This is a genomic window from Pseudonocardia ammonioxydans, assembly GCF_900115005.1.
Classification (GTDB): domain Bacteria; phylum Actinomycetota; class Actinomycetes; order Mycobacteriales; family Pseudonocardiaceae; genus Pseudonocardia; species Pseudonocardia ammonioxydans.
In genome coordinates this window covers 172,296-229,022 of the sequence record NZ_FOUY01000004.1, presented here as the reverse complement: position 1 = coordinate 229,022, position 56,727 = coordinate 172,296, and the positions used below count along the sequence as shown (strand labels likewise).

Sequence of the window (56,727 nt, the reverse complement as noted above, 5' to 3'; positions counted from 1 at the left end):
GACGGCCGGCACCCGGGATCCGGGTACCGGCCGTCGGTCGTCCATCGTGTCGGCTACGCGGGCAGCACGGCCGCGATCTCATCGGTCGCGGCGTCACCGAAGGTGCCGCGCAGCCGGGTCAGGGCCGCGTCGCGGTCCCAGGTCCACTCCTGCGGGCCGTCGGTCTCCAGCACGTAGGTCGCGATGAGCGCACCGAGCTGGGCCGCACGCTCCAGCGACAGCCCGCCGTTGAGGCCGGTGAGCAGCCCGGCACGGTAGGCGTCACCGACGCCGGTCGGGTCGACCGTCTCGGTCGGGGCGACGACGTCGACCCAGGTCTCGGTGCCGTCGGCCTCGACGAGCACGGAGCCCTTCTCGCTGTAGGTGGTGATCCGGGTGCCGACCTTGGCGGCGACGTCGGCGGCGGTCCAGCCGGTCTTCTTCAGCAGCAGCTCGAACTCGTAGTCGTTGCTGATGAGGTATGTGGCGCCCTCGACCAGGCGCTTGGCGGCGTCACCGTCCATCCGCGCGAGCTGCTGGGAGGGGTCGGCGATGAACTTGTAGCCCTTCGCCCGGCACTCGTCGGTGTGGCGGAGCATGGCGTCCGGGTCGTTGGCACCGATGTGCACCAGGTCGAATCCGCCGACCCGGTCGGCGATCGGGGCGAGCTCGATCTCGCGGGCCCGCGCCATCGCACCGGTGTAGAAGGAGGCGATCTGGCGCATGTCGTCGTCGGTGGTACAGGTGAACCGGGCGGTGTGGACGTCCTCGAACGTCGAGACACCCGAGGTGTCGACGCCGACGCCGTCGAGCACCCGCTGGTACTCGGCGAAGTCCGGCCCCACCGCGCCGACCAGCACGGGCTGCTGGCCGAGCACGCCGAGCGCGAAGGCGATGTTCCCGGCGACCCCTCCCCGGCGGACCACGAGCTCGTCGACAAGGAAGCTGACCGAGATCCGGTCCAGCTGCTCGGCGAGGATCTGCTCGGAGAACTTCCCCGGGAAGTGCATCAGGTTGTCAGAGGCGATCGATCCCGTCACGGCAATAGGCACGAAGGGGACCCTACGTCACGCAAGCGGGCCCCGTCATGATCAAAACGATCACAACGGGGCCCGCATGAGTCACTGACCAGGAGAAATACCCGGTGACGGAGAACTCAGTTGAAGCTGTCCCCGCAGGCGCAGGATCCGCCCGCGTTCGGGTTGTCGATCGTGAAGCCCTGCTTCTCGATGGTGTCGACGAAGTCGATGGTCGCGCCCAGCAGGTAGGGCGCGCTCATCCGGTCCACACCGACCTGCAGACCGTGGAAGTCACGGAACAGGTCACCGTCCAGCGAACGGTCGTCGAAGAACAACTGGTAGCGCAGGCCCGCGCAGCCGCCGGGCTGCACGGCGATGCGCAGGTGCATGTCGTCGCGGCCCTCCTGCTCGAGCAGGGTTCGTGCCTTGACGGCCGCGGCGTCGGTGAGCTCCACGCCGTGGGTCTGGGTGGACGTGGCGTTCACGGAGTCTTCAACGGTCATGACTCTCCCAACAACGTGCGTGGTCCGCCTGATTCCCGGCGGGGGTCGTACTGCACTCCATACTACGTCTCCCCGGTGCCCGGCGACCCCCGGTGGCGACGGCGTGGCCCGTGTCACCGACTCCAGCGAGGCGCGACCCGGGCCGCCAGCTCGGCGAGGGTCCCGGCGGGGTCGGCCATCGAGGCCGCCAGCCCGAACTCGTCGGCGACCCCGTGCGCGGAGTCGACGCCCGCCGCGGCGGCCTCCCGGCGTCCCACGTCGACCTGCCCGGCCAGCACGACACACGGGATCCCGCGGTCGGCCGCGCCCCGCGCCACAGCGGTGATCAGCTTCCCGCGCAGCGACTGCCAGTCGAAGCTGCCCTCCCCGGTGACGGCGAGCCCGCCGGACGCGGCCGCGGCGTCCAGCTCGGCGTCCAGCCCGACCAGCTCGCGGACCAGCCCGGCACCGGACTCGACCCGCGCGCCGAGCGCCAGCAGCGCGGCCCCGAGACCGCCGGCGGCACCGGCCGCGGCGTCCTCGCGCACGTCCCGGCCGGCGAGCCGCTCCAGGACGCCGGCGAACACCGCGAGCGCCGCGTCGAGCTCGGCGACGGTCCGGTCGTCGGCCCCCTTCTGCGGCCCGAAGACCACGGCGGCCCCGTGCCGGCCGAGCAACGGGTTGTCGACGTCGGAGGCAGCCACGAGTTCGACCCCGGCCAGGGCCGGGGCGCCCTCGAGCCGGTCGCACAGCGCCAGGGCCGCGCCACCGTGCGGCAGCGGGAGCCCGTCCTCGTCCACCGGTGTCGCGCCCAGTGCGGCGAGCATCCCGGCCCCGCCGTCGGTGGTCGCCGAGCCGCCCAGACCGACGACCAGCCGGCGCACACCGGTGGCCCGCGCGTGCGCCATCAGCTCGCCGACGCCGTGCGTGGTCGCGCTGCGCGCCGCACCGGGGACCCGGTCCTCGCGCGGCACGTGGTGCAGCCCGCAGGCCGACGCGCACTCCAGGTAACCGGTGTCGCCGACCTGCAGCCACGATCCGGTCACCGGGTCGCCGAGCGGGCCGGTCACCTCGAGGGTGTGCACCGTCCCGCCGAGCGCGGTGTGCAGCACCTCGGCGAACCCGGTGCCGCCGTCGGCGAGCGGGACGATCCGGACGTCGGCACCGGGCGCGGCCCGCCGCCAGCCGTCGGCGATCGCCGTCGCGGCCTCCCCCGCGCTGAGCGTTCCGCCGAAGGAGTCCGGAGCGACCACGATCCGCATGCGAACCAGGCTAGTCGGGGCCCGTATTGTGGGACGGGTGAGGTTCCTGCGCCGTTCCGAGAGTTCCGACCAGGCTGGACAGTCAGCGGCCGGCTCCTCGGCGGTCGCGGATGCGGAGGGCACGGAGGACGCGGGCACGGACGGTCGTCCGCGGGCCCACACCACCGCCGGCAAGGGCCGGGCGACGCCGAAGCGCCGTGACGCCGAGGGCAAGCGCCGCGGACCCGCGCCGCCCCCGCCGCGGACCCAGCGGGAGGCCGCGAAGCTGGCCAAGGCCAACCGGCCGTCGAAGGAGGAGCGCCGGGCGAAGTCCCTGGAGCGCCGCCGCCGGATGGACGCCGGTGACGACCGGGTGCTGCTGCCCCGCGACCGGGGCAAGGTGCGGGCCCACGTCCGCGACATCGTGGACTCGCGCCCGCACGTCATCGGGCTGTTCCTGCCGCTGGCCGCGCTGGTACTGGTCGCGGCACTGATCCAGAACCCGGTGCTGCAGCAGTACGTCACGCTGTTCACGTTCCTGATGCTGGCCGTGATGGTCATCGAGGGCACGATGCTCGGCGTGCAGGTGCTGAGGAAGGCCCGGGCGAAGTTCCCCGACGAGGAGATCAAGGGCCTGCCGACCGGCTGGTACGCGTTCTCCCGGGCCACGCAGCCGCGCCGGATGCGGGTGCCCAAGCCGCGGGTGAAGCGCGGCGACAACGTCTGAGGGTCCCGCGACCCGCAATCCGGACGGGCCGCCGACTGTGCTGTCCGGGCCGGCCGCCGGTCGAGCTGTCCGCGCCGGCCTCCGGCCGTGATCGAGCACCTTCCGGCGGCCCGCCCGAGCGCGTACGCCACGATGTGCCCCGTGAACGCAATGCTCGTCATCGGTGGCACCCGGTCCGGCAAGTCCCGGTACGCCGAGGGGCGCTTCGGCGAGGAGACGGCGGTCCGCTACCTGGCGACCGCCCGGCGGGTCCCCGGTGACACCGAGTGGGACGCCCGGATCGCCGCGCACGCCCGCCGTCGGCCGTCGTCGTGGACGACCGAGGAGATCACCTCCGGTCCCGCCCTGGCCGCGGCACTCGCGACCGCAGGCCCGGTGCTGGTCGACGACCTCGCGACCTGGCTGACCGGGGTGCTGGACGACGCCGGGGCCTGGGAACGGAGCGGGGAGCTGCCCGAGGTCGACGACGCGGTCGCCGGCCTGGTCCGGGCCGTCGCCGCCGCACCCGGCCCGCTCGTGCTGGTCTCGGCGGAGACCGGGCTCGGCGTGGTGCCGGACTCGCGCGCCGGCCGGCTGTTCCGCGACCGTCTCGGTGAGCTCAACGCCGCGATCGCCGCGGTGTGCGCCGAGACGGTCCTCGTGGTGGCGGGACGCCCGTTGCGGCTGCCCCCGGCCGGCGCGGAGCCGACGCCGGGCGCCGTGGGTTCGTCGGCCACCGGGCACGACGCGGCCGCCGCCGCGGAGGCCCCGGCTGCGTCCTCCGGGCATCGGCCGGGCCCGGACACGGCGGCCACCCCGGCCCCGCAGCCCTCGCCCGCGGGCGGCCCGGGAACCGCCGTCGCGGGCGTGCCGACGCCGGCCGTCGACACGCCGCCGGCTCCGCCGGTCGGGGCCTCGTCGCCGGCTCCGCCTGTTGGGGCTTCATCGCCGGCTCCGCCGGCCCCGGCCTCGTCACCGGCTCCGGCTGCCGCGAGCGATGTCGCGAGCCCCACCGGTGACGTCGCCGGGACTCCGGCGGGTGTCCCGGGCACCGTCTCCCCCGCCGCCTCCGCCGCCTCCGCCGCGGGGTCACCCGGCACGGGGGCCGCGGACGCCGATGACCCGATCGTCCCCGCCGCCGTCGGCCGTCCCGACCTGCGCAGCCGGCGGGAGGCCGTCGCGCTCGTCGACGGGCTCGCGATACCTCCCGGCGGCCTCGGTCGTCTCGGCGAGCTCGGGGTGTGGCTGGCGTCCTGCCAGGCCGGCTGCCCGCCGCGGCCGCCACTGGACGCCCGCGTCGTGCTCCTCGCCGCCGACCACGGCATCGCCGCGGCCGGGGTGTCCGCCTACCCGCCGGAGGTCTCCGCGGCCCGGGCGAGCGCCGCCGCGGCCGGACGGCTGCCGGTCACCGTCGCCGCCCGCGCCGCCGGTGCGGCCGTGCGCACCGTCGACGTCGGGCTCGCCGCCGGGGCCGACGGCGTCGAGTCCGGCCACCTCGTGACCCGTGGGACGGGCCGGATCGACCGGGAGGACGCGCTGTCCCCCGAGCAGGCCGAGGCAGCCTGGCGGACCGGGCGCCGGCTCGCCGACGAGGAGATCGACGCCGGTGCCGACGTGCTGGTCCCGGCCTCGCTCGCGGTCGGGGCGACGACACCGGCCGCGACCCTGGTCGCCGCCCTGACCGGGACCGAGCCGGTCGCCGTCGTCGGACGCGCGTCCGGCATCGACGACCAGGCGTGGATGCGCAAGGCCGTCGCGATCCGGGACGCGCTGCGCCGTGCCCGGCCGCACCTGCGGGACCCGCTCGCGCTGCTGCGCACGGTCGGCGGCACCGACCTGATCGTCCTCGCCGGGTTCCTCGCCCGGGCCGCGGGACGCCGGGTGCCGGCCGTGCTGGACGGCCTCGCCGTCGGGGCCGCCGCGCTGCTCGCCGAGGAGCTCGCGCCGGGTGCCAAGGCGTGGTGGCTGGCCGCGCAGCCGTCCACCGAGCCGGGCGGCGCGCTCGTGCTCGAGCACCTGTCGCTCACCCCGGTGCTCGACCTCGCGGTCCGCACCGAGGACGGGACGGCCGGTGTCGCGGTGCTGCCCCTGCTCGAGTCCGCCGCCCGGCTGCTCGCCGAGACCGGGACCGCCGACGGCACCGGGATCGTCCCCGGCGACGCGACGGCCACGGCCGGCGCCGGACGGTGACCCGGCCCGGACCGTTCGCCGGGCTGGCCCTGGCCACCAGCTGGCTGACCGTGCTGCCGGCCCGGGTCCGCACCGGACCGGACGGGGCGCTGCCGGACGGCGTCGCGGCGGCCGCGCTGCGGTGGGCACCGCTCGTCGGGGCCGGGCTCGGGGTCGCGGGCGGCGGCCTGCTCGTCGGGCTCACCCTGCTCGGCGTCTCGCCACTCGTGGCGGGCCTGCTGGTGGTGGGCGCGGGCGCGCTGGCGACCCGCGGCATGCACGTCGACGGGCTCGCCGACACCGCCGACGGGCTCGGCAGCTACGGCCCGCCCGAGCGCGCCCTGCGGATCATGGCCGACGGCGGCGCCGGACCGTTCGCCGTCGTCACACTGCTGGTGGTGCTGGGCGGGCGCGCCGCAGCGCTGGCCCAGCTCACCGCGGCACCGGCGCCCGCGGTCCTCACGGCCTGCGCGCTGGCGACGGCCACGGGACGGGCCGGATTCTGCTGGGTCGCCCGCCGTGGGACGCCTGCCGCGCGCCCCGGCGGTCTGGGGGCGACGGTCGCGGGGTCGCAGCCGATGTGGGTGGCCCCGCTGTGGTGGGCGGCGCTGATCGCTGTCGGCGCCACGGCGCTGGTGGCGGCATCGTCCGGGCCCGGGGCGGCGGGCCTCGGCATCGTGCTCGCGGTCGCCGGGTCCGTGCTGCTCGCGGCGGTGCTGGTCGCGGGCCTGGCCGCGCACACCCGGCGGCGCTTCGGCGGGATGAGCGGCGACGTCCTCGGCGCGGCCACCGAGCTGGCGAGCACGGCCGTGCTCGTGGTCCTGGCGGCCGCACTCACGGGTTGATCCCGCGGCTCCGCGCCGCCCGGTCCGCCACCGGATGCTCGTCGAGCGTCACGTGAGCGCTCCGGTCCGAGCACCTGTGTGTCTTTCGGTATCGCATGCGGCCCCGGGCGGGCACGCCTCTCAGCTCGCCGAGGGCGGCATCGTGCGCGTCGGGCCCGACGCGTCGCGCGATCGCCACACTTCCGCCGTGCCGGGGGCGACATCGTGCACGTCGAGCCGCGTCGGATGCCGGGATGCGCGTTCGCGCCCCGCCAGGGACGGGAGCGTGCACATCGGGACCGGCACGGCCCTCGACCCGCACGCTTCCGCCATGCCGAGGGCGACACCGTGCGTGTCAGGCCCGGCTCGGGTCCTTGGGGGCGCGTTCTCCCCCACCACAGGGCGGCAACGCGCATCTCAGACGCGACACCGGTATCGATCCGCACACTTCCGCCGCACCGAACCGTGCACGTCGAGCCGGATCGGGGTGTCGAGCTGCGCGTTCCCGACCACCACAGGGCGGCAGCGCGCACCTCGGACCCGACACCGGTGTCGATCCGCACACTTCCGCCGCACCGAGGGCGACATCGTGCACGTCGAGCCGCCTCAGGCCGAGCTGCACGTTCCCGCCCACCGCAGGGCGGCAGCGCGCGTCTCAGCGCGGCTCAGGTGTCGATCTGCACGCTTCCGCCACGCGGTGGGCCGATGGCACCCGTGGTGGTCGAGCGCATCGACCGGACCGGCCGCGTAGGCAGGTGCGGGTGCACGCGCGTGCGCGGTCGGCCGGCCGATACCTGGCGCCGCTCCTTGCGCCGGGGCTCGGGGCCCCGGCGCAAGGAGGGCGCGGGTGGCTCAGACCCCGGCGGGGGCGGGCACCAGGGTGCGCATCCAGCCGTGCGGGTCCGGTGCGGCGCCGCGCTGGATCGCGGTGAGGGCCTCGCGCAGCTGCATCGTGACCGGGCCCGGCTCGCCGTCGCCGACGGTCACCTCGCCGCCGGTGTGGCGCACCGTCCCGATCGGGGTGATCACCGCGGCGGTGCCGCAGCCGAACACCTCGGTCAGCAGCCCGTTGGCGACGCCGCCGAGCCACTCCTGCCCGGAGATCCGGCGCTCGACCACGTTGATGCCCAGGTCCCGGGCGACGGTGATCAGCGAGTCCCGGGTGATCCCCGGCAGCACCGACCCGCGCAGGTCCGGCGTGGCGAGCTCGACGGACCCGGAGCCGTCGGTGAAGACGAAGAACAGGTTGTTCGAGCCCATCTCGTCGATCCAGGTGCGCTCCTCGGCGTCGAGGTAGGCGACCTGGGCACAGCCCTGCTCGGCGCCGACGGCCTGCGGCAGCAGCGAGGCGGCGTAGTTGCCGCCGCACTTGGCGGTCCCGGTGCCGCCGAGCGCGGCCCGGGTGTACTCGGTCTCCAGCCAGACGTTCATCGGCTTCACCCCGCCCGCGAAGTACGGGCCGGCCGGCGAGGCGATCACGGCGTAGGTGTACTCCGACGACGGCCGCACCCCCAGCCCGACCTCGGTGGCGATCATGAAGGGGCGCAGGTAGAGCGAGTCCTCACCGCCGGCGGCGGGGACCCACTCGGAGTCCACGGAGAGCAGCTCGGAGAGCGAGGCGAGGAACAGCTCCTCCGGGAGCTCGGCCATCGCCATCCGGCGGGCGGAGCCGGCGAAGCGGGCCGCGTTGGCCTCCGGCCGGAACGAGGCGATGGAGCCGTCGGGCTGCCGGTAGGCCTTGAGGCCCTCGAAGATCTCCTGGCCGTAGTGCAGCACCATCGCCGACGGGTCCAGGGTGAACGGGCCGTACGGGACGACCTGCGGGTCGTGCCACCCGGTGCCCTCGGTCCAGCGGATGGTGACCATGTGGTCGGTCATGTACCGGCCGAAGCCGGGGTCGGCCAGTACCTCGGCGCGCCGCTGGGGGGACGCCGGGGAGGGGTTGGGGCTCACGGTGAACTGCGGCGCGCTCATGGAGCAGACGGTAGCTCTGCCACGCCGGACACACACAGCCGGATTCCACGTGACCCGTGAGTGGTTATCGCGGCGTCAGCCGCGATAACCACTCACGGGCGCGTCAGCGCACGTGAGAGGGCACCATCGGCGGCTTGACCACCTCGACCGGGAGCGACCGGCCGCGGACGTCGATCACCAGCGTGTCGCCGATCGCCACCTTCGGCTCGGTGTCGATCAGCGCGAGGGCCACGCCGGTCTTCAGGGTGGGCGAGAACGTCCCGGACGTGACGGTCCCGACCGGGCTGCCGCCCTCGCCGTCGAGCACCGTCATGCCGGCCCGCGGCACGCCCCGGCCGGTCGCCCGCAACGCGCGCACCCGCCGTCGCGGCCCGGCCTCGCGCTCGGCGGTCAGCGCCTCCCGGCCCCAGAACGACGGCTTGTCCCAGCCGACCGCGAACGAGCTCCCGCCCTGCACCGGGGTGATCTCCTCGGACAGCTCCTGGCCGTGCAGCGGGTAGCCCATCTCGGTGCGCAGGGTGTCCCGGGCGGCCAGCCCGCACGGACCACCGCCGACGGCGCGCACGGCCTCCAGCAGGGCGTCCCACAGGGCGGGCGCGGCCGCGGCGTCGAGCACGACCTCGTAGCCGTGCTCGCCGGTGTAGCCGGTGCGGCAGACACACATGCTGCCGCCCTCGAGGTCGGTGAAGGCCATGTAGTCGAGCCCGGTGACCTGGTCGGCGGCCTCCCCCAGCGCGGCGGTGAGCGCCTCCGCCGAGCGGGGCCCCTGCACGGCGAGCACGGCCAGCTCACGGTGCCGGTCGGTCACGGTGACGCCCTGCGGGGCGCCGTCCTGCAGCATCCCGACGATCCGCGTGGAGTTGGCGGCGTTCGGCACGAGCAGCAGGTCCTCGTCCGAGATCCGGTAGATGATCATGTCGTCGATCACGCCACCGGCCGGGTTGCACGCCATCGTGTACTGCGCCCGGCCCGGCCCGATCCGCTCCAGGTCGTTGGTCAAGCAGGTGTTGACGTGGGCGGCGGCACCGGGGCCGCTGATCACGACCGTGCCGAGGTGGCTGACGTCGAACAACCCGGCCGCCTCGCGCACGGAGGTGTGCTCGGCGACGGTTCCGGCCGGGTAGGAGATCGGCATCGACCAGCCGCCGAACTCCCCGAGGGTGGCCTCGAGGGCGACGTGGCGATCATGGAGCGGGCTGAGCAGGAGATCGTCGGTCACGCCCGCACCCTAGTGCCTCAGGCCGCCCGCTCCTCGGGGTCCGAGGGGTCGGCCTCGGCGTCGTCGTCGCTGCGGGACGACGAGCGTCCGTGCACGGTGGCGATCACCCAGCCCGCGGCCAGCACGGCGGCCGTCGCGACCAGCGGCCACACCGGCAGGGCGGCCGCGAGCACCAGGCAGCCGGTCCCGCCGGCCCCGGCGACGAAGGCCACCGCGGCGGGCCGGCCGGGCGAGCGCAGGACCGCGGCGTGCAGCAGCGCGTGGTGCACCAGCGCCGCGCCGACCGCGATCGCGATGGCGGTGATCGGCCCGACGAACACGGTGACCGCGATCGCGAGCCCGCCGACGACGAGGTCGGCGACCCACGGCGTACCGCGGGCCCCACCGCGGCCCAGGAACGCGGGCAGCTCGCCGTCGCGGGCCAGTCGGGCCGTTCCGCCGGCGCTGCGGGACAGCGCGCCGAGCAGGGCGGCGGCGGTCGCCGCGGCCGCCGCGATCCGGACGAGCACGCCCACCGCGGGGCTCCCGCCGGCGTCCATCAGCGAGGCCAGCGGGGTCGCCGAGGTCGCCAGCCGCTCGACCCCCAGGCCGTGCAGCAGCGCACCCGCCAGTCCCAGCAGCAGCGCCGTCGTGATCAGGACGGCGATCGCCGGGGCCCGGCGCATCGCGCGCATCGGGTCGCGCAGGCTCCCCCCGAGCTCGGCGACCCGGGACAGCCCGGTGAAGGCGAAGAAGACGAACGCGCCCGCGGTGAGCACACCCAGCGGGCCGGGGTCGACCGCGGCCTGCAGGGTGCCGTTCACCGGGTCGTCGGGTGCCCCGGTCCCGTCGGCGACGGCCGCACCGGCGGTCGCGGCCGACGGCATCGCGGTCGACGACCCGGCCCCCGCCGAGCCGTCCGTGAACAGCCCGACCCCGGCGACGACGGCGAGCACCAGCAGCGTCCCCACCACCAGCCCGGTCGAGGCGCCCGGCGAGACGCGGACACCGGCCGCGTTCACCGCGATCACGGCCAGCACCGCGATCACCGCCACCGGCAGCGGCTGGACCGGCAGGACGTAGGCGCCGAACACCCCGGCCGCCGCGGCCGCCGCGGCCGTGCGCGAGACCAGCCGGGCGATCGCGCCCAGCCGCAGCGCCGGAGCGGGCAGGTCCCCGCGGACGAGCTCCGGGCCGGCCGGGCGGGCGGTCGCCAGGTGTGCGGTCGAGGCGACCACCGTCAACGCGAGCAGCCCGGCGAGGACGACACCGATCGGGAACCACACCCCGGCGGACGCGGCCGCGGGGGCGAGCGCCGCGTACAGACCGGTACCGAACATCGCCGCCAGGGCGATGACGACCGCGGTGGCCGTCCGGATCCGGTGGGCAGGTCGGGACACCGGATCACCATCCCATCCGGCCCTGCGCCGCGCGGCGCCGCGGGGGTGTCATTAGCATCTCGGTCCGGTATCGCCGGACCGCTCCCCGCCCGGCCGGCGCACGCGACCCGTGCGCTGGTCACGGTGCGTGCCGGAGCGGTGCCGCTGCACCACTCGATCGAGAATTCGTGCCCGTCCGGACCCCGAGTCCGCATCGTGACCGAGGAGCTTCTTCGTGCCGACCGAACCGACCATCCCGGACACCGCCGTGCTGATCGGCTCCCCCGCGACCGCCGCGGTCGACGCCGTGGTCATCGGCCTCCGCCCGGCCGAGTCCGAGGCCACCGACGGCCCCGGCGCGAGCGACCCGGGCGCCGGCACGGGCGGCAACGCCGCGCCGGTGCTCGCGCCCGGCGCCGCGGAGATCGACGCGGCCTTCGGCGGGGAACTCGCCGAGCTGCTGCGGGTCGTCGGGGCGAGCGGCAAGGCCGAGCAGGTCGTGTCGCTGCCGACCCGCGGCGCGCTGACCGCGCCTCGGCTGGTGGCCGTCGGCCTGGGCCGGGCGGCCGAGACGGCAGCAGGCGCCGACGGCGCCGAGGGGGCCGAGCCGGTCCGGCGGGCCGCGGGTGCCGCCGCCCGCGCGCTGGCCGGGACCTCCTCGGTCGCGAGCACCCTGTCCGCGGTCGACGCCGAGGCCGCCGTCGTCGGGGCCGTGCTCGGCGGCTACCGGTTCGATGTGCACCGCTCCAGCACCGACGACGCCGCCGCCCCGGTCGCCTCCTGGAGCTTCGCCGGCACGACCGCCGACGCGCTCCGGCGGGCGACGCTGGTCGCCGAGGCCGTCGCCACCGCGCGGAACCTGGTGAACACCGCGCCGAACGTGCTGGTCCCGGAGACGTTCGCGGCCCGGGCCGTCGCGCTCGGCGAGCAGGCCGGGCTGGTCACCGAGGTCCTCGACGACACCCGGCTGCGGGAGAACGGGTACGGCGGGATCAGCGGGGTCGGCCAGGGCTCGTCGAACAAGCCCCGGCTGGTCCGGCTGACCTGGAACGGCGGCGAGGGGGCGAAGCGGGTCGCGCTGGTCGGCAAGGGGATCACGTTCGACACCGGCGGCATCTCGCTGAAGCCGAACGCCGGGATGGCCGACATGACCTCGGACATGGGCGGTGCCGCGGCCGTCGTCGCGACCGTGGTGCTGGCGGCGAAGCTCGAGCTGCCGGTCACGGTGACCGCGACGGTGCCGATGGCCGAGAACATGCCATCCTCGACCGCCTACAAGCCCGGCGACGTGCTGACCATGTACGGCGGCCGGACCGTCGAGGTGCTCAACACCGACGCCGAGGGCCGGCTCATCCTGGCCGACGCCATCGTCCGGGCCGCCGAGGACTCCCCCGACTACCTGGTGGAGACCTCGACGCTGACCGGCGCCCAGCAGGTCGCGCTGGGCCTGCGCACCGCCGGGATCATGGGGTCCGACGACCTGCGGGACCGGATCGCCGGTCACGGCATCGCCACCGGGGAGGACGCCTGGGCGATGCCGCTGCCCGAGTACCTGCGCTCCGACCTGGACTCCCGCGTCGCCGACATCGCCAACGTCAGCGGGCAGCGCTTCGCCGGGATGCTGCTGGCCGGGGTGTTCCTCAAGGAGTTCGTGCCGGCCGGGCTGCCGTGGGCGCACATCGACATCGCCGGGCCCTCGTACAACACGTCCGGGGCCCGCGGGTACACGACCAAGGGCGGCACCGGTGTGCCGGTGCGGACCCTGATCGCGTTCCTGGAGGACGTCGCCGCGAACGGCTGATTTCCGGCGGTCATGCAGCGGCCGGCGCGACTGGAAGGTCAGTGCTCCTGGAAGGTCAGCGCTCCTGCAGGGCGTCCAGCGCGACGGCGACCGAGGCGGCGAGGCGGAAGTCGATCCGCGGATCGGGGACGGAGACGTCGTACCGGTCCCGGATCGACCGCTGCCGGTCGCTGCTCATCACGACCCCTCCGCCGCCGTCCTCGGCGAAGTCGAAGTGGTAGGCGAACGGCACGCTGTCGAGGACCCGGCGTAGGAGCGCGATCGGCAGGCTGCGCTCGGTGCCGGTCGCGGCCAGCCCCGGTGCGGTGAGGCTCCAGGTCGAGCGCAGCAGGCTCGCCCCGAACCTCTTGCCGAAGGTGCCGAGGACCCGGCCGTGCTCGTCGTAGACGTCGTGCTGGGCGCGCACGTCCATCACCTGCCGGGCCCGGAAGGAGAAGACCGGGCGGCTGCGGGAGTCGTCCGCCCAGAACGTGACCTGCTCGCGCATCGCGAACCGCTTCTGCTGGGCGAAGGCCAGCAGCTCGCCCTCGCTGCCGTCCGGGTTGGCGGCCCGCACGTCGTAGCGGTTGACGCCGAGGCCGATCCGCTGGCGGACGAAGAGGCGGGGCAGGTGCATCGCAGCCGTCACGCGGGGCAGTCTCGCAGGATGATCATTCGAGGCCGCCGCCGCGGCCCGGCGCGTCCGGGGTGACTTCGCAGCCCCGCCGACCGGCACCGCGGCATCGCGAAGTTACCGACGGGTACGGCATACTCCCGCCATGATCGGACAGCGTCGCCGAGCCGGCAGGCACGAGATCCCCGCGCACGCACCCCGCTCCGCCGTGGTCACCGGGGCGGCCCGGGGCATCGGTGCGGCGATCGCCACCGAGCTCGTCGGCCGCGGCTACCGGGTGCTCGTCACCGACCTCGACGCCGCCGCGGCGCAGGCCACCGCCGACCGGATCGGCGCCGCGGGCGGGTTCGCCCACGACGTCACCGACCCCGCCGCCGCGCACGCCGTCGTGCGGGCGGCGCAGGAGCTGGCCCCGCTCGGCGCCTGGGTCGCCAACGCGGGGGTCGGCTTCGACGGCACGCTCACCGAGCTGTCCGACGCGCACGCCCGCGCCCTGGTCGAGGTGAACCTGCTGGGGGTGATGTGGGGCGCGCGGGCCGCGGTCGCGGCGTTCCGCGAGCAGGCCGCGGCCGGCCTCGCGCACGGCGGCGAGATCGGCGCCACGGTGTCGCTCTCGGCGCTCGGCCCGGTGCCGGGCCTGTCGGTGTACGCGGCGTCGAAGGCGGGCGCGCTCTCGCTGGTCTCCGGGCTGGCCTCCGAGGTCCGCGCCGAGGGGATCCGGGTGCACGCGATCTGCCCGGACGGGGTGAACACCGACCTGCTGCGCGGGATGAAGCCCGGCGGGCAGGGTCAGGCGCTGGTGCGCTCCGGGACGCTGGTCACCACCGAGCAGGTCGCGGCGGGGCTGGTCGGGATGTTCGGCACCGGCCGGGTCTACCGGACGATCCCGGCCTGGCGCGGGGCGATGCTGCGCCTGACCGCGCTGCTCCCCGGTCCGGCGCTGCGGCTGGAACCGGCGATGCGGGCGGTCGGGGCCCGCAAGGCACGCGCGCTGCGCCCCGAGTAGGACGCCTACCGGTCCTTGTCCCGCAACTGGCGCAGCATCTCGTCCTGCCGCGCCCGCTTGCGCTCCACCCGCCCGCGGGCGTCGTGGTCACGCATCCGCTGCGGGTAGCCGACGAGCTGGACGTCATAGATCGGCATCCGCATCGACCGGGCGAGCTTCGTCGCCCGTTTCGGGCTCCCGACCCGGCGCCGGGTCCACTCGCCGTCGTGCGCCACGAACACCACGGTCGTCTCGGTGACCGTCGTGCGGGGTTCGACGAAGGCCTCCACCCCGGTCCGCGCTGCCGTCCATTCCCGCAGGTAGGACTCGGCGTCCGGCGCTTTCGCCCGGCCCGGGGCACGGCGGGGGCGGAACCGGTCCAGCAGGCCCATGCGCGTCATCCTCTCGTCCGCTCGCGCGGTGCCCGTACCGCCGTGGGGGCGAGACGCACACATCCGATCTCCCTTCCCAACGTGCGGGGACCGTGATCTGCTCCCGACACCCGGATGGCGCGCCCACGGGGTAGTGACAAGATGGGGCCGCCGGACGCGATGTCACGCACGGCGGGCAGCGAGCCGGACGGACCGGAGGGGAGCTGATCGGTGTCCGAAGCGGGCCCACGGGATGCGGGCACGGCCGACCTGGTGATCCTGGGCGGCGGGTCCGGCGGTTACGCCTGCGCCCTGCGCGCCGCGGAGCTCGGGCTCTCGGTCGTGCTCATCGAGAAGGACAAGCTGGGCGGGACCTGCCTGCACCGCGGGTGCATCCCGACCAAGGCGCTGCTGCACGCCGCGGAGGTCGCCGACAACGCCCGCGACGGTGCACGGTTCGGCGTCCGGTCCACGTTCGACGGTGTCGACATGGCCGGCGTGAACTCCTACAAGGACGGTGTGGTCGGACGCCTGTACCAGGGCCTGCAGGGGCTGGTCGGCTCCCGCGGCATCACCGTGGTGCAGGGTGCCGGCGTCCTGGAGGGGCCGGGTGTGGTCCGGGTCGGTGACGACCGCTGGACCGGCAGGCACGTCGTGCTGGCCACCGGGTCCTACGCCCGTTCGCTGCCCGGCCTCGAGCTCGACGACCGCATCGTCACCTCCGACGCCGCGCTGTCCCTCGACGAGGTACCGCAGCGGGTCGTCGTGCTGGGCGGCGGCGTGATCGGCGTCGAGTTCGCCAGCGTGTGGCGCTCGTTCGGCGCGGAGGTCACCGTCGTCGAGGCGCTGCCCCGGCTGGTCCCGGCCGAGGACGAGTTCTGCTCGACCCAGCTCGCCCGCGCCTTCCGCCGCCGCCGGATCACCGCCCGCACCGGCGTCCGGTTCGCGAAGGCGACCCGGCACGGCGACGCCGTCACCGTCTCGCTGGAGTCCGGTGAGGAGCTCGAGGCCGACCTGCTGCTGGTCGCGGTCGGCCGCGGCCCCAACACCACCGGCCACGGCTTCGCCGAGGCCGGCGTCGCGATGACCGACGGGTTCGTCACGATCGACGAGCGGCTGCGGACCGGCCTGGACGGGGTGTACGCCGTCGGCGACATCACCCCCGGCCTGCAGCTGGCCCACCGCGGGTTCGCGCACGGAATCTTCGTCGCCGAGGACGTCGCCGGGCTCGACCCGGCCCCGGTGACCGACGACGGCATCCCGCGCGTCACCTACTGCGATCCGGAGATCGCCTCGGTCGGGCTGACCGAGGACGCCGCCCGCGAGCGCTACGACGAGGTGCACACGTTCACCTACGACCTGGCCGGCAACGGCCGGTCCCAGATCCTGCGGACCTCGGGTGCGGTCAAGCTCGTCCAGGCGGGCCCGGCCGGACCCGACGGCCCCGTGGTGGGCGTGCACATGGTCGGCTCCCGGATCGGCGAGCTCGTCGGAGAAGCACAACTGGTCTACAACTGGGAGGCTCTCCCCCGCGACGTCGCGCCGCTGATCCACGCCCACCCCACGCAGAGCGAGGCCCTCGGAGAAGCCCACCTCGCACTGGCCGGGAAACCGCTGCACACCCACAGCTGACCCCCGGCCCCACCGAACCGAACACCCACGCGGAACAAGAGGAGCTCCTGCCGACATGGCCGTCACCGTTGAGATGCCCGCCCTGGGCGAGAGTGTCACCGAGGGCACCGTCACCCGCTGGCTCAAGTCCGAGGGCGACACCGTCGAGGTCGACGAGCCGTTGCTCGAGGTCTCCACGGACAAGGTCGACACCGAGATCCCGTCGCCCGCGGCGGGCGTGCTGAAGCGGATCATCGCGGGCGAGGACGACACCGTCGAGGTCGGCGGCGAGCTCGCCGTGATCGGCGACGCCGACGAGTCCGACTCCACCGGCGGCGGCTCCGCCGCCTCCGAGCAGTCCGCCCCGTCCGAGCCGGAGCCGGAGCCCGAGCCGGCCCAGGAGCCGGCGCCGGCTGCCGAGCAGGCAGCGCCGCAGCAGGACTCCGGCGGTTCGTCCGGCGGCGGTTCCGGCAGCCCGGTGACCATGCCCGAGCTGGGCGAGTCCGTCACCGAGGGCACCGTCACCCGCTGGCTCAAGCAGGTCGGGGACTCGGTCGCGGTCGACGAGCCGCTGCTCGAGGTCTCCACCGACAAGGTCGACACCGAGATCCCGTCGCCGGTCGCGGGCACCGTGCTCGAGCACACCGTGGGCGAGGACGAGACCGTCGAGGTCGGCGCGCAGCTCGCCGTCATCGGTGACGCCTCGGCCGCTCCGGCCCAGGAGTCGGCTCCGAAGCAGGAGCCCCCGAAGCAGGAAGCCCCGAAGCAGGAGACCCCGAAGCAGGAGGCGCCCGAGCAGGAGGCGCCGGCCCCGCAGGCCGCCGCCGAGCCGGCGCAGCCGAAGGCGGAGGCGCCGAAGCAGGAGGCGACGGAGCCGGTCGGCTCCGCCGACACCCCGCAGGGCGCCGCCCCGCAGGCCGGAGCCCAGTCCTCCGACGGCGCGGGCGGGAAGCCCTACGTGACCCCGCTGGTCCGCAAGCTGGCCCAGGAGCACGGCGTCGACCTCGGCACGGTCACCGGCTCCGGCGTCGGCGGCCGGATCCGCAAGCAGGACGTGCTGGCCGCGGCCGAGCAGAAGTCCGCGCCCGCCGCGGCACCGGCGGCCGCCCCGGCCGCCTCCGGCGGCGCGCCGAAGCAGCCGCAGGCCGTCCCGACCCGCTCCGGCGACGCGCCGGAGCCGGGCACCACGGTCAAGCTGCCGCGCCTGCGCCAGGTCATCGCCCAGCGCATGACCGAGTCGCTGTCGACCTCGGCCCAGCTGACCACGGTCCAGGAGGTCGACCTGACCCGGATCGTCAAGCTCCGCAACCGGGTCAAGGAGGACTTCAAGCGCCGCGAGGGCGCCAACCTGACGTTCCTGGCGTTCATCGTCAAGGCGACCGTCGAGGCGCTCAAGGCCTTCCCGTCGGTCAACGCCTCGATCTCGCAGGACGGCAAGCAGGTCACCTACCACGGTGCCGTGCACATGGGCATCGCGGTCGACACGCCGCGCGGCCTGCTCGTCCCGGTGATCAAGGACTCGGACGACCTGTCGCTGGCCGGGATCGCCAAGAAGATCGCCGACGTCGCGTCCCGGACCCGGGACGCGAAGATCGGCCCGGACGAGCTGTCCGGCGGCACGTTCACGATCACCAACATCGGGTCCGCCGGTGCGCTGTTCGACACGCCGATCATCAACCAGCCCCAGGTCGGGATCCTGGGCACCGGTGCGATCGTGAAGGAGCCGAAGGTCGTGACCGGCCCGGAGGGCGACGACGTCATCGCCATCCGCTCGGTGTGCTACCTGCCGCTGACCTACGACCACCGCCTGGTCGACGGCGCGGACGCCGGCCGGTTCCTCTCCGCGGTGCGGGCCCGCCTGGAGGAGGGTGCGTTCGAGGCCGAGCTCGGCCTGTAGGCGGCTCGCGCGTCCCGCGCTCGCGACCCGTCCCGCGATCACGGCCCGTCCCGGTGCACACCGGGGCGGGCCGCGTCGTGTCACGGCCGCCCCGGGTCACGACCGTGCCGCCGTCGCGCCACCGGCCCTCCGTCCCACCTGTGTGTCACCGCCGCGTCACCCGCCGTGGCACCCCGGTGCGCGTCACCCGGTCCCGTGATGTCGGTGACCCCCGTCGCATCCGTGTCCGGGTCGCGTGACACCGCCGAACCGGGAAGGATCGCCGCCGTGCGAGTCGTCGTGGCCGGTTCGTCCGGACTGATCGGAACAGCCCTGGTCGCCCATCTGCGGGGCGCGGGGCACGAGGTGCTGCGCCTGGTGCGACGGCCCCCGGCCGCCCCCGACGAACGCGGCTGGGACCCGCCCGCGGGCACCATCCAGGACGGCACGCTGGACGGCGTCGACGCCGTCGTGAACCTCAACGGCGCCGGCATCGCCGACCGGCCGTGGAGCGGGGCACGCAAGCAGCTGATCCGGGACTCGCGCAACGTCCCGACCGACGTCCTGGCCACCGCGGTGGCCCGGCACCGGGTGCCGGTGCTGGTCAGCGGCTCGGCGATCGACTACTACGGCGACACCGGCGACCAGGTGATCGACGAGTCGGCGCCGTCGGGCAGCGGGTTCCTCGCCGACGTCTGCCGGGACTGGGAGGCGGCCACCGCGCCGGCCGTCGACGCCGGGGCCCGGGTCGTGCTGGTCCGTACCGGTCTGGTCCTCTCCCCCTCCGGCGGGCTGCTGGCGATGCTGCGCCCGCTGTTCAAGGGCTTCCTCGGTGGCCGGATCGGCAAGGGCACCCAGTACATGGCGTGGGTGTCGCTGGACGACCAGGTCTCGGCCCTGCGCTTCGCCGTCGAGACCGACGGGCTCTCCGGCCCGGCCAACGTGACCGGGCCGGTCCCGATCACCAACGCCGAGTTCACCACCGAGCTGGGCCAGGCCGTCGGACGGCCGACCCCATTCACTGTGCCGGCCCCGGTGGTCGCGGGCGTGCTCGGCGAGATGGGCCGGGAGCTGCTGCTCCAGGGCCAGCGCGCGGTCCCGCGGGCCCTGCTCGACGCCGGGTTCCGGTTCCGCCACGACACGGTCGGCGACGCGCTGTCGGCGGCGGTCGGTACGTGAGCGGGCCCGCGCACCCGGCACCCGGCGCGGAGGACGCGTGAGCACCCCGGACGTGCTGGTCGTCGGGGCCGGGCTCGCCGGGCTGCGGGCGGCGACCGTCCTGCACCGGCGAGGGCTGGCGGTGCGGGTGCTCGAGGCCGCCGACCGGGTCGGTGGCCGGATGGCGACCGACGTCATCGACGGCTTCCGCTGCGACCGGGGCTTCCAGGTCCTCAACTCCTCCTACCCGGCGCTGCGGGCAGCGCTGGCCCCGCACGGACTCGACTCCCTCGGGGCGCGCGCGTTCGCGCCGGGCGCGGCGGTCCGGGCCGGCGACGGCGAGCTGCACCGCTTCGTCAACCCGCTGCGCCGGCCGGCCTCGGCGCTCGGCACCGCCGTCGACGACCTGCTCGGGCCGGTCGACAAGGCCCGGCTGGCCGCCTGGACCGCGGCGGTGCTGGCCTCCCCGCCGGGACGGACCGCCGGGCTGGCCGACCGCTCCGCGGCCGACGACCTCGATGCGGCCGGGCTGGGCGGGGCGGTGACCGACCGGTTCCTGCGGCCGTTCCTGTCCGGGGTGCTGGGCGAGGCGGCGCTGGAGACCTCGGCCGCGTTCGTCCGGCTGGTGTGGCGCAGCTTCGCGCTCGGCCGGATCGTCGTGCCCGACGACGGCATCGAGGCGCTCCCCCGGCGGCTGGCCGCGGCGTTGCCGGACGGCACGGTCTCGCTCGGGGTGCGGGTGCACGCCGTGCACGGCGGGCCCGCCCCGTCGGTGGACACCGACGACGGGACGCTGCCGGCCCGCGCCGTGGTCGTCGCGGCCGACCCGCGCACCGCCGCCGCGCTGCTGCCCGGTGTGGCCGAGCCGCGGATGAACGCGCTCACGACGTTCTTCCACGTCCCTGCGCTGCCACCCACCGCGGAGCCGTTGCTGCACCTCGACGGCACCGGCGGCCCGGTGGTCAACACCAGCGTGCTGACCGCGGCCGCCCCCGGCTACTCGGCCGACGGCCGGGCCCTGGTCGCGTCCTCGATCGTCGGGACCCCGTCGGCCACCGGCGTCGACGAGCCGGTCGTGCGCCGCGAGCCCGCCCGGATCTGGGGCGTGCCCACCTGCGACTGGGCGCACCTGCACACCGCCCAGGTCGACGAGGCGCTGCCGTTGCTGGAGCCGGGGCGCCCGCTGCGGCGCGACGTCGACCTGGGCGCGGGCCTCTTCGTCGCCGGCGACCACCGCGACACCCCGTCCACCCAGGGGGCGCTGGTCAGCGGCCGGCGTGCGGCGCAGGCCGTCCTGGCCCGGCTGGGTGCGGCGTAGGCTCCGGTGTCATGCCCGCCCCGCATGTGAGCTGCCGTGCCGCGACCGACGCCGTCCGGGTGGACCGGCTGGGCCGCGTCGAGTACCAGGCCGCGTGGGACACCCAGCGTGCCCACGCCGCCGCCCGCGCCGACGGCAGCGGCCCGGACGTCGTGATGCTGCTGGAGCACCCGCCCGTCTACACCGCCGGGCGGCGCACCCAGCCCGAGGACCGGCCGACCGACGGCACCCCGGTGATCGACGTCGACCGCGGTGGCCGGATCACCTGGCACGGGCCGGGCCAGCTGGTCGGCTACCCGATCGTCCTGCTGGACGCGCCGATGGACGTCGTCGACTACGTGCGCCGGCTGGAGGAGGCCCTGATCCGGGTCTGCCACGAGCTCGGCCTCGAGCGGGCGGGCCGGATCGAGGGACGGTCCGGGGTCTGGCTGCCCGCCGAGGGATTCACCCCGGAGCGCAAGATCGCCGCGATCGGGGTGCGGATCCAGGGCGGGATCACCCAGCACGGGTTCGCCATCAACTGCAACGCCGACATGGGCGACTTCGGCAAGATCGTGCCGTGCGGGATCGCCGACGCCGGCGTCACCACGCTGAGCACCGAGCTCGGTCACGAGGTCACGATCGACGACGTCACCGACGCGGTCACCGCGGCCGTGCTCGACGCCCTCGAGGGGCGGCTGCCGGTCGCCGAGCACCGGGTGGCCCGGATGGTCGACCTGATGTCCGGCCTGGGCTGATCGCCCGCTCTTCCGTAGTTCCGTAGTATCGCCCCCGTGACCGAGGACGCCGACCGCCGCCTGTCCGATCTGGAACGCCGGGTCGCCGCGCTGGAGGAGCACGCCGGTCATCCCGGGGCCGGGGGCCGCGGAACGGGGGGTACCGCGGCCTCCGGCGCCGGGACCGTCCACTACTCGGGCGAGGTGGACCTGCACGGCCCGATCAGCTGGACCATCTCCTACGACGCCGGTGCCGCGCTCGCGCTGGACGACGAGCCCCGCACCGGAGTGCTCGCCGCGCTCGGGCACCCGGTCCGCGTGCGGATCGTGCGCGGGCTGCTGCACGGCCCGCGGACCACCGCCGAGCTCACCGAGGTCGCCGAGCTGGCCTCGACCGGGCAGCTCTACCACCACCTGCGGGCGCTGACCCACGCCGGGATCGTCGAGCAGGACGGCCGCGGCAGCTACCGGATCGCGCCGCGCGCCGTCGTGCCAGCGCTGGTGCTGCTCACCGCCGCGGCCGACATCGCCGGCCAGCTCGGCACCACCCCCGCCCGGTAGGGCGGCGCTGCGAGCGCCGGCCCGGGGCGGCTACAGCCGGGGCGCCACCGTCGCGGCGAACTCCTCGAGGTGGTCGAGATCGGCCAGGTCGAGCACCTGCAGGTAGAACCGGGTCGCGCCGGTCCGCTCGGACCAGCGGCCGAGCTGGTCGACGACCTGCTCCGGGGTGCCGGCCAGGCAGTTCGCGCGGACGTCGTCCACGTCGCGGCCGACGGCGGCGGCACGGCGGGCGACCGCGGCGTCGTCGCGGCCCAGGCACAGCATCTGCGCCACCGAGTACGTCAGCTCCGCCGGGTCGCGCCCGGCCGCCCGGCAGGCCTCGCCGACCCGGCCGAACTGCTCGGCGACGGCGTCGGGCTGCTGGAACGGCACGTTGAACTCGGACGCGAAGCGGGCCGCCAGCGCCGGGGTGCGGCGCCGCCCCATGCCCCCGACGATCACCGGCGGGGCGTCCTGCACGGGCCGCGGCAGCGCCGGCGAGTCGACGAGCTCGTAGTGCGTGCCGCGGTGGGTGAACCGCTCGCCGGGCGCTGTGGCCCACATCCCGGTGAGGATCTCGAGCTGCTCGGTCAGGCGCGCGAAGCGCTCACCGAGCGGCGGGAACGGCACCCCGTAGGCGGTGTGCTCGGCCTCGAACCAGCCGGTCCCCAGGCCGAGCTCGATCCGGCCGCCGGACATCTCGTCGGCCTGCGCGACGGCGACGGCCAGCGGGCCGGGCAGCCGGAACGTCGCGCTGGTGACCAGCGTGCCCAGCCGGATCCGCTCGGTCTCGCGGCCCAGCGCGGCCAGGGTCACCCAGGCGTCGGTCGGCCCGGGCAGGCCCGTGCCGTCGCCCATCGCCAGCCAGTGGTCGGACCGGAAGAAGCCGTCGTACCCGGCGTCCTGTGCGGTCCGCGCGACACGGAGCAGATCGGTGTAGGAGGCGCCCTGCTGGGGCTCGGTGAAGATCCGGAAGTCCACAGCCGGGCACCGTAGCGTCGCGCGTAGGGTGGACGCCGTGACCGTCGCACCAGAAGGCCGCAAACTGCTCCGTCTCGAGGTCCGTAACAGCGAGACCCCGATCGAGCGCAAGCCGTCCTGGATCCGCACCCGCGCCCGGACCGGTCCGCAGTACACCGAGCTCAAGGGGCTCGTCCGCTCGGGCGGGCTGCACACGGTGTGCGAGGAGGCCGGTTGTCCCAACATCTACGAGTGCTGGGAGGACCGCGAGGCGACGTTCCTGATCGGTGGTGAGCAGTGCACCCGTCGCTGTGACTTCTGCCAGATCGACACGGGCCGGCCCGCCGACCTCGACGTCGACGAGCCCCGCCGGGTCGCGGAGTCGGTGCGGCAGATGGGCCTGCGCTACTCCACCGTCACCGGCGTCGCCCGCGACGACCTCGACGACGGCGGCTCCTGGCTCTACGCCGAGACCGTCCGCAAGATCCACGAGATGAACCCGGGCACCGGCGTCGAGCTGCTGATCCCGGACTTCAACTCCCGGGACGACCAGCTCGGTCCGGTCTTCGACGCCCGGCCCGAGGTGCTCGCGCACAACCTGGAGACCGTCCCGCGGATCTTCAAGCGGATCCGGCCCGCGTTCCGCTACGAGCGCTCGCTCGAGGTCCTCACCAAGGCCCGCGCGCAGGGCCTGGTCACCAAGTCGAACCTGATCCTCGGCATGGGCGAGACCCCGGACGAGGTCACCTCCGCGCTGCACGACCTGCACGAGGCCGGCTGCGAGATCATCACGATCACCCAGTACCTGCGTCCGACCAAGCGCCACCACCCGGTGGAGCGCTGGGTCAAGCCCGAGGAGTTCGTCGAGCACTCGCGCGCCGCCGAACAGATCGGGTTCGCCGGCGTGATGGCCGGGCCGCTGGTGCGCTCGTCGTACCGGGCCGGCCGGCTCTACGCCCAGACCGTCGCGCACCGCGGGGAGGAACTGCACCCCGACCTGGCGCACCTGACCGAATCCGGCCCGGCCGCCCAGGAGGCCAGCTCCCTGCTCGCCCGGAGCTGAGTCGCCGCACCGTCGATCATCGCCCAGAAGTAGGCTGGACCCATGCCCGGCAAGCCCCGCAAGCCCACGCCCGAAGAGCGCAAGGCGCTCAAGGCCCAGAAGAAGGCCGCGTCGAAGCAGCGTCGCCAGCAGATCTGGCAGGCGTTCCAGATGCAGCGCAAGGAGGACAAGAAGCTCCTCCCGATCATGATCGGCGTCTTCGTCGGTTCGATCGCGCTGCTCACGCTCATCGGCTGGTTCTTCGGGATGACGTGGTTCTTCGTCCCGTTCGGCGTGCTCATCGGCGGTCTGGCGGCGTTCAGCATCTTCGGGCGCCGCGTGCAGAAGTCGGTCTACCTCAAGGCCGAGGGCCAGCCGGGCGCCGCGGGCTGGGCGCTGGACAACATGCGCGGGCAGTGGCGGGTCACGCAGGGCGTGGCGGGGACCACGCACCTCGACGCGGTGCACCGGGTCATCGGGCGGCCCGGGATCATCTTCGTCGCCGAGGGCGCCCCGCACCGGGTGAAGAACCTGCTCGGCCAGGAGAAGAAGCGCACCGCGCGGGTCGCCGGCACCACCCCGATCTACGACGTGATCATCGGGAACGAGGAGGGCCAGGTCCCGCTGAAGAGCCTGCAGCGGCACCTGATGAAGCTGCCCCGCAACATCTCCGCCGCGGAGATGGACTCGCTGGAGAGCAAGCTGAACGCGCTGGGCAGCCGGGCGGCGGCGATGCCGAAGGGGCCGCTGCCGCAGGGCGCGAAGATGCGCAGCGTCCAGCGCACGGTCCGCCGCCGCTGACCGGTCGGGCGGCGGTCCGTCCGGTTCCGGCCCCGCGCTCCGGCAGCCGACGCTATCGCGTGTACTTTCGCGTTACGCTGCCGGGGTGACCGAACGACCGACGATGCAGCGCCCGGGCGGGCGCACCGCCCGCGTCCGGAACGCCGTGCACGAGGCCGTGATCGCCCTGCTGGCCGAGCAGAGCTGGGAGGAGCTGAGCCTCCCGGCGGTCGCCGAACGGTCCGGGGTGCACCAGGCGACGCTGTACCGGCGGTGGCGCACCGTGCCGGCCCTGCTCGACGACGTCGTCGCCGAGCACCTCACCCGCGCCGCTCCCCTGCCGGACACCGGGACGCTGCGCGGCGACCTCGACGCCTACGCCGCCGGCGTCGCCCGCGGCCTCACCGGGCCGTTCCGGGTGCTGATCCTGCGGGCGGCGATGGTCGACACCGGTGGTGCGGGCACGCCCGCCCTGTCCGGGGTGCTCGCGCAGCGGAGCCGGCAGCTGCAGGAGATGCTCGACCGGGCCCGGGACCGTGGCGAGGCCGCACCCACCCTCGACGAGCTGGTCGAGCTCGTCCTGGCGCCGCTGTACTTCTACGCCCTGTTCGGACGCCCTGCGGGGGCGGCCGACCCGCGCCGGCTGGTGGACCGGCTGCTCGAGCTCGCCGCCGCAGCATGATCCGGGCCCGCGCCGGCGCCACCGCCACCGGCACGGGCCCGGCGTTCAGGGGGCGGTGGGTCCTGCAGCACGCAGTCGGCGCACACGCTGCCGCCGGGCACCCGGTAGTACAGACAGCAGGAGCGGCGGCGGAACGTCCATCCCCGGTCCGGCAGGTCCGGCGGGTGCCGCTCCCCGGTCGCGGCCAGCCACGGGTGGTCCAGCAGACCGGCCGCAACCGTCGCGACCGGGCCTGCGGCGTCCGGGCGCTGGATGTCGAGCACCCGTTTCGCCCCCGCCACCGAGGAGGCGACGTTGCCCCACAGCACCGCCGCGGACACGGTGAACCGGGCCCGGACGGCGTCGACGAGCGGGGCCAGCACCTGCTCGACCACGGGGTCGAGCAGCCGGGCGTCCGGCGGGTCGGCGACGGTGATCCGCAGCGGGTCGAGCGCGATCACCTCACCGGCCGGTGTCGTCGACCACCAGAGCGTCTCCGGGCGGACGTCGAGCACGGCACCGCGTAGCGCGAGGGCCGCCAGCGGCCCGGACAGCACCTTCGCCGCCATCGCCTGCAGCGCGATCGACGCCGCGATCCGGCGGCCCAGCGGCGGCTCGGCACCGAGCGCGACCCGGGTGCGTTCGACCCGGCCGACCAGTGCCCGCGGGTCCAGTACCGCGGCGAACGGCCGCACCGGGTAACCGGCCGCGCGTTCGGCGGCCGGCTCACGCACCTCGAAGAACGGGCCGACGGCGGCGAGCTCGTCGAGCACGGGCAGGCCGGGTGCGGCCCGGTGCCCGGTGTTCACGGCCCGCACCGGCCCGGCCCGTCGAGCGGCAGCGGCAGCCCGGTGACGATCCGGGCCGCCGCGGCGCCGGCCCGCCGGCCGGGCGGGGTGGGGACGTCCGGCACGGCGGCGGAGGAGGTGGCCCCGGTCGATACCGCAGCTGGTGGGGCGGGTTCGTCCGGCACGGCGACGGGTGGGGCGGGCTCGGCGGACACCGCCGCGGGTGGAGCGGGCCCGGTCGACACGGCAGCGGGTGGGGCGGGCCCGGCCGGCACAGCGGCGGCCGGCGCGGGTTCGACGAACGCGGGCCCGCGCGGCGGCAGCTTCGCGTGGTGCACCGCGACGGCCCCGTCGACGTCGATGCCGACACCGGTGTCCAGCGGGGACCGGCGGGCGGCGCGGTGGGCGAGCGCGACCGCTCCGCCGTCGCCGGGCGGGCCGGCTCCGGCGGTCGGGTCCGGCCAGGCGAGGACCGGGACCCCCTCCTCCTCCGCCCCGGCCAGCACCTCGCGCAGCACCGCGACCGGTGCGTCCGGATGGTGCCGGACGACGATCGACGGCCGCTCCGGCGTACCGCCGTGGCGGGCCGGCCCGGTCATGATGCGAGCTCCCCGGCCTGCTCCCCGGCAGGCTCGGTGGCCCAGGCGTCGACGAGACCGGACGCGACGGCGTTGCGCGGGCCCTCGGTGCCGTGCACGTTGCCCGTCCCGCAGACGATCCCGTGCCCGGCCAGCGCGTCGGCGATCATCTCCGGGATCTCGAAGTCCAGCGCCGACCCGCCCAGCAGCACGACGAACTCCAGCATCCGCAACGACCCGCCCGGCGCGACCTGGCGCAGCGCCCGCAGCGCGTTCACGACGAACACCCGCCGCTTGGCCTCCCGCCGGACCCGCCGGACGTGGTCGACCGGGTGCCGGGTGGGCACCGGCACCGGCCCGTCCGGGGTCATCACCACGACCCGCGCGAACACGTGCGCGGGCAGCGGCTCGGTGAAGAACTGCACCGTGCCGTCCTCGTGCCGGACGTGGAAGAAGCTCTCCACCTTGGCCAGCGGGTACCACTTGACCTGCTCGGCGGTGTCGCGGTCGTCGAGCGCCAGCTCGGAGTCGATCAGCTTGGTGACCAGCTCCCCCGCCCCGGCCACGTGCACGGCGGTGCACGCGCCGTCGGCGGTGAGCAGGGCCGCGTCGGTGGAACCGCCGCCCATGTCGAGCACCGCGATCGGCCGGTCGGTGCCCGGCGTGGTCAGCGCGCCGCGCACGGCCATCTCCCCCTCCACCCCACCGATCCGCGCCGAGCAGTGCAGCGCGCCGGCGACGCGGTCGGCGACCACCTGCATCCGGCTGCGGCTGGTGCGCACCATCGCGGCGAGCGCGACGGCGTTCTCCAGCGCGACCTCCCCGGCCAGCCCGCCCCGCACCTCGCGCGGGACGAACGTGTCGATGGCCAGCACGTCCCGGATCCGGATCTCCGCGGCCGGCTGCCCGGTCACGTCGGTCATCGTGTCGCGGACCTGGGCCAGCATCCCGCCGACATGGGTTCCGGGCTCGCCGGTGGCGTCCTCGAGGGGCTGCACCCGGCCGAGCAGGTCCATGATCGCCTCGGCGCCGGCGTCGACGTCGACCCGCAGGGTCTTGCCGGCACCGGTGAGCACCAGCTCCCCGACCGGGACCCGGCGGTCGGAGACGTCCCCGCTCGGGGTCCGGACGACGACCGCGGACCGGTTCCCGGTCAGCGCCCGGGCCACCGGGGCGACCTGGCGGGTCTGGTCCGGGTCCAGCCCGAACACGCTCGCCAGGCCGTAGGAGTCCGACAGCGTCCGGATCGTGCGGCCCGGTGCGGCGACCTCGACCGCGGCCGCCATCCCCAGCGGCACGCGCTCGACCGCGCCGACCTCGTCCACGATCGGGATCGCGCCCCCGGCCGGCTCCCCGGTGAGCCGGTTGGCGACCAGCACCGCGTCGTCGTGCGCGAGCACGGCCGCGACCAGTTCCAGCCCGCGCCCGACGGCGTCGTTGAGCACGGCGGCGACCCGGTCGAAGTCCCACCCGCGCGGCACGACGACGATCGACGGGCCGCCCGGGACGGGCGCGTCGCCGACGAGGTCGTCGATCGGGACCGTCGTCCCGGCACCGAGCCCGCCCCCGCCCGGCGTCGACGGGTTGTGCCCGATCATCGTGGACTCGGTGATGATCGTCTCGGTGATCGTCTCCATGGCCAGCCCGCTGATCACCGGCGTGGCCTCGTTGAGCAGCACGAGGTCGAGACCGGCCGGGTCCCGCCGGGCCCCCTCCAGGGCCCGGCGGACGGCGGTGACGGCCCCGTCGGTGTTGTCGGGAGTGCCCTTCACCCCGGTGGTGCGGGTCAGGGCGCTGCCCAGGCGCTGCACCCGGCCGGCGGCGTCGACCGCGGCGACGCACGCCTCGGTCGTCGAGTTGCCGATGTCCACGCCCACGACCAGCCGGGAACCGTCGTCCACCCTGCTCCCCTCAGCCCGCGAGGCTCGGTGCGGACTCGAGCACCACCTCGACCGGCTTCACACCGGCCCGGATCCGGTCGAACTCCTTCAGGTGCAGCAGCGCCGCCTTGGCCTGCCACCGCGGCCGGGCCATCTGGTCGTTGCGGGTCGGGACCGGCTCCGGCGACTCCCCCTTCGCGTACTGGGCGGCGTTGGCGCCGATCCCCCGGAACACCGCGGCGTCGAGCAGCGGGGACTGCGGGAACAGCTCGAGGTTGGACAGCCGGGCGAGGTCCTTCTGGTGGATCATCGTGGTGCCCCGGGACAACAGCCCCACGCAGATCCCCGACCCGGACAGCTTCGCGCCGGTGTGCGCGATGGCCGCGAGGTCGGCGGTGTCCCAGACCCGGATCAGCCTCGAGGTCACGCCCTGTTCCTCGACACCGGCCATCACCTGGCGCAGCACCTCGGCGTGCGGCACGTCGACGATCGTGCGGGTGAAGAAGTCAGCGAACGCCGGGGACACGGCGATCACGACCTCGTCGGGGCGGGTGCCGCGCGCGGCCGGACCGACCTCGCGCAGGGACGCCGTGGTGGGACCGGTCATCGCTGCTCCTCCTGCGGTCGCGTGGACGGGGGTGCTCACGAGACCTCCTCCTCCGGGTTCTCCGCGCTGGTCACGTGCCGCAGCCGCTTGAGCTCGGCCCAGCGCTCGCCGGTCAGCCGGTAGCCGGTGCCGGGCCCGGCGTAGTCGTTGGCGTCGTTGATCGCCGCCTGCGGGACGAAGTCGGCGTCGAGGATCGCCGAGGTCTGCAGCAGGTCCCCGGACACCCGCTGGCGCAGGACCTGCAGGTAGTTCTCGGCGATGTCGGAGAATCCGGTCCGCTCCAGGATCTTCACCAGGTCCAGGCCGGTGACCCCGCGGTCCATCACCGACTGGGCACCCTTGAGGTCCTCCAGGACCTCGCGCAGCGGGTAGTCGGCGCTGGAGTCGGCGTAGGTGGCGGCCTCGACCTCGTCGTCGGTGATCCGCGGCAGGTCGAGCTCGGCGAACACCGCCTGCAGCGCGCGGGCCGCCCGGTTCCGCACGGCGAGGATCTCCTCGCTCCGGACGTGCCGCAGGCCGCCGTCGACCTGCAGGTCGCGCTGGACGGTGTTCCAGTCGTCGTAGTCCTCGACGTCCAGGTTGGACCCGGCGAACATGTTGTCCGAGTTCGGCACGGCCGAGAACCCGGAGCACACGAGGTCCTGGCCGGGCAGCATCTGCGGCATCAGCCGGCTGGTCCGGCGCATCGCCGAGTGCGAGAACGACTGGTCGTTGCCTGCCGCGCACTCCAGGTCGAGCATGTTGCAGACCAGGTTCTCCGCGGCGACCGCGCGGATCCCGCCGGGCACCGCCCCCGGCACGCCGATGCAGCTGATCGACCCGTTCTGCAGGCCCTGCACACCCGCGCCCTTGGCCATCAGGATGCAGCGGATCTCCAGGTACAGCATGGAGCGGCCCTCGGCGTTGCCCATCTGCACCTCGGAGCCGGTGCCGGAGGTGAAGCGCATCTTGATCCCGCGCGAGGCGTAGGCACTGGCCAGGAACGCCTTGGACCACGGGGTGTCGTCCCCGTCGACGAACACCGACTCGGTGCCGTACACCGAGATCGTCTCGGCGTAGCCGGTGATGCCGCGCATGCCGAGGTCGAGCTCGGTGGCCTCCTCGAGCGCGCACTGGGTGATCACTCCGCCGCGCCCGGCCTGGGCACCGATCTGCAGGCCGATCGCGACCAGCGGGGCGTAGCGCAGGACGCCGAGCGTGGTCTCCAGCTCCGCGAAGCCGCGCAGCGCGCCCTCGGCGGCGTCCGCGGCGACCTGGATCGGGTTGTCCCGGGCGCTGGTCGAGTGCGCCTGGTTGGCGGGCATGCGGCGGGCCCGCATCTTCTGCATCGCCATCATGATCTCGACGACATTCATCAGCTTGACGACGTCGAGCAGCTTCGCCGGGGTCAGCCCGCGGGTGAGGTCGAGGACCTCCCCCCGACCGACGGTCGGGTTCACCAGCATCCGGGCGATCTCGTCGGACGGGACGGCGTTGGCCCGCTCGGCCACGTCCACGTCGATCGCGTGGTCGGCGATGAAGGTGTCCATGAAGTCGAACTCGGCACGGGGACGGCCGTCGAGCTCGACGATCACCCCGTTCTCCACCCGGATGCTCGGGGCCGGGTCGAAGTCGCTCTCCATCGCGACGAGGCCCTTCTCCGGCCACTCCTCGACGAACCCGTCGAGGTTGACCGGCCGGGACTCGAGCATCTCGGTGCGCTTGGAGGTGCGGGGGCCGGCCGCGGCGCCCGACGACGGCAGCGTGCTGGTCATCTCCTCACTCTCCTTCGGGGGCGAGCAGGTCACGGGCCTCGTAGACCTCGGCGGACTCACGGACCAGGGCGGCGCAGAGCGGGGCGGCGTGGACCGACTCGAGCCGCTCGGCGATCTCGGTGAGGCGCTGCCTCGACGACGCCCGCGGGCGCAGCGCGTTGTAGATCGCGAGCACCTCCTCGTCGGGCACCGCGGTGAGCTCGGCGGCCCGGCGCATGTTCTCGGCCAGCTGGCGGCGCCCGACCGCGTCGGAGATCTCACCCTGCATCTGCAGGGTCTCCGGGCTGACCCGCAGATCCTCGTTCGTGATGTCCCCGGCGACGACCGCCGCCATCGTCACGTCGGACAGCGGCGTTCCGGTCGGGGTCCGCAGCAGGTCCGGGCGTCGTACCGACAGCGGGTAGTCGGCGGGGCCGAGCGTGGTGGTCATCGGTCTCCTCGGTGTGTCGGGAGGGGCCGGCGGTGCCGGAAGTGGCGGTGCCGGAAGTGGCGGTGCCGGAAGTGGCGGTGCCGGAAGTGGCGGTGCCGGCAGTGGCAGGACGGGTCGCGTGCCGGGGTGACGTGTCAGGCGAGGGCCGCGACGGCGGCCTCGGCGACGAGGACGTCCTGCTCGACCGAGCCGGCGCTGACCCCGACCGCACCGACCAGCTCGCCGTCGCGGTGGACGGGGATGCCGCCGCCGAAGGTGACGAGCCCGCCGGAGGTGTGCTCGAGGCCGTAGAGCTCGGCACCGGGCTGGACCAGCGGACCGAGCGCCGCGGTCGGTGCGTTCATCATGATCGACGTCCGCGCCTTGCGCTGGGCGATGTCGATGCTGGCCCGGATGGCGCCGTCCTGACGGGCGAACGCGAGCAGGTGACCGCCGTCGTCGACGACCGCCACGTTCATCGGCTGGCCGATCTCGGTGGCCTTGGCGAGCCCGGCGGCGAGTGCCTTCTCGGCGTCCTGCAGGGTCAGACGGTCCATCCGCGTCACTCCTCGTCGGGCTTCGACAACCGGCAGGCGTCGTGCGGCCCGGGCACCTCCCGGGGCACCACCCGACGCTAGGAGGGTGACGACGGCACCGGTATGAGGGCTGTCCCTACCCCCACGCCCTCCGGTCAGGTCCGATCGGCGCCGTCGGCGGCGCCGAAGCGGGCGAGCATGGTGCGGTTGCGGGCACCGGTCTTGCGCAGGATCGCGCCGACGTGCTTCTCCACCGTCTTGACCGAGATCTGCAGCAGGCTCGCGATCTGCTTGTCGGGGAGCCCCTGCTCGACGAGCGCGCGGACCTCGCGCTCGCGCAGGGTCAGCGCCGCGTTGCCACGGGTGGGGCGCCCGGGCCCGGCGTTGCCGGGCGGAGCGCTGCGGGACCGGGTGTCACCGGGCGGCGCGCCGCCGGGCAGAGCGCCACCGGACAGCGCGCTGCCGAGCCGGGCGGCCTCACGTTCCACGGCACCGGCGGGGTCGGCGGCAGCCGAGGCATCGGCCGGGAGCGGGGCGAACGGCTCTGTGGCGGGTGCATCGGCCGGGCCGGACGCGGCAGCCGAGTCGGGCACGCCGGCCGGGACGAACACAGCAGTCGCATCGGACACCGCGGCCGGGCCGGGCGGTGCGAGCGGCGGCTCGGGCAACCGCGCCCGGATCCGGGTGCCCCAGCCCGGGGTGCTGTCGACCTCGAACTCGCCGCCCCGCTCCCGCACGCCCGCGGCGGCACCGGCCAGCCCGGAGTGGGTGACGGCCGCCGGGTCGAAACCACAGCCGTCGTCCTCGACCAGCAGCCGCACCGCACCGGTGTCGAAGGCCAGCCCCACCCGGACGGTCTCGGCGCCGGAGTGCCGCACGACGTTGTCGAGCACCGACCGGACGATCTCGAGCACCCGGGACCCGACGTCCGGGGCGAGGACCCGCTCGGTCCCCATCGTCACGACACCTCCGCCGGCCCCCAGCGCGCGCACCGCCCGGTCGAGCTCGGCCCGCACGGCCGGGACCGGCCGGAGCGGGGTCGGCGGGGCCGGGCGGACCGGCCCCGTGGCCAGCTCCTCGGCCAGCATGCGCGCCCGCCGCAGCGCGTCGCCCGGCGAGATCCCGGACGCCACGGCCCGCTCGGCGCGGTCGAGCTCGTCGAGGAGGGCGTGGATGCCGGCAGGCGGCACCGCGGGCACGGCGTCCTGTCCATCGTGGTCCTGCGCTGCAGCGTGGCCGAGGATCACCTGGTCCTCCCCGCATCCCTCTTGCATCTCAGTCGTCCGAGCACTGAACGTAGAGCGGGAGCACCGGGGCCGACAAGGGTTCCCACTCCGGGGCCCGGGTGCGTCGGCGATGATGCGCGCGTGCTGAACGACGACGCGCAGCCCGGCACCGCGACCGAGCGGGCGTACCGGTTCACCAAGGCCGGCATCCTCGACGGTTCGCTGCCCGCCGGCGAGCTGATCAGCGAGGGTCAGGTGGCCCGGCCGCTGCGGCTGAGCCGCACCCCGGTGCGCGAGGCGTTCCTGCAGCTGCAGGCCGAGGGCCTGCTCAAGCTGTTCCCGAAGCGGGGCGCGCTGGTGGTCCCGGTGTCCACCGGCGAGGTCGAGGCCGTGATCGAGGCCCGGGACGTGATCGAGTCGCACGCGATCGACCGGGTCGCCGCGGCATCCGACGACGTCCTCGACGAGGTGGTCGCGGCGATGACGGCCGCCGTCGCCGACCAGGTCGCCGCGGTGACCGCCGCCGACGAGCTGGCCTTCGTCGAGGCCGACCGGCTGTTCCACACCGTCCTGGTGCGGGCCGGCTGCCGCAGCCTGCTGCTCGACGTCTACGGCTCGCTGCGGGACCGTCAGCTGCGGATGAACCTGGGCGCGCTGGGCGGGCGGTTCCCGGGCCGCTCCGAGGGTCTGGTCGCCGAGCACCGTGCGCTCCTGGATCGGCTGCGTGCCCGCGACGCGCCCGGCGCCCGGCAGGTGCTGCGCGAGCACCTGGCCGGGACGCGGGCCTCGGTGCTGGGCGCTCCGGCGGTGTAGCCGTCAGGCCCGCAGCACCCGCACGACGATCGTCGTGCTCGCCCGGTCCTGCCAGCCCCGCCCGTCGGCGTCGATGAAGATCACCGGGATGACGACGGCGATCATCGCCGTGCGCAGCAGCGCCCGCGGCACACCGACGTGGCGGGCCATGTCGGTCCGCGCGACCCGCATCCCGAGCGCGAGATGCCCCGGCGAGGCCCCGAGCACGGCGACCATCAGCACGGTGACGGCGTACCAGGCACCGAGCACCCACCAGCTGAGCTCGGGCGTCCCGATCGCCTCCGTCCCCGCCACCAGCACGACCAGCAGGTAGGCCAGCAGCCAGTCGATGCAGATCCCGCCGATCCGGCGCCCCACCCCGGCCACGGAGTAGTGCCCGGTGGCCGGCAGCCCGAACTGTTCGCCCGGGTGCCCGGGCACGTCACCGTTCCCGGCGGGTGATCCGGGGAGCCAGGACTCGATCCAGCGGGCCATGCCTTCTAGCCTAGGCACCACAGCGGCGCGGTCGCCGCGGGTTCCCGTGCACCGGAGACGACTGTGACGGGTGTCGCGCTCCGGCCAGTTTACGTCCGTGAAACAGACGAGTGATGGGTGAGCAACACGGTGCTCCTACCGTCATCCACGATCTCGCCCAGCGATCGAAGGAGCCCGAGAGAGTGTTCAGCAACGCCGAAGAGGTACTCACGTACATCTCGGACGAGAAGGTCGAGTACGTCGACATCAGGTTCTGCGACCTGCCCGGCGTCATGCAGCACCTCACCGTCCCCGCCAAGACGGCAGGCGACCTCCTGGAGAACGGCGCCGCATTCGACGGTTCCTCCGTCCGCGGTTTCCAGGCGATCAACGAGTCCGACATGGCCCTGTTCCCGGACCCCGCCACCGCGCGCATCGACCCGTTCCGCAAGCACCGCACGCTGAACGTCAACTTCTTCGTGCACGACCCGGTCACCGGCGAGCCCTACTCCCGCGACCCGCGCAACGTCGCCCGCAAGGCCGAGGAGTACCTGGCCGCGTCGGGCATCGCGGACACCGCGTTCATGGCGCCCGAGGCCGAGTTCTACGTGTTCGACTCGATCCGCTTCGGCACCGACCCGCACCAGAGCTACCACCACATCGACTCCGCCGAGGGCTGGTGGAACACCGGCCGCGAGGAGGCCGGTGGGAACCTCGGGTACAAGGTCAACTACAAGGGCGGCTACTTCCCCGTCCCGCCGGTCGACCACTACGCCGACCTGCGTGCCGACATCGTCAGCACGATGCAGGAGTCGGGCTTCGACGTGGAGCGCGAGCACCACGAGGTCGGCACCGCCGGGCAGGCCGAGATCAACTACAAGTTCAACACCCTGCTCCACGCCGCCGACGAGATGATGCTCTTCAAGTACCTGGTGAAGAACGTCGCGTGGCAGAACGGCAAGACCGCGACCTTCATGCCGAAGCCGCTGTTCGGCGACAACGGCTCGGGCATGCACGTGCACTCGTCGCTGTGGAAGGACGGTCAGCCGCTGTTCCACGACGAGTCCGGCTACGGCGGGCTGTCGGAGATGGCGCGCCACTACATCGGCGGCCTCCTGCACCACGCGCCGTCGCTGCTGGCCTTCACCAACCCGACGGTGAACTCCTACCACCGCCTGGTCCCGGGCTACGAGGCGCCGGTCAACCTGGTGTACTCGGCGCGGAACCGCTCGGCCTGCATCCGGATCCCGCTCTCCGGCGACAGCCCGAAGGCCAAGCGCATCGAGTTCCGCTGCCCGGACTCGTCGGGCAACCCGTACCTGGCGTTCTCGGCGATGCTGATGGCCGGCCTCGACGGCATCCGGAACAAGATCGAGCCGGCCGCCCCGATCGACAAGGACCTCTACGAGCTCCCGCCGGAGGAGGCCCGCGACATCGCGCAGGTCCCGTCCAGCCTCGCCGCGGTGATCGACAAGCTCGAGGAGGACCACGAGTACCTGCTCGAGGGTGGCGTGTTCACCCCGGACCTGATCGAGACCTGGATCGCCTACAAGCGGGAGAACGAGATCGACCCGCTGCGGCTGCGCCCGCACCCGTACGAGTTCGCGCTGTACTACGACGTGTGATCCAGCGACAGCCCGCGACATGACGACGAGGACCGCCGTGACGGCGGTCCTCGTCGTGTGTCGGGGCTCCTGTCGTGTGTCAGGGCCTTCGTGGGCCCGGTATCGGACACACGTCGGTGCCGTCCGGGAAGTCCCCGGACGGCACCAGCGGTGCAGGTGCGCTCTTTAGCGCCCGACGGCCTTGCGGCCGGTCACCTTGTTGTAGATCACCAGCACGATGATCGCGCCGATGATCGAGCCGATCCAGCTCGACGGCGAGAAGCTGCTGAACCCGGTGAAGATGCTCGCCAGCAGACCACCGACGAACGAGCCCACGATGCCCAGCAGGATCGTGCGCACGATCCCGATGTCGTCCTTACCGGGGACCACGGCGCGGGCGATGAAGCCGGCCACGAGGCCCAGCACGATCCACCCCAGAATCGTCCACAGCATGGTTGTCCTCCTCTTGTCCCGGTTCGCCCATTCGACGGACCGTCGTGACCTTCCGAGTCGATCTCATACCGAGTGACCCACGGAACGCCGATCGAAACGCCGTCGAGGTTATCCGGAACAGGTCACAACAGCATCGCGGAAACACCCCGACACCCGATCCGGTGTCCCTGATCCGTGACCGGGGTCGTCCCGGATGCGTTTTCCGGCGACGATGGAGCCGTGACGATTCCCGCCCTGCGGTTCGACCGCGCCCACGACGACGCCGGCCGGCTCGACCCGGCGTTCGGCGCCGCGCTGTGCGACGCCCTGCACGAGGTCGGCTTCCTGCGGCTGACCGGCTTCGGCGCCGCGCCCGGGCAGGTCGCCGAGCTGTTCGCGGCCGCGACGGCGTTCTTCGACCTGCCTCTCGACCGGCGGCTCGCCCTCGACAACCGGGAGTCCCCGCACTTCCGCGGGTACACCCGGCTCGGCCACGAGATCACGGCGGGCCGGCCGGACGCCCGCGAGCAGATCGACTTCGGCCCGGAGCAGCCGCCGCGCCCGCGCGCCGAGTGGGACCAGGAGTACCGGCTGCTCGAGGGCCCGAACCGCTGGCCCGACGACACCGTCCCGCAGCTGCGCGCGCGGGCACACGCGTGGGCCGAGCTGATGAGCACGGTCGCCGGCACCCTGACCCGGGCGCTCGCCGCCGGGCTCGGGCTGCCCGCCGACCACTTCGACCCGATCTTCGCCGGGGAGCCGCACTGGTTCGGCAAGGTGATCCGCTACGTCGGCCCGGCGCACGGCGAGGAGCCCGCGCCGGACGCCCAGGGCGTCGGGCCGCACGCCGACTGGGGCTTCCTCACCCTGCTGCTGCAGGACCCGCACGGTCCGGTCGCCGGGCTGCAGGCCCGGCCGCCGGGGTCGGGCTGGGTGGACGTCCCGCCGGCGGAGGACTCGCTGGTGGTCAACGTGGGCGAGATGCTCGAGGTCGCGACCGACGGCTACCTGGTCGCCACCCCGCACCGGGTGCTGGCCTGCGGGCCCGGCGCGACCCGGCAGTCGGTCGGGTTCTTCTGGTCCCCGCGCCTCGACGCGCGCCTCGATCCGGTTCCGCTGCCCGCCGAGCTGGCGGCGCGCGCACCGGGGGTGCACGAGACGGCGCAGAACGCGCTGCTGCCGACGTTCGGCGACAACGCGCTCAAGGGCTGGGTCCGGTCGCACCCCGAGGTGGCTGTCCGGCACCACCCGCACCTGGCCGGCGCCGCGCGGGACCCCGGCACCGCAGAATCGGTCCAGTGAGTCGGTCGGCGACCGCGGTCGCGGACCCGTTGACAACCCGCTGAACGGGCTGGTTGACTCGGCTTCACCGTGTTCCGCATCACATCGAGTGACGACCCGTACCGGTCCGACCACGATCAGTGACATTCAGCGAGATGTAGCGATATCAAGTGAGTCCTGTCGGCGCACCGCCGCGACCACCACCACGCGACACCCGTTTCCGCGCGAAGCAGCCGCGCGACCACGCACGTGCACGACCTTTCCTCGGCGGCAAGGTCGTGTCCCCTCCGCGCCCCCGGGCTGACGTCGTCGCCCGGGGGTGCGGCTCGTCCGGGGCCGGGACTACTCCGCCCCGGTGACCGCGACCAGCCCGGCGGCCTCGATCCCGGCGACGGCGGCGGCCTCGTCGTTCAGCGACGCGTCACCGGTCACGCCGACCCCGCCGAGCAGCGTGCCCTCGGCGTCCTTGACGAACACCCCGCCCGGCACGGAGAAGATCTTCCCTCCGGTCAGGCCGGCGACCGAGGTGAAGAACTCCGGCGAGTCCGCGGCGCGGGCCGCGATGGCCCGGTTCGTCATGCCCAGGGCGAGCACGCCGTTCGCCTTGCCCACGGCCAGGTCCGGGCGCAGGTAACCGGACCCGTCCTGCCGGGCCAGCGCGACGATCGCGCCGCCCGGGTCGAGCACCGCGACCGTCAGCGGGTTGAACCCCTGCTCGGTACCGTGCGCCAGCGCCGCGGCGGTGATGGTCTGGGCCTGCTCGAGGGTGATCGTCATGCGGCCGAGCCTGCCATCGCCGGTACCCGAACGCTCAGCGCGGGGTCAGGCCGACCAGCGGGATGGTGCGGCCCGCGGTGCGCTCGTAGTCGGCGAAGCCGCCGTTGTTCTCCTTGATCCACGTCCAGACCCGCTCCCGGTCGCCGTCGGGCAGCTCCCCCGCCTGCACGCGCAGCGTCTCGACGCCGCCCCGGCCGTCGGCGACCTCCGCGACGGTGTCCGGGTTGGCCTTCAGATTGTGGTACCAGGCGGGGTTCTCCGGAGCTCCGCCCTTGGACGCGACGACCACGTACCGGTCGCCGTCGGCGAACCAGCGCAGCGGGGTGATCCGCTCGGTCCCGCTCCTGGCCCCGACGTGGTGGAGCAGGACCATCGGCAGCCCGGTGAAGGGTTCACCGACCCGCCCCTGGTTCTCCCGGAACTCACGGATGACACGCGTGTTGAAGTCCTCTGCCATGCGGCCGATCCTGGCAGCTCCTCCTCAGGCGGGGGCGCCGCCGGGCGCGAAGACCACCCATCCGGCAGCCGCCGTGGTGACGACGGCGACGAGCAGGAAGAACGCCGCCCACGCCCCGCCCGACAGCGGGGTCAGCTCCGCGAGCCGGTCGGCGTCGGAGTGCCGCAGCCGCCCGCCCCGCCTGCCCCGCCGCAGCTCGGTGCAGGCCTTCACCCCGCCGAACAGCAGGAACCACGACAGCGCGGCCGCGAACCCGGTCCGCAGGTCCTCCCCGGCGCGCAGCGCGACCAGCACCAGCACCGCCCCGGTGACGACGACCGCGAGCCCGCCGTAGAGGTTGCGGATCTGCAGCAGCGTCGCGGCCAGCAGCCCGGCACCGATCCAGAGCATCGCCGCCGCCGCGTCGGCGGCGACCAGCACCGCCCCGCCCAGGCCCAGCAGCGGCGGGAAGACGTAACCCGCGAGGAACATCACGACCACGCCGGGACCGCGCCCGGCACCGGTCGAGTAGGTGACACCGGAGGAGTCGGCGTGCAGCCGGATCCCGGTGAGTCCGCGCCCGACCAGCACCGCGACCAGCGCGTGCCCGCCCTCGTGCGCGATCGTCACCGCGGTACGGGTCAGGCGCCAGGTCGGGCGCCACGCCACCACCACCAGCGCCAGCAGCGCCGCCAGCAGGGACGCCGGCCGGGCCGCCACCAGCTCGTAGCCGCGGGTCAGCAGGTCCATGGGGTCCGGGGACACGCCGTCCAGTGAACCAGCGGGCCGGGGACGCACCGTGACCCGGTCATCGGGCGACGGCGGGCCCGGCTCCCCGGCGCGGGCCCCTCACTCCCCGGCGCCGTCGAGGATCTCCGCGGCGAGGTCGAGTGCGGTGTCGCAGTCGCCGGTGAGGTACATGAGGTCGACGAAGGCGTGCGCGACGTCGGTCCGTTCCCGGGCCCGGCGCAGCACCCCGACCGCGTCCGCGGCCGTCGACCCGGCCGGCAGGTTGACCCGCAGCACCGCGCCGACCGCGTCGGCCGGCCGGCCCGCCCCGGCCGCGGCCGCGCGCAGCTCGGCCCACGGCGCCGACACGGCCCGGTCGAGGTCCTGCACCGACGGCGTCACCACCGGGAGGAACCCGTCGGCCCGCTCGGCGATCCGCCGCCGTGCCCGCGGCGCGAACCCGGCCAGGTACACCGGGATCCCGTGCGGCTTGACCTCGACGTGCGACGGCGCGATGGCCACGTTCGTGCCCCGGTAGGCGACCGGCTCGTCGTGCCACCAGGCCTCGCACACGTCGAGAGCCTCGTCGAGGCGGGCGCCGCGCTCGGCCATCGGCACCCCGACCGCGTCGTACTCCTCGGGCGACCAGCCGAGGCCCAGGCCGAGCAGCAGCCGTCCCCCCGAGATCCGGTCGACGGTGAGCGCGTGCCGCGCCAGCAGGGCCGGCGGGTACCACGGCGCGTTCAGCGTGCTCGTGCCCAGCTGCACCCGGCTCGTGACCGCCGCCGCGGCGGTGAGCAGTGCGAGCGGGTCGTGCGCGGCCCGGAACTCTGCCGGGACCGTGTCGCCGCCGCCGTACCCGACCGACGGGTCGACGGCGGCCAGTAGCCGGTCCCCCGTCCACAGGCTGGCCGCCCCGCGCTCCTCCGCACCCGCGGCGAACCGCATCGTGTCCTCCACGTGGGCGGCCGCCTCGCCGAACTGCGGCACCCCGAATCCGATTCGCACTTGACCTCCAGCCACTGGAACCCCCGACGCTGTCCCCGTGACCGCGTCGCAGAACCATGATCACCCCGTCCGTCTGACGATCGGCCGCCTGGCCCAGCGGACCGGGGTCCCGGTGCGCACGATCCGCTTCTGGTCGGACGAGGGCCTCGTGCCCTCCGACCGGAGCAGCTCGGGCCACCGGGTCTACGACGCGGCCGCCGTGGCCCGGCTCGACCTGGTCCGGACCCTGCGCGAGCTGGGGCTGGGCCTGGACGACGTGCGTTCCGTGCTGTCCCGCCGACGGGGGGTCGGCGAGATCGCGCAGACGCACGTACGGGCCCTGGAGAGCCGGATCCGGGAGCTGAAGGCGCAGCGCGCGGTGTGCGTGCTGCTGGCCCGGACCGGGACCGAACCCGATGAGAGGAGCGTGACCCTGATGAACGACCTCGCGCGGCTGTCGGCCGCCGAACGCCAGAACATGATCGACGAGTTCGTCACCGAGGCCTTCGCCGGCACCGACCCGCAGGCGCCGGGTGCGGGCATCGCGGACGGCATGCGGACGCTGCCGTCCGAGCTGCCCGACGACCCGACCCCGGAGCAGGTGTCGGCCTGGGTGGAGCTGGCCGAGCTGATCCGCGACCCGGCCTTCACGGCGCGGGTACGGGAGATGGCCGTGGCCGGCAGCACCGAGCCGGCGCACCAGGAGCAGTACCCGGACCCGTGCGCGGTCGGCGAGCACGCCGGTGCCGCGCTGGCCGCGGGGATCGACCCGGCGAGCGCCGAGGCGGCCGCGGTGCTGGACCGCATCCCGGGCGTCGCCGGGCTCGACGCCGAGGCCCGCGCCCGCACGGCGGACACCGTCGAGCTGTTCTCCGACCGGCGGGTCGAGCGCTACTGGATGCTGCTCGGGACGCTGAACGGCTGGCCCACCCGCGAGCCGGGTGTCCCGGCCTTCGAGTGGTTCGCCGCCGCGCTCCGCGCCCGTGCGTGATTAACGCGGTCAGAGCCGCGAAAACCACTCACGAGCCAAACCCATAAAACACCCGCTCGACGACCTGCCGGGCCCGCCGGGTGATACGCCGGTAGTCGTCGAGGAACTCGCCCGGGTCCCCGCCCGCCGGGTACCCGAGGGCGGCGGCCACGGCGGCCAGCTCCCGCCCCGAACGCGGGAGCTGGTCGCCGGGCCTGCCCTTCACCAGCATGATCGAGTTGCGGGCGCTGGTGGCGGTGCGCCAGCCCTCCTCCAGCTCGCGGGCGTCCTCCTCGGGGAGGAGCCCGGCCTCGGCGGCCTCGTGCAGGCCGCCGAGGGTCGAGGTCGTGCGCAGCGCCGCCACGGCACCCGCGTGCTCGAGCTGCAGCAGCTGGACCGTCCACTCCACGTCGGCCAGCCCGCCGTGACCCAGCTTGGTGTGTGTGGACCGGTCCGCGCCGCGGGGCAGGCGCTCCGCGTCGACCCGCGCCTTGATCCGCCGGATCTCGGCGACCGAGGACGCGGAGATCCCGTCGGCCGGGTACCGGATCGGGTCGATCAGCGCGGTGAACTCGCGGCCCAGCGCCCGGTCCCCGGCGACCGGACGGGCCCGCAGCAACGCCTGGGACTCCCACACCTCGCCCCAGCGGGCGTAGTACTCCCGGTACGACGCCAGCGTCCGCACCATCGGGCCCGACCGGCCCTCGGGACGCAGGTCGGCGTCGACCGGCAGCGCCGGGTCCGGGCTCGGCGAGTCCAGCAGCCGCCGCACCCGCTCGACCACCCGCGTCGACCACTTGACGGCCGTGTGGTCGTCGACCCCCTCGGCCGGGGTGCACACATACATCACGTCGGCGTCGCTGCCGTAGCTGGACTCGCCGCCGCCGAACCGGCCCATGCCGATCACCGCGACGGTCGCGAGCCGGTCCTCCTCGGCCCGCAGCACCGCGTCCAGCGTCGCGGCCAGGACCGCCTCGTTGACCGAGTTCAGCGCCTCGCAGACCTCGTCGACCTCGAGCATCCCGAGCAGGTCGGCGCAGGCGATCCGCAGCATCTCGTGCCGCCGGTACGAGCGCGCCGACGCGGCCGCGGCCTCCGGGGTCGACTGCCGGGCCACGGTCGTGCGCAGCGCCACCGACACCTCGGCCGGGTCCCGGGTCAGCTCCGGGCTCTGCACCCCGGAGGACGTGGCGAGCATCCGCAGCACCTCGGGCGCCCGCTGCAGCAGGTCCGGGACCAGCGCGGACGTCCCGAGCAGCGTCATCAGGCGCTGCGCGACCGCGCCCTCGTCGCGCAGCAGCCGCAGATACCACGGCGTCGAGGCCAGCGCCTCGGACACCCGCCGGTAGGCCAGCAGCCCGCGGTCCGGGTCGGGGCTGTGCGACAGCTCGTCGAGCAGCACCGGCAGCAGCGCACGCTGGATCGACGCCGCCCGCGAGACCCCGCCGGTCAGCCCGCGCAGGTGCCCGAGCGCGCCCTCCGGGGAGGCCCAGCCGAGTGCCTTGAGCCGTTCCTTCGCCGCGTCCGGGGACAGGACCGCATCGGCCTCCTCCCCCGCCAGCCGCGACACCGCGGCGAGCAGCGGCCGGTAGAACAGCTTCTCGTGCAGCCGGGTGACCCGCCGGGCGTTGCGCTGCCACTCGGCGACGAGCACGCCGACCACGTCGCGCCGGCCGTCCGGGCGGATCCGCGCCGAGCGGGCCAGCCAGCGCAGCGCGTCGGTGTCGTCCGCGGCCGGGAGCAGGTGGGTGCGCCGCAGCCGCTGCAGCTGGAGCCGGTGCTCGAGCAGCCGCAGGAAGCGGTAGGACGCGGCCAGGTTGGCGCCGTCGTCGCGGCCCACGTAGCCGCGCGCGCTGAGCGCGCTCAGCGCGACCAGGGTGTTGCCGGAGCGCAGCGTGTCGTCGCTGCGCCCGTGCACCAGCTGCAGCAGCTGGACGGCGAACTCGACGTCGCGCAGCCCGCCGCGCCCGAGCTTGAGCTCGCGTTCACGCTGCTCGGTCGGGATGTTCTCGATCACCCGGGCGCGCATGGCCTGCACGTCGGCGACGAAGTCGTCGCGCGTGGCGGCCTGCCAGACCATCGGTGAGAGCGCTTCGATGTAGGCGTCGCCGAGCTCGCGGTCGCCGGCGATCGGGCGCGCCTTGAGCAGCGCCTGGAACTCCCAGGTCTTGGCCCACCGGCGGTAGTAGGTGAGATGCCCCTCGAGGGTGCGCACGAGCGAGCCGTGCCGCCCCTCCGGGCGCAGGTTGGCGTCGACCTCGAAGCAGGCCTCGCCGGCCACCCGCATGACCCGCGCCGCGAGCTTGGCCGCCGGGGCCGTCAGCTCGCCGCCGGGTTCGGCGACGAAGACGACGTCGACGTCGGAGACGTAGTTGAGCTCGCGCCCGCCGCACTTGCCCATGCCGATGACCGCCAGGCGCAGCTCGTCCGGCGGGTCCTGCTCGGCGGCGGCCACGGCCAGCGCCGCGGACAGCGCGGCCTCGGCCAGGTCGGCGAGCTGGGCGGCGACGTCGTCGACCTCCATCACCGGCAGTTCCGGGTCCCCGACGGCGGCGAGGTCGGCGGAGGCGAGCCCGAGCAGCTCGTCGCGGTAGGCGGTGCGCAGCGCCGCGACGGCCTCCGGTCCGGTCAGGCCGGCCCGGGCACCGTCGGCGGTGCCCGGCGCCGGCGCGTCCGGGTCGGCGCCGACCGCGCGCAGCAGGTTGGCCGAGCGCCGCGCCAGGTCCGGCGGCGGGTCGTGCCGCTCCGGGGTGTCGGCGAGCAGCAGCCACCGGTCCGGGTGGCTGATCAGATGATCGCCCAGCGCGGTGGACGCCCCGAGGGTGGCGAGCAGCCGGCCGCGCAGTCCCCGGTCGGTGCGCAGGGCGGCATCGATCTCGGGCCACGGCGCGGTCCGGGACAGCCGCTCGACCGCACGCAGCGCCAGGTCCTGGTCGGGGCTGCGTGCCAGCGCCCACATGATCTCCTCGCAACCGGGCGCCGGGGCGTCGTCGGCCCACCAGCCGAGCGCGCGCAGCGTCGTGGTCGCGTCGGGGCCGGTCAGCCCCAGCCGGGCCGGTGAGGTCCCCGTGCGCCGATCCATCACCCCTCGATCCTGCCGTACCGGTCACGGTCCCCTCCGCCGGTACGCCGAATGGGGTTGTCGATCGTGGACGGCGCCCGGCAGGCTCGCAGCGGCACAGGACGAAGGGGGCCGGATGTCGGACGTGGCGATCGTCGGCGGCGGGATCGGGGGGCTGGTCACCGCGCTGGCGCTGCACCGGCGCGGGATCGGTGTGACGGTGCTCGAGCAGGGGTCGGGGCGGCGCGAGCTCGGCGTCGGGCTGAACGTGCTGCCGCACGCCGGCCGGGTGCTCGACGAGCTCGGCGTGCTCGAGTCGCTGGCCACGATCGGCGTGCGGACCGCGGAGATGACCTACGCACACCGGCTCGGCATGCCGGTGCTGCGCCGCCCGGTCGGTCTCGACGCGGGCTTCGACCTGCCGCAGGTCGCCTGCCACCGCGGGCAGCTGCAGCGGATGCTGCTCGATGCGGTGCTCGACCGGCTCGGCCCGGACGCCGTGCGCACCGGTGCCCGGGTCACCGCGGTGGATCCCGAGCGGGCGCGGGCCACGCTCGCCTCCGGCGAGGTCGTCGAGGCGGACGTGCTGGTCGGCGCCGACGGCATCCACTCCGTCGTGCGGGACCGGCTGTTCCCCGACGAGGGCCCACCGCGCTGGAACGGCGTCGCGATGTGGCGCGGTGCCACCGACTGGCCCGCCTTCCGCGGCGGCCGGTCGATGATCGTCGCGGGCGGCAACGACGCGAAGCTCGTGATCTACCCGATCGGTCCGGGCGCCCGGCCGGGCTCGGTACTGACCAACTGGGCGGTCTGCATCCGCACCGGCGCCGACGGGGACCCGCCGCCCCAGCGCCAGGACTGGGCCCGGCTCGCCGACCCCGCCGACCCGGCCCGGCACGCGCACCGGTTCTCGCTCACCGAGGTCGACCACCACGCGCTGATCGGTGCGACGGCCGAGTCCTACGAGTTCCCGATGTGCGACCGGGACCCGCTGCCGTACTGGACACGGGGCCGCACCACCCTGCTCGGCGACGCGGCCCACCCGATGTTCCCGATGGGTTCCAACGGTGCCGGGCAGGCGATCCTCGACGCCGACGCGCTGGCCCGCCACCTCGCCGCGGGCGCCGGCGGCGAGGCCGCACTGACCGCGTACCAGGACGAGCGGCTGCCGATCACCTCCGACGTCGTGCTCCGCAACCGCGTCGGCGGGCCCGAGCAGGTGATCGACGAGGTGGAGCGGCGTGCCCCGGACGGGTTCGACCGGCTCGCCGACGTGATCACCGACGACGAGCTCGACGCGGTCTTCTCCGGCTACCACCGGGCCGCCGGGAACGCCCCGGAGCAGGTCCGCCGCTCCTGAGCCCTGCCGGACCCACCTCCCGCGCCTCCGGTTGGTCATCGAGAGTCACACAGGTGCCCCGGCCGGAGCACTCACGTGACATTCGGTCAGTGCCCGCGGGCGGGCGGGCGAGGCGCACATTGTCGCCCTCCACGGGGCGGGACCGTGGTGATCAACGCCCGCGGACCTGGTGACTTGCGCGCTGTCGCCCTCCACGGGGCAGGAGCGCGCAGATCGACGCACCCGAACCGAGCGAGGCGCACGCTGACGCCCTCCTCGCGGCGGGAACGTGCAGATCGACGCACCCGAACCGAGCGAGGCGCACGCTGTCGCCTCTCGCACGAACACCGGAGCCCAGATCGGCACCCTTGGCCGGGCGGGCGACGCCTTCAGGCCGTGCCGGGGCGGGAGCGCGCAGATCGATACGCCGGGCCAGGCGAGGCGCACGCTGTCGCCCTCTCACGGACACAGGCGTGCAGATCGACATCCTCGGACCGGGCGAGGCGCACGCTGTCGCCCTCCACGGGGCGGGAACGTGCAGGTCGGCTCCCCGGACCAGGTCAGTCGCGCGTTGTCGCCCTCCCCGGGGCGGGAACGTGCAGATCGACGCCCCCGGGCCCGGCGAGCTGCACGATTCCGCCCTCGGCGGGGCGGGTGAGCGTGCCGCTCCACCACCGCGCCGGGGGCGCGACCGTGCCGGGTCCGGTGCTGCTTCTCGAGGCTCGAGCGCCCCGGGACTCGGGCCTGCTGCTCCCGCCCTCGATCGGGCGGGAGCGTGCAGATCGAGAACCTGAGCGGGCGGGACGTGCCTCAGTCCGCGCCGGGGACCGTTCCGGGCGGGAGGAACTCGACGTCGTGCTGGGCCGACACACGGACGACCTCGGCCGGGTCGGTCAGGTCGTGCAGGTGGTCGAACAGCCGGGCCAGCCGGCCGGCGGGGCTCACCCAGAACAGTGCCCGGGCGTCGCCCTCCTCGCGGTTGTAGTACGCGTGCGGCAGCCCCTTCGGCATGAGCACGGTGTCCCCCGGCCCGGCCTTCTCCCACTGCCCGTCCAGGTAGAGCGTGAACACGCCGTCGAGCACGTGGATGTGCTCGTCCTGGGTCGGGTGCACGTGCGGGGGGACGCCGGTACCGGGCGGGTCCAGGGTCTCGAACGCGAAGCTGGACTCGCTGACCGCCTTCGCCCAGTAGGTGTGGCCCAGCACGTTCCACACCCGCCGGTACTGGCCCTCGCCCGCCCGCGTGATGCCCTTCGGGAGGGGCCCCAGAATGATCTCGTCGCCGTCGAACACGTCTGTGTTCCTACAGCACCGGCAGGTAGGTGGCCAGCTCGTGCGGGGTCACGTTGCGGCGGTAGGCGTCCCACTCGGCGCGCTTGTTCCGCAGGAAGAAGTCGAAGACGTGCTCACCGAGGTACTCGGCGACCAGCTCGGAGCGCTCCATGAGGTCGAGCGCCTCGGTCAGGTTCTGCGGCAGCAGCTCGTAGCCCAGCGCCTTGCGCTCGGTGTCGGTGAGGGCCCAGACGTCGTCCTCGGTCGCCGGCGGCAGCTCGTAGCCCTTCTTGATCCCGGTCAGCCCGGCGCCCAGGATCACCGCGTAGGCCAGGTACGGGTTGCAGGCCGAGTCCAGGGTCCGGACCTCGACCCGGCGCGAGGACGACTTGCCCGGCGAGTACATCGGCACCCGGACCAGCGCGGACCGGTTCGCGTGCCCCCAGGACACCGCCGTCGGGGCCTCGCCGCCGGTGATCAGCCGCTTGTAGGAGTTGACCCACTGGTTGGTGACCGCGGTGATCTCCCGCGCGTGCCGCAGCACGCCGGCCACGAACGCCTTGCCGGTCGCGGACAGCTCGTACGGGTCGTCGGGGGCGTAGAAGGCGTTGGTGTCGCCCTCGAACAGCGAGAAGTGCGTGTGCATCGCCGAGCCGGGGTGCTCGGAGAACGGCTTGGGCATGAACGACGCGCGCACGCCCTGGGTCAGCGCGACCTCCTTCACGACGTAGCGGAACGTCATGAGGTTGTCGGCCATGGTCAGCGCGTCGGCGTAGCGCAGGTCGATCTCCTGCTGGCCGGGGCCGCCCTCGTGGTGGCTGAACTCCACCGAGATGCCCATCGACTCGAGCGTCTCGATGGTGTTGCGCCGGAAGTGCGGTGCGACGTCGTGGCTGGCCTGGTCGAAGTAGCCGCCGGAGTCGGCCGGGATCGGCCGGGAGCCGTCGTCGGGCAGGTTCTTGAGCAGGTAGAACTCGATCTCGGGGTGCACGTAGCAGGTGAACCCGGCCTCGCCCGCCTTGTTCAGCGCGCGGGTCAGCACGTGCCGCGGGTCCGCCCAGGACGGCGACCCGTCCGGCATCGCGATGTCACAGAACATCCGCGCCGAGTAGTGCTCCCCGCCGGACTCCCACGGCAGCACCTGGAACGTCGACGGGTCGGGCTTGGCCACCATGTCCGACTCGTAGACCCGGGCGAAGCCCTCGATGGCCGAGCCGTCGAAGCCGATGCCCTCCGCGAAGGCACCCTCCAGCTCGGCCGGCGCGATGGCCACCGACTTGAGGTAGCCGAGCACGTCCGTGAACCACAGACGGACGAAACGGATGTCGCGCTCCTCGAGCGTGCGGAGGACGAACTCCTGCTGGCGGTCCATGCGGCGGAGCCTAGGAAGCCCGTGTTACGGGACTGTATCCGGGGTGTGCGGGCGGCCCGGCCCGCACACCCCGGCACGCTCGGATCAGGCCGGGGCCAGGGTGCACTCGGCACCCTCGTCCGGCAGCTTCAGGTCGATCAGGTAGTCGACGGCGTAGCGGTCCACGCAGGGGTCGCCCTGCAGGGCGGCGGTGTGCTGCTCGCCGTTGACCTTCAGCAGGCTGCCGCCGAGCTGGTCGGCGAGGTCGACCCCGGCCTGGTACGGCGTCGCCGGGTCACCGGTGACCGACACCACGAGCACCGGCGGGAGTCCCTCCACCTGCGGCGTGTGCGGCTCGCTGGTCGGCGGCACCGGCCAGAACGCGCACGAGTCCCGGGCACCGACCGGGCCCCGCCCGGTGGACCGGAACGGAGCCGCCTCGTCGGCCTTCTGCGCCAGCTCGAGCGCCTCCTCGGGCTCACGCAGCGGCGGCTGGTTCACGCACGTGATCGCCTGGAACGCCTCCAGCATGTTCGTGTAGCGGCCCTGCTGGTCACGCTGGTAGTAGAGATCGGCCAGCGTCATCAGGAAGTCGCCGTTGCCGTTCGCGACCTGCGAGATGCCCTGCTGCAGGGCGGGCCACAGCTGGGAGACGTAGAGCGCCTGGCTCACCCCGGTCTGCGCGTCGTTGAAGCTGAGCATGCGGCCGTCGCTGGTCGGGACCGGCTGGTCGATCAGCGGCTGCATGATCGTCTGGAACGCCCTGGTCGCCTGCGCCGGGTCGGTGCCCAGCGGGCAGTTCGGCTTGCTCGTGCAGTCCGCGGCGAAGGCGTCGAACGCCTGCTGGAACCCGGCGTTCTGCTTCACCGTCGAGTCCATCGTGGTCTGGGTGGGGTCGACCGCCCCGTCCAGCAGCAGCGCCCGCACGTTCTGCGGGAACGCCTCCGCGTAGGCGGTGCCGAGCTCGGTGCCGTAGGAGAAGCCGGCGTAGGTCATCTTCTCGTCGCCGACCGCGGCCCGCAGGACGTCCATGTCCTGGGCGACGTCGCGGGTGCCGACGTGGGCCAGCACGTCGGCACCGGTGCGCTCGGTGCAGTGGTCGGCGAACTGCTTGTTGAACGCCTCGGCCGCCGCCACCCCCGCCGGGGACGGGTCGGCGAAGACCTTGGTCCGGGCGTCGTCGACCTCCTCGTCGGTCTGGCAGTCGATCGCCGGCTCGCTGGCCCCGGTGCCGCGCGGGTCGAAGCCGATGAGGTCGAACCGGTCACCCAGTCCGTTGTCCGCCCAGGTCGCGCCGGTGCTCGCCATGAACGAGGTGCCCGAGGCGCCGGGGCCGCCCGGATCGGTGAACAACGAACCGATCTTGTTGCCGGTGGCCTTCTTGCGCAGCAGGGCGATCTGCATGGTCTCGCCGTCGGGCTGGGCGTAGTCCTGCGGGACGGTGACCCGGGTGCAGTCGAACTGGGGGTCGGCGAACGCCTGACGGTCGTCGTCGGACCGCGCGTAGTCGGCACACGGGCCCCAGCTCAGCTGCTGGTCGTAGAACTGCGCGAGCTCCGGCGCCGGCTGCGCGGCGGGCTGCTGCTCGGAGCTCGTCCCGGCCCCCGAGCAGGAGCCCACCAGCATCGTCACCGCCGCGGCGAGCGCCACCGCACCGGCGACCCGGCCGCGCCGTCGCCGCCCCGCCCGTCGGACCGGCGGTACGGCGTGTCCGGCATGTCCGGAACGAGGGCGCGGCAGGCGGGGGAGCATGACGGGGAGCATGCCATCGACCCCCGACGGTGACCGGGTACGGGGGTTGGCCGGGCGCCGGGTGAGCGTTCCCACACCGGCGCCCACCGGGGCGGCACCGCTGCCACCCTGGCGATCGCCACCGACGGCGAACCCGGGGACCCGCGATCTGCGCGGGCCTCGAGGCACGGAAGGAGCTCACTGGTGAGCACACACGACGGCGCGCCCGCCGGGAACGAGGCAGAGGCCCCGTACCGGACGACCGCGAGCCCGAAGCGGACCCGCGTCCACCACCTGCTGCAGTGGAAGCAGGAGGGGCGGCGCTGGCCCATGCTGACCGCCTACGACGTCTACTCCGCCGAGATCTTCGACGACGCCGGCATCCCGGTGCTGCTGGTCGGCGACTCGGCGGGCAACAACGTCTTCGGCCACGACAACACCATCCCGGTGACCGTCGACGACATGATCCCGCTGACCCGGGCCGTCGTGCGCGGCGCGCGCAGCGCACTGGTCGTCGCCGACCTGCCCTTCGGCAGCTACCAGGTCTCCCCCGGACAGGCCCAGGAGGCGGCGTTCCGGTTCATGAAGGAGGCCGGGGCGCACGCGGTGAAGCTCGAGGGCGGCGCCCGGTTCGCCCCGCAGATCGAGGCGCTGACCGCGTCCGGGGTGCCGGTGATGGGCCACCTCGGCTTCACCCCGCAGAGCGAGCACTCGCTCGGCGGGTTCCGGATCCAGGGCCGCGGCGACGCCGCCGACAAGCTGGTCGAGGACGCGCTGGCCGTCCAGGAGGCCGGGGCGTTCGCCGTGGTGCTCGAGATGGTCCCCGCCGACGTCGCGAAGCGGGTGACCGGTGAGCTGCGGATCCCGACCGTCGGGATCGGTGCCGGGCCGGACTGCGACGCCCAGGTGCTGGTGTGGTCGGACATGGCCGGCATGAACCGCGGGAAGGTGCCACGGTTCGTCAAGCGCTACGCCGAGGTCGGCGCGGTGCTGCACGACGCGGCCGCGGCGTTCGCCGCCGACGTCCGCGGCGGCGCGTACCCGGCCGAGGAGCACAGCTACCGCTGACCCCGGACTCCGGCGGCGGGGCTCCGGCTCAGGCCCGCGATCCCGCCGCCGGAGCGGTACCGGGCGAGCATCCGGTCCGCCGGGGTCTCCCGGCGGGCCAGCCGCTCGCGCAGCATCGCCCAGCCCGCCTCGTGCCCGGGCCGGTCCCGCAGGGCGGCCTCGGCGGCGTCGAGCACGGCCTGCGACCCGGCCCGGATCGCCGGGTCGGACCACCCCCGCAGCGCCACGTGCCGGTGCGCGGTCACGTCCGGGGTCCGCCGCCTGCCGGGCAGCGTGCGGTCCAGCAGCAGCCCGGTGAGCAGCCCGAGCAGCGCACCGAGCAGGCCCGGCCCGCCCCCGTCGGCCGGCTCCTCCTCCGGGATCGCCGCGACGGCGTCGAACGCCTTGAACTCGATCCGTCCGATCTCCCCCGGGATGCCGGCGTGCCGGACCAGGCTCGGGTCCGACGGCGGCAGCACCGCGTCCGGCGCGAGGTAGGCGAGCGCGGCCGGACGGGCCCCGGTCCGCCGCGACGTGCGCGCGGAGAGCCCGCCCCACGGCCGCCCGTCGCGGAACGGCGAGGAGAACGACCACGGCACCAGGTACGGGCTGTAGTAGGTGAGCTTGGCGGCCGCGTCGGCCAGCACCGCCGGGTCGCTGCCGGCCTCGGGGAACGACAGGTTCAGGTCCGGGCCCCAGGTGACCATGTGCAGGTGCGCGGTCCGCTCCTCCGGCGAGTCGGCCATGAGCGCCCGCTCCCGCGCGTTCGGCGGCGGGTCGAGCCGGTACACCAACCGCACGGGGTGGTGCCCGAAGGCGACCGGGCGCAGGCCGTGCCGCCCGGCGACCCCGGCGAGCGTGCGCGCGTCGGCCGCGACGGCGGCCTCGGCGGCGGTCACCGAGTCGTGCACGACGGTGCGGATCTCGATGCCCTTCGGCTCGAACCGCAGCAGCTCGCCGTCCTCGTCGATCCGCTCGTAGCCCTCGGCGTACCAGCGCTTGAGCCGGATGCCCGCGTCACCGATCCGGAGGTCCTCCTGGCCGCCGGGGAGGTCCGGCAGCTCCCCGACGATCCGGGCGACCTCGGCGTGGCTGAGCGAGGTGAAGTCGGCGAGCGTGCCGTCCGGCCGCAGCAGCGCCAGCTCGTGTTCGATCCCGTACCGCGCCGCGCCCCGCATCGATCACCCCCGGTGTCCGTCCGGTCATGGACGGTACCGGCGCGGGGCCCCGGATCGATGTGATCCGTAACGTTCACCGCCTCACCCGTTCCGCGCTGGACAACATCGCTCGGAAGGGTCAGCCTGGTGACGGCGGCCACATCACGGTCCGCCCGGGGAACCCGGATCACGGGAGGCGTCATGAGACTGGGCCGCAAGATCGCCGAGGGATTCGCCGTCGACCACGAGGCCGACCGGCTCGCCGCCACGCAGGAACGGCCGGCACCCGTGCCCGAGCCCGAGGTCGCCGACTGGTCGCCGATCGAGCAGGAACAGCCGGCCCGCTCGGGGTCGCGCGAGGACTGACATGCCGGGCGGTCTGTTCCGCCGCACGCCGCTGGAGCGCCCGACCGGCCCGCTGACGGGGCACAAGCTGGCCTTTCCCATGCTGTCCGCCGACGGCACGACGGCAGGGTTCAGCGGGGTCACGCTCGGCCGTGCGCACGTGTACCGCACCGTCGACGACGCGGTGTGTGCCCACGGCTGCCGGCACTCCTGTCCGTCGCGCTGGTGCGACTGCGGCTTCTACTGCTTCCACTCCGACTCCGACGCCCGGGAGCTGGCGTGCGCGCCCGAGCACCAGGGCTCGGTGCTGCTGGAGGTGGCGGTGTCCGGGCGGTTCCGGCGCTACGAGCTGGGGCTGCGGTACTCCCGGCAACGGGTGCGCTCGCTGCGGATGCGGCCGTGCCGCTGCGGGGCGACGGTGTCGGCCCTGGCCGACACCGGGTCGGGGCAGCACGGCTGGCGGCGGCTGGAGCCGGTGTGCGCGCGCTGCGCCGGCGCCCGCCCGGTGCTCTCGCCGGAGCGGTTCGCCCGGCTCGCCGGGGTGACACTGCTGCCCGACGACGTCCCTGCCGGCCCGCTCGCGCCGGTCACCGCCGGCGGCGCCGGCCCGGACGGCCCGTTCGACGACCGCCCGCTCGACGACCGCCCGCTCGATGATTCGGCGTTCGGCCGCGATCCGCTCGACCGGGAACCGGCCGCCACCGCAGGCGCGGTCGCGGTGCTCACCGCGGAGATGGCGCTGCTGCAGGCCCGGCTGGACGAGATGGCCCGCCAGCTCGGACGGGCCACGGCCCGCCTCGACGACCTCGAGGGTCGGTAGAGCCGGCAGCGCCGGGCCCGTCCGCTCACAGCCAGGCGGGCAACGGCGGCGGGAGGTTCCCGCCGGCGTCGCGCAGGCCCTTCCCGAACGGGCGGCCGAGCAGCCAGGCGATCAGGTCCGGGGCCTTGCCACGCACCGTGCCGAGTTCACCCGGCACCGCGCCGTCGTCGGCGACCGGGCCGGGGCCGAACTCGCGCACCTGCCCCGTCCTGGCCTCCTCCAGCCGGACGTGCGGGCAGCCCGGCCGGGTCTCGAGCATCGTGACGACGTCGGCGACCAGCGCCCGGCGCATCGGGATCGGCAGGTCCTTGAACGACGCCCCGACGTCGAGGTCGACGGCGTGGATCCACACCTCGCGCGCCCGCATCCAGGGCACCGCGGCCGCGGTGATCGCACCGCCCTGGGCGTTGCGGACCGGCGCCGACCACGCGGCCTCGGGCAGCCTGCGGACGACGTCGGCGAGCCGGTCCGAGGTCGCCACGACGTCCGCGCGGATCTCGTCGGGCGTGCGGGCCGCACCGGCGGCGATGTCGGCGTCCCGCGCTGCCGCACCCGGGTAGGCCGGTGTCTCGGTCCCGGTCCGCGCCCAGGTCAACAGGTTGACCATCGCGTCGGCGTTGCGGGCGATGTGGGTGAGCACGTGCGCCCGGGTCCAGCCGGCCAGCAGCGAGGGCGCGGTGAAGGCGTCGTCGCCCATCCGCGTCATCAACCCGCGCAGGTGCGCCTGCCCGTCCGCCGCCCAGGCCAGCGCCTCGGCCAGGGACGGGGCTACGTCGGGTTCCCCGCCGGTCACGGCACCGCCCGGGCCACGTTGCGGCACTCCCCGACCCCCTCGACGGACGTGACGATCTCGCTGCCGTCGGTGAGGTAGCGCGGGGGCGTGCGGGCGTCGCCGACCCCGCCGGGAGTGCCGGTGGCGATCACGTCGCCGGGGTTGAGGGTGAGGATGGTGGACAGGTAGACGACCAGGTCGACGACGCCGAACACGAGCTGGTCGGTGGTCGAGTCCTGCATGATCTCGCCGGAGAGCTCGGAGGAGATGCGCAGCGCGCCGCCGTCGGCGGGGTCGGCCGGCAGCTCGTCCGCGGTGACCAGTGCCGGGCCGAGCGGGGTGGAGTGCTCCCAGGTCTTGCCCTGCAGGAACTGCTTCGTGCGGCGCTGGTAGTCCCGCATGCTCACGTCGTTGAGCACGGTGTAGCCGGCGATGGCGGCCCGCGCCGCCTCCGCATCGGCGTGCCGGACCGACCGGCCGATGACCACGGTCAGCTCGGCCTCGTAGTCGACCCGCTCGGACTGGGGCGGGAGCTCGATCTCGTCGCGGGCCCCGATCAGCGACGGCGCGAACTTCGCGAACAGCGTCGGGTACTCAGGCAGCTCGTTGCCCATCTCCTGCACGTGGTCGCGGTAGTTGAGCCCCACGCAGATGATCTTCTCGGGCGACGGGATCAGCGGCGCGTGGTCCAGACCGGCCGCGTCGTGCACCGGGCCGTCGGCGTTCGCGGCGTGCTCGGCCCAGTCGGGGCGCTCGAGCAGCGCGCGCACGTCGGCCTCCCCCGTCTCGACGGCGCTGTCGCCGTCGAGACGCACCGCCCGGTGCCCGGTCGCGGTGCGGATCGTCGCGAGCCTCATGGTGCGCGTGCCTCCCAGTCGTCCCTGTGTCGCCTCGGTCTCCGGCGGAGAGTCTGCGACACCGGTCCCGGTGGGGACACGCAGGGGTGGCGCCGGCCGGTGGGCGCGGCCGGCGCCACACCCCGGGGTCAGATCGCCCCGGCCTCGTCGTCGGACGACGCGCCGCCGCGCTGCGGCAGGTCCTCGAACACCGCGGGCGGCTCGTGCCAGGCGCCGTCCGGAGCCCCGGCGCGGGCGGCGGCGACCGCCCGCCACACCCGCTCGGGCGTGCAGGGCAGGTCGACGTGACGTACCCCGAGGTCGGCGAGGGCGTCCACCACCGCGTTCTGCACCGCCGGGGTCGAGCCGATCGTCGCGGACTCGCCGATCCCCTTGGCGCCCAGCGAGTTCAACGGCGTCGGGGTCTCGGTCGTCGCCGCCTCGAAGTCGAACATGTCGGCCGCGCTCGGGATCGTGTACGCGGCGAGGCTGGAGGTGAGCGGCTGGCCCTCGTCGTCGTAGCGGACCTGCTCGTAGAGCGCCTGCGCGATCCCCTGCGCCATCCCGCCGTGCTGCTGGCCCTCGACGAGCAGCGGGTTGAGGATCCGGCCGCAGTCGTCGACGGCCACATGGCGCAGCGGGACGACGCGCCCGGTGTCGGTGTCGACCTCGACGACCGAGACGTGCGCCCCGAACGGGAACGTCGCACCGGCCTGCTCGGAGTCCAGGCCCACGTGCAGGGTCTCCCCCGTCTCGCCGGCCCGGCGGTGCACCTCGGTCCAGGTCACGGTCGGCCCGCCGGGCACACCCGCGACGCCGAACGTGCCGTCGTCGGTGATCTCGACGTCCTCCGCGGACGCCTCCAGCAGCGTCGCGGCGATCGTGCGGGCCCGCTCGTAGAGCTCGTGCGCCGCCTCCGACACCGCGGTGCCGCCGAGCTGCAGCGAGCGCGAACCGCCGGTACCGGCACCGCGCGGCACCCGCGCAGTGTCCGACTGCACGTAGGTGATCCGGTCCAGGGGGATCCCCAGCCGGTCGGAGACCAGCATCGAGAACGACGTCGCGTGTCCCTGCCCGTGCGCCGAGGTGCCGGCCGAGACCGTCGCGGACCCGTCGGCGTGCACGGTGACCGAGCCGTACTCGCCGCCCCCGCCACCGGCGGTGACCTCGACGTAGACCGACATCCCGAGACCCAGCCGGACCGGGTCGCCCGCGGCGCGGCGCCGCGCCTGCTCGGCGCGCAGCTCGTCGTGGCCGACCAGTCGCAGCGCCTCGCGCAGCGGCAGGTCGTAGTCGCCCACGTCGTAGGTGGCGCCCGTCGGCGTGGTGTGCG

The 56,727-nt window shown here is 74.5% G+C and carries 54 protein-coding genes (2 of these 54 running past the window's edge); 22 read left to right on the top strand and 32 right to left on the bottom strand.

The features are described from left to right. The 4 genes from BM093_RS06485 to BM093_RS06470 all read right to left on the bottom strand — a co-directional run. A protein-coding gene (locus BM093_RS06485) for a hypothetical protein (protein WP_218162683.1) crosses the window boundary here: on the bottom strand, nt 1-12 show its beginning. The gene continues 501 nt to the left of window position 1, outside the view; only the first 12 of its 513 coding nucleotides appear in the window; it begins with the start codon at nt 10-12; its stop codon lies off the left edge, out of view. A gap of 41 nt (nt 13-53) precedes the next feature. Then, the gene (locus BM093_RS06480) at nt 54-989 is read right to left on the bottom strand and encodes a carbohydrate kinase family protein (protein ID WP_093338625.1); all 936 of its coding nucleotides are present in this window, start codon (nt 987-989) and stop codon (nt 54-56) included. Between the two features lie 146 nt (nt 990-1,135). Beyond that, entirely contained in the window at nt 1,136-1,501 is a 366-nt protein-coding gene (locus BM093_RS06475; protein ID WP_093338623.1) for a HesB/IscA family protein, read from the bottom strand. 113 nt (nt 1,502-1,614) lie between these two features. Then, nucleotides 1,615-2,742, bottom strand: coding sequence for a glycerate kinase family protein (locus BM093_RS06470; RefSeq protein ID WP_093338621.1), 1,128 nt, complete (start codon nt 2,740-2,742; stop codon nt 1,615-1,617). Nucleotides 2,743-2,779: 37 nt separating this feature from the next. Here BM093_RS06470 and BM093_RS06465 point away from each other — a divergent pair, with 37 nt between their 5' ends. The 3 genes from BM093_RS06465 to BM093_RS06455 all read left to right on the top strand — a co-directional run bounded on the left by BM093_RS06465 (nt 2,780) and on the right by BM093_RS06455 (nt 6,441). Further along, nucleotides 2,780-3,448, top strand: coding sequence for a DUF3043 domain-containing protein (locus BM093_RS06465; RefSeq protein ID WP_177238299.1), 669 nt, complete (start codon nt 2,780-2,782; stop codon nt 3,446-3,448). Nucleotides 3,449-3,598: 150 nt separating this feature from the next. Further along, complete coding sequence (locus BM093_RS38135) at nt 3,599-5,617, top strand: bifunctional adenosylcobinamide kinase/adenosylcobinamide-phosphate guanylyltransferase (RefSeq protein ID WP_342742967.1); 2,019 nt, start codon at nt 3,599-3,601, stop codon at nt 5,615-5,617. Continuing rightward, nucleotides 5,614-6,441, top strand: a complete 828-nt coding sequence (locus tag BM093_RS06455) for an adenosylcobinamide-GDP ribazoletransferase (RefSeq protein WP_245773340.1) — start codon at nt 5,614-5,616, stop codon at nt 6,439-6,441. The genes BM093_RS38135 and BM093_RS06455 overlap by 4 nt, the downstream gene beginning before the upstream one ends. A gap of 831 nt (nt 6,442-7,272) precedes the next feature. Here the strand turns inward: BM093_RS06455 and BM093_RS06450 are convergent. The 3 genes from BM093_RS06450 to BM093_RS06440 all read right to left on the bottom strand — a co-directional run bounded on the left by BM093_RS06450 (nt 7,273) and on the right by BM093_RS06440 (nt 10,992). After that, a complete protein-coding gene (locus BM093_RS06450; protein ID WP_093338614.1) occupies nt 7,273-8,394 on the bottom strand; it encodes a branched-chain amino acid aminotransferase in 1,122 nt (373 codons plus the stop codon). A gap of 103 nt (nt 8,395-8,497) precedes the next feature. Then, a complete protein-coding gene (gcvT, locus tag BM093_RS06445) occupies nt 8,498-9,613 on the bottom strand; it encodes a glycine cleavage system aminomethyltransferase GcvT (protein WP_093338610.1) in 1,116 nt (371 codons plus the stop codon). Between the two features lie 17 nt (nt 9,614-9,630). After that, the gene (locus BM093_RS06440) at nt 9,631-10,992 is read right to left on the bottom strand and encodes an APC family permease (protein ID WP_093338607.1); all 1,362 of its coding nucleotides are present in this window, start codon (nt 10,990-10,992) and stop codon (nt 9,631-9,633) included. A gap of 214 nt (nt 10,993-11,206) precedes the next feature. Here BM093_RS06440 and BM093_RS06435 point away from each other — a divergent pair, with 214 nt between their 5' ends. Next, a complete protein-coding gene (locus BM093_RS06435) occupies nt 11,207-12,772 on the top strand; it encodes a leucyl aminopeptidase (protein WP_245773339.1) in 1,566 nt (521 codons plus the stop codon). A 55-nt stretch (nt 12,773-12,827) separates the two neighbouring features. On the opposite strand, the gene BM093_RS06430 is transcribed toward BM093_RS06435, so the two are convergent. After that, nucleotides 12,828-13,400, bottom strand: coding sequence for an LURP-one-related family protein (locus BM093_RS06430; protein ID WP_218162682.1), 573 nt, complete (start codon nt 13,398-13,400; stop codon nt 12,828-12,830). Nucleotides 13,401-13,530: 130 nt separating this feature from the next. Here BM093_RS06430 and BM093_RS06425 point away from each other — a divergent pair, with 130 nt between their 5' ends. Next, the gene (locus BM093_RS06425; RefSeq protein WP_093338599.1) at nt 13,531-14,391 is read left to right on the top strand and encodes an SDR family NAD(P)-dependent oxidoreductase; all 861 of its coding nucleotides are present in this window, start codon (nt 13,531-13,533) and stop codon (nt 14,389-14,391) included. Between the two features lie 5 nt (nt 14,392-14,396). Here the strand turns inward: BM093_RS06425 and BM093_RS06420 are convergent, their stop codons facing one another. Then, a complete protein-coding gene (locus tag BM093_RS06420) occupies nt 14,397-14,762 on the bottom strand; it encodes an oxidoreductase (protein ID WP_093338596.1) in 366 nt (121 codons plus the stop codon). A gap of 210 nt (nt 14,763-14,972) precedes the next feature. On the opposite strand from BM093_RS06420, the gene lpdA reads away from it, so the two are divergent. From lpdA to BM093_RS06390, 6 genes are all read left to right on the top strand, one after another. Next, a complete protein-coding gene (lpdA, locus tag BM093_RS06415) occupies nt 14,973-16,373 on the top strand; it encodes a dihydrolipoyl dehydrogenase (RefSeq protein WP_093338594.1) in 1,401 nt (466 codons plus the stop codon). Nucleotides 16,374-16,428: 55 nt separating this feature from the next. Continuing rightward, nucleotides 16,429-18,249 (top strand): 2-oxoglutarate dehydrogenase, E2 component, dihydrolipoamide succinyltransferase, encoded by a 1,821-nt coding sequence (gene sucB, locus BM093_RS06410; protein ID WP_093338592.1) that lies wholly within the window; start codon nt 16,429-16,431, stop codon nt 18,247-18,249. Between the two features lie 267 nt (nt 18,250-18,516). Next, nucleotides 18,517-19,407: a TIGR01777 family oxidoreductase gene (locus BM093_RS06405; protein WP_177238297.1), complete on the top strand. Its 891-nt coding sequence runs from the start codon at nt 18,517-18,519 to the stop codon at nt 19,405-19,407. Nucleotides 19,408-19,444: 37 nt separating this feature from the next. Next, complete coding sequence (locus BM093_RS06400) at nt 19,445-20,704, top strand: protoporphyrinogen/coproporphyrinogen oxidase (RefSeq protein ID WP_093338590.1); 1,260 nt, start codon at nt 19,445-19,447, stop codon at nt 20,702-20,704. Between the two features lie 11 nt (nt 20,705-20,715). Continuing rightward, the gene (gene lipB / locus BM093_RS06395) at nt 20,716-21,441 is read left to right on the top strand and encodes a lipoyl(octanoyl) transferase LipB (protein WP_093338587.1); all 726 of its coding nucleotides are present in this window, start codon (nt 20,716-20,718) and stop codon (nt 21,439-21,441) included. 36 nt (nt 21,442-21,477) lie between these two features. After that, a complete protein-coding gene (locus BM093_RS06390; protein ID WP_093338584.1) occupies nt 21,478-21,981 on the top strand; it encodes an ArsR/SmtB family transcription factor in 504 nt (167 codons plus the stop codon). Nucleotides 21,982-22,011: 30 nt separating this feature from the next. On the opposite strand, the gene BM093_RS06385 is transcribed toward BM093_RS06390, so the two are convergent. After that, nucleotides 22,012-22,941, bottom strand: coding sequence for an LLM class F420-dependent oxidoreductase (locus tag BM093_RS06385; RefSeq protein ID WP_093338581.1), 930 nt, complete (start codon nt 22,939-22,941; stop codon nt 22,012-22,014). Between the two features lie 37 nt (nt 22,942-22,978). Here BM093_RS06385 and lipA point away from each other — a divergent pair, with 37 nt between their 5' ends. From lipA to BM093_RS06370, 3 genes are all read left to right on the top strand, one after another. Then, nucleotides 22,979-23,983 (top strand): lipoyl synthase, encoded by a 1,005-nt coding sequence (lipA, locus tag BM093_RS06380; protein ID WP_093338745.1) that lies wholly within the window; start codon nt 22,979-22,981, stop codon nt 23,981-23,983. A 42-nt stretch (nt 23,984-24,025) separates the two neighbouring features. Next, nucleotides 24,026-24,763 carry a DUF4191 domain-containing protein gene (locus BM093_RS06375; protein WP_093338578.1) on the top strand — a complete coding sequence of 246 codons (738 nt, stop codon included), beginning with the start codon at nt 24,026-24,028 and terminating at the stop codon, nt 24,761-24,763. Between the two features lie 85 nt (nt 24,764-24,848). Further along, nucleotides 24,849-25,424 (top strand): TetR/AcrR family transcriptional regulator, encoded by a 576-nt coding sequence (locus tag BM093_RS06370; protein ID WP_218162681.1) that lies wholly within the window; start codon nt 24,849-24,851, stop codon nt 25,422-25,424. On the opposite strand, the gene BM093_RS06365 is transcribed toward BM093_RS06370, so the two are convergent. The 8 genes from BM093_RS06365 to BM093_RS06330 form a co-directional block, all read right to left on the bottom strand. Further along, a complete protein-coding gene (locus BM093_RS06365; protein ID WP_143105280.1) occupies nt 25,340-26,212 on the bottom strand; it encodes a (2Fe-2S)-binding protein in 873 nt (290 codons plus the stop codon). The genes BM093_RS06370 and BM093_RS06365 overlap by 85 nt on opposite strands. Beyond that, nucleotides 26,209-26,790 carry a glycerol dehydratase reactivase beta/small subunit family protein gene (locus BM093_RS37845; protein WP_093338570.1) on the bottom strand — a complete coding sequence of 194 codons (582 nt, stop codon included), beginning with the start codon at nt 26,788-26,790 and terminating at the stop codon, nt 26,209-26,211. The genes BM093_RS06365 and BM093_RS37845 overlap by 4 nt, the downstream gene beginning before the upstream one ends. Further along, complete coding sequence (locus BM093_RS06355; RefSeq protein WP_143105279.1) at nt 26,787-28,670, bottom strand: diol dehydratase reactivase subunit alpha; 1,884 nt, start codon at nt 28,668-28,670, stop codon at nt 26,787-26,789. The genes BM093_RS37845 and BM093_RS06355 overlap by 4 nt, the downstream gene beginning before the upstream one ends. A gap of 10 nt (nt 28,671-28,680) precedes the next feature. After that, the gene (locus tag BM093_RS06350) at nt 28,681-29,256 is read right to left on the bottom strand and encodes a propanediol/glycerol family dehydratase medium subunit (protein ID WP_093338567.1); all 576 of its coding nucleotides are present in this window, start codon (nt 29,254-29,256) and stop codon (nt 28,681-28,683) included. Nucleotides 29,257-29,291: 35 nt separating this feature from the next. Beyond that, nucleotides 29,292-31,010 (bottom strand): propanediol/glycerol family dehydratase large subunit, encoded by a 1,719-nt coding sequence (locus tag BM093_RS06345; RefSeq protein ID WP_093338564.1) that lies wholly within the window; start codon nt 31,008-31,010, stop codon nt 29,292-29,294. Between the two features lie 4 nt (nt 31,011-31,014). Continuing rightward, nucleotides 31,015-31,440 carry a diol dehydratase small subunit gene (locus BM093_RS06340; protein ID WP_093338562.1) on the bottom strand — a complete coding sequence of 142 codons (426 nt, stop codon included), beginning with the start codon at nt 31,438-31,440 and terminating at the stop codon, nt 31,015-31,017. A 134-nt stretch (nt 31,441-31,574) separates the two neighbouring features. Then, entirely contained in the window at nt 31,575-31,976 is a 402-nt protein-coding gene (locus BM093_RS06335; protein ID WP_093338559.1) for a GlcG/HbpS family heme-binding protein, read from the bottom strand. A gap of 134 nt (nt 31,977-32,110) precedes the next feature. Continuing rightward, entirely contained in the window at nt 32,111-33,202 is a 1,092-nt protein-coding gene (locus tag BM093_RS06330) for a LuxR C-terminal-related transcriptional regulator (protein WP_093338557.1), read from the bottom strand. A 120-nt stretch (nt 33,203-33,322) separates the two neighbouring features. On the opposite strand from BM093_RS06330, the gene BM093_RS06325 reads away from it, so the two are divergent. Further along, the gene (locus BM093_RS06325) at nt 33,323-33,994 is read left to right on the top strand and encodes a GntR family transcriptional regulator (RefSeq protein ID WP_245773338.1); all 672 of its coding nucleotides are present in this window, start codon (nt 33,323-33,325) and stop codon (nt 33,992-33,994) included. A 3-nt stretch (nt 33,995-33,997) separates the two neighbouring features. Here BM093_RS06325 and BM093_RS06320 read toward each other — a convergent pair whose 3' ends face one another. Continuing rightward, nucleotides 33,998-34,468, bottom strand: a complete 471-nt coding sequence (locus BM093_RS06320; protein ID WP_093338554.1) for an RDD family protein — start codon at nt 34,466-34,468, stop codon at nt 33,998-34,000. Between the two features lie 182 nt (nt 34,469-34,650). Between BM093_RS06320 and glnA the strand changes: the two genes are divergently transcribed. Next, nucleotides 34,651-36,072 (top strand): type I glutamate--ammonia ligase, encoded by a 1,422-nt coding sequence (gene glnA, locus BM093_RS06315; protein ID WP_093338551.1) that lies wholly within the window; start codon nt 34,651-34,653, stop codon nt 36,070-36,072. A 165-nt stretch (nt 36,073-36,237) separates the two neighbouring features. Here the strand turns inward: glnA and BM093_RS06310 are convergent, their stop codons facing one another. Beyond that, on the bottom strand, nt 36,238-36,504 hold the full coding sequence (locus BM093_RS06310; RefSeq protein ID WP_093338547.1) for a GlsB/YeaQ/YmgE family stress response membrane protein: 267 nt from the start codon (nt 36,502-36,504) through the stop codon (nt 36,238-36,240). Nucleotides 36,505-36,723: 219 nt separating this feature from the next. Here BM093_RS06310 and BM093_RS06305 point away from each other — a divergent pair, with 219 nt between their 5' ends. Further along, nucleotides 36,724-37,785, top strand: coding sequence for an isopenicillin N synthase family dioxygenase (locus tag BM093_RS06305; RefSeq protein WP_093338545.1), 1,062 nt, complete (start codon nt 36,724-36,726; stop codon nt 37,783-37,785). 321 nt (nt 37,786-38,106) lie between these two features. Here the strand turns inward: BM093_RS06305 and BM093_RS06300 are convergent, their stop codons facing one another. The 4 genes from BM093_RS06300 to BM093_RS06285 form a co-directional block, all read right to left on the bottom strand. After that, nucleotides 38,107-38,541 carry a GlcG/HbpS family heme-binding protein gene (locus tag BM093_RS06300; RefSeq protein ID WP_093338543.1) on the bottom strand — a complete coding sequence of 145 codons (435 nt, stop codon included), beginning with the start codon at nt 38,539-38,541 and terminating at the stop codon, nt 38,107-38,109. Nucleotides 38,542-38,575: 34 nt separating this feature from the next. Further along, nucleotides 38,576-38,998, bottom strand: a complete 423-nt coding sequence (locus BM093_RS06295; protein ID WP_093338540.1) for a nitroreductase/quinone reductase family protein — start codon at nt 38,996-38,998, stop codon at nt 38,576-38,578. A 24-nt stretch (nt 38,999-39,022) separates the two neighbouring features. Continuing rightward, nucleotides 39,023-39,742 (bottom strand): M50 family metallopeptidase, encoded by a 720-nt coding sequence (locus tag BM093_RS06290; RefSeq protein WP_093338539.1) that lies wholly within the window; start codon nt 39,740-39,742, stop codon nt 39,023-39,025. Nucleotides 39,743-39,826: 84 nt separating this feature from the next. Next, the gene (locus tag BM093_RS06285; protein WP_093338536.1) at nt 39,827-40,714 is read right to left on the bottom strand and encodes a TIGR03619 family F420-dependent LLM class oxidoreductase; all 888 of its coding nucleotides are present in this window, start codon (nt 40,712-40,714) and stop codon (nt 39,827-39,829) included. A gap of 37 nt (nt 40,715-40,751) precedes the next feature. Between BM093_RS06285 and BM093_RS06280 the strand changes: the two genes are divergently transcribed. After that, nucleotides 40,752-41,684, top strand: coding sequence for a MerR family transcriptional regulator (locus tag BM093_RS06280; protein ID WP_245773337.1), 933 nt, complete (start codon nt 40,752-40,754; stop codon nt 41,682-41,684). Nucleotides 41,685-41,712: 28 nt separating this feature from the next. Here the strand turns inward: BM093_RS06280 and BM093_RS06275 are convergent, their stop codons facing one another. Next, a complete protein-coding gene (locus BM093_RS06275; RefSeq protein WP_093338534.1) occupies nt 41,713-44,745 on the bottom strand; it encodes a bifunctional [glutamine synthetase] adenylyltransferase/[glutamine synthetase]-adenylyl-L-tyrosine phosphorylase in 3,033 nt (1,010 codons plus the stop codon). 115 nt (nt 44,746-44,860) lie between these two features. Here BM093_RS06275 and BM093_RS06270 point away from each other — a divergent pair, with 115 nt between their 5' ends. Then, a complete protein-coding gene (locus BM093_RS06270) occupies nt 44,861-46,084 on the top strand; it encodes an FAD-dependent monooxygenase (protein ID WP_093338532.1) in 1,224 nt (407 codons plus the stop codon). A gap of 789 nt (nt 46,085-46,873) precedes the next feature. Here BM093_RS06270 and BM093_RS06265 read toward each other — a convergent pair. From BM093_RS06265 to BM093_RS06255, 3 genes are all read right to left on the bottom strand, one after another. Continuing rightward, nucleotides 46,874-47,356, bottom strand: a complete 483-nt coding sequence (locus BM093_RS06265; RefSeq protein ID WP_218162680.1) for a cupin domain-containing protein — start codon at nt 47,354-47,356, stop codon at nt 46,874-46,876. 10 nt (nt 47,357-47,366) lie between these two features. Continuing rightward, nucleotides 47,367-48,707 (bottom strand): glutamine synthetase family protein, encoded by a 1,341-nt coding sequence (locus tag BM093_RS06260; RefSeq protein ID WP_093338530.1) that lies wholly within the window; start codon nt 48,705-48,707, stop codon nt 47,367-47,369. Between the two features lie 84 nt (nt 48,708-48,791). After that, nucleotides 48,792-50,438 (bottom strand): alpha/beta hydrolase, encoded by a 1,647-nt coding sequence (locus tag BM093_RS06255; protein WP_245773336.1) that lies wholly within the window; start codon nt 50,436-50,438, stop codon nt 48,792-48,794. A gap of 183 nt (nt 50,439-50,621) precedes the next feature. On the opposite strand from BM093_RS06255, the gene panB reads away from it, so the two are divergent. Continuing rightward, nucleotides 50,622-51,485: a 3-methyl-2-oxobutanoate hydroxymethyltransferase gene (gene panB, locus BM093_RS06250; RefSeq protein ID WP_093338528.1), complete on the top strand. Its 864-nt coding sequence runs from the start codon at nt 50,622-50,624 to the stop codon at nt 51,483-51,485. Here panB and BM093_RS06245 read toward each other — a convergent pair. Continuing rightward, the gene (locus BM093_RS06245) at nt 51,476-52,642 is read right to left on the bottom strand and encodes a glutamate-cysteine ligase family protein (RefSeq protein WP_093338526.1); all 1,167 of its coding nucleotides are present in this window, start codon (nt 52,640-52,642) and stop codon (nt 51,476-51,478) included. The genes panB and BM093_RS06245 overlap by 10 nt on opposite strands. 180 nt (nt 52,643-52,822) lie before the next feature. Here BM093_RS06245 and BM093_RS35785 point away from each other — a divergent pair, with 180 nt between their 5' ends. Together BM093_RS35785 and BM093_RS06240 are read left to right on the top strand one after the other, a co-directional pair. Then, nucleotides 52,823-52,987, top strand: a complete 165-nt coding sequence (locus BM093_RS35785; protein ID WP_177238296.1) for a hypothetical protein — start codon at nt 52,823-52,825, stop codon at nt 52,985-52,987. Between the two features lies 1 nt (nt 52,988). Beyond that, nucleotides 52,989-53,786 (top strand): hypothetical protein, encoded by a 798-nt coding sequence (locus BM093_RS06240; protein WP_093338523.1) that lies wholly within the window; start codon nt 52,989-52,991, stop codon nt 53,784-53,786. 25 nt (nt 53,787-53,811) lie between these two features. Here BM093_RS06240 and BM093_RS06235 read toward each other — a convergent pair whose 3' ends face one another. From BM093_RS06235 to BM093_RS06225, 3 genes are all read right to left on the bottom strand, one after another. Next, complete coding sequence (locus BM093_RS06235) at nt 53,812-54,579, bottom strand: maleylpyruvate isomerase family mycothiol-dependent enzyme (protein WP_245773335.1); 768 nt, start codon at nt 54,577-54,579, stop codon at nt 53,812-53,814. Further along, complete coding sequence (locus tag BM093_RS06230) at nt 54,576-55,415, bottom strand: fumarylacetoacetate hydrolase family protein (RefSeq protein WP_093338521.1); 840 nt, start codon at nt 55,413-55,415, stop codon at nt 54,576-54,578. Before BM093_RS06230 ends, BM093_RS06235 begins: the two co-directional genes overlap by 4 nt. 128 nt (nt 55,416-55,543) lie before the next feature. Beyond that, nucleotides 55,544-56,727 carry the final stretch of a xanthine dehydrogenase family protein molybdopterin-binding subunit gene (locus BM093_RS06225; protein ID WP_093338518.1) on the bottom strand. Its footprint extends 1,195 nt past the window's final position, so the window shows 1,184 of its 2,379 coding nt (coding positions 1,196-2,379); its start codon lies beyond the right edge, outside the window; its stop codon occupies nt 55,544-55,546.

Bases quoted from the DNA above. Each gene is read 5' to 3' on its own strand.
- lipB (WP_093338587.1), top strand. From the start codon at position 20,716: ATGCCCGCCCCGCATGTGAGCTGCCGTGCCGCGACCGACGCCGTCCGG.
- BM093_RS06255 (WP_245773336.1), bottom strand. From the start codon at position 50,438: ATGCTCCCCCGCCTGCCGCGCCCTCGTTCCGGACATGCCGGACACGCC.
- BM093_RS06375 (WP_093338578.1), top strand. From the start codon at position 24,026: ATGCCCGGCAAGCCCCGCAAGCCCACGCCCGAAGAGCGCAAGGCGCTC.
- BM093_RS06320 (WP_093338554.1), bottom strand. From the start codon at position 34,468: ATGGCCCGCTGGATCGAGTCCTGGCTCCCCGGATCACCCGCCGGGAAC.
- BM093_RS06230 (WP_093338521.1), bottom strand. From the start codon at position 55,415: ATGAGGCTCGCGACGATCCGCACCGCGACCGGGCACCGGGCGGTGCGT.
- BM093_RS37845 (WP_093338570.1), bottom strand. From the start codon at position 26,790: ATGACCGGGCCGGCCCGCCACGGCGGTACGCCGGAGCGGCCGTCGATC.
- BM093_RS06480 (WP_093338625.1), bottom strand. From the start codon at position 989: ATGCACTTCCCGGGGAAGTTCTCCGAGCAGATCCTCGCCGAGCAGCTG.
- BM093_RS06470 (WP_093338621.1), bottom strand. From the start codon at position 2,742: ATGCGGATCGTGGTCGCTCCGGACTCCTTCGGCGGAACGCTCAGCGCG.
- BM093_RS06425 (WP_093338599.1), top strand. From the start codon at position 13,531: ATGATCGGACAGCGTCGCCGAGCCGGCAGGCACGAGATCCCCGCGCAC.
- BM093_RS06270 (WP_093338532.1), top strand. From the start codon at position 44,861: ATGTCGGACGTGGCGATCGTCGGCGGCGGGATCGGGGGGCTGGTCACC.
- BM093_RS06245 (WP_093338526.1), bottom strand. From the start codon at position 52,642: ATGCGGGGCGCGGCGCGGTACGGGATCGAACACGAGCTGGCGCTGCTG.
- BM093_RS06275 (WP_093338534.1), bottom strand. From the start codon at position 44,745: ATGGATCGGCGCACGGGGACCTCACCGGCCCGGCTGGGGCTGACCGGC.
- BM093_RS38135 (WP_342742967.1), top strand. From the start codon at position 3,599: ATGCTCGTCATCGGTGGCACCCGGTCCGGCAAGTCCCGGTACGCCGAG.
- BM093_RS06345 (WP_093338564.1), bottom strand. From the start codon at position 31,010: ATGACCAGCACGCTGCCGTCGTCGGGCGCCGCGGCCGGCCCCCGCACC.
- BM093_RS35785 (WP_177238296.1), top strand. From the start codon at position 52,823: ATGAGACTGGGCCGCAAGATCGCCGAGGGATTCGCCGTCGACCACGAG.
- BM093_RS06310 (WP_093338547.1), bottom strand. From the start codon at position 36,504: ATGCTGTGGACGATTCTGGGGTGGATCGTGCTGGGCCTCGTGGCCGGC.
- BM093_RS06240 (WP_093338523.1), top strand. From the start codon at position 52,989: ATGCCGGGCGGTCTGTTCCGCCGCACGCCGCTGGAGCGCCCGACCGGC.
- BM093_RS06295 (WP_093338540.1), bottom strand. From the start codon at position 38,998: ATGGCAGAGGACTTCAACACGCGTGTCATCCGTGAGTTCCGGGAGAAC.
- BM093_RS06300 (WP_093338543.1), bottom strand. From the start codon at position 38,541: ATGACGATCACCCTCGAGCAGGCCCAGACCATCACCGCCGCGGCGCTG.
- BM093_RS06450 (WP_093338614.1), bottom strand. From the start codon at position 8,394: ATGAGCGCGCCGCAGTTCACCGTGAGCCCCAACCCCTCCCCGGCGTCC.
- BM093_RS06335 (WP_093338559.1), bottom strand. From the start codon at position 31,976: ATGGACCGTCTGACCCTGCAGGACGCCGAGAAGGCACTCGCCGCCGGG.
- BM093_RS06260 (WP_093338530.1), bottom strand. From the start codon at position 48,707: ATGGACCGCCAGCAGGAGTTCGTCCTCCGCACGCTCGAGGAGCGCGAC.
- sucB (WP_093338592.1), top strand. From the start codon at position 16,429: ATGGCCGTCACCGTTGAGATGCCCGCCCTGGGCGAGAGTGTCACCGAG.
- BM093_RS06420 (WP_093338596.1), bottom strand. From the start codon at position 14,762: ATGGGCCTGCTGGACCGGTTCCGCCCCCGCCGTGCCCCGGGCCGGGCG.
- BM093_RS06475 (WP_093338623.1), bottom strand. From the start codon at position 1,501: ATGACCGTTGAAGACTCCGTGAACGCCACGTCCACCCAGACCCACGGC.
- BM093_RS06340 (WP_093338562.1), bottom strand. From the start codon at position 31,440: ATGACCACCACGCTCGGCCCCGCCGACTACCCGCTGTCGGTACGACGC.
- BM093_RS06350 (WP_093338567.1), bottom strand. From the start codon at position 29,256: ATGACCGGTCCCACCACGGCGTCCCTGCGCGAGGTCGGTCCGGCCGCG.